We start from the raw sequence: 55,227 nt of genomic DNA, 5'->3' as shown, positions 1-55,227 counted from the left end.
ATCGTAAGGGAGATAGCTGGGTGACGCCTCGGTGACGCTCCCGTCGTCGCGCCCGTCAGGGCCGCCCCGCCTCGACCTCCGGGAGCACCGCATGACCACGTGGGAGTACATGACCACGCCCCTGCTCATCCACAACACCGCCGCGATCCTCAACAACTGGGGCAAGCAGGGGTGGGAGCTCGTGCAGGTGGTGACCGGCCCCGAGGGTGGCCTAGTCGGCTACTTCAAGCGCCCCTCGGGCGGCGACGGCTCCGCCAACGCCGGACTGGATGCCGCGGCTCAGGCCGCCCGGCAGTTCGGGCAGGGCTGATGTCGATCTCCGCGCGACTGGCCGAGCTGGGCATCGAGCTCGGCTCGGTCGTCCCGCCGCTGGCCGCGTACATCCCGGCCAAGGTGCACGGCGACCTCGTCTACACGGCGGGGCAGCTCCCCATGGTCGACGGCGCGCTCCCGGCCACCGGGAAGGTGGGCGAGGGTGAGGGCCTCGTCTCCGCGGACGACGCCGCCGCGCTCGCGCGCCAGTGCGCGCTCAACGCCATCGCCGCCGCCGCGGCCGCTGTGGGCGGTGTCGACCGGCTGACCGGCGTCTTGAAGGTGACGGGATTCGTGGCATCCGTCCCCGAGTTCACCGGCCAGCCCGTCGTGATCAACGGCGCGAGCAGCGTGCTGGGCGAGATCTTCGGCGACGCCGGCCGTCACGCGCGCTCCGCCGTCGGTGTGCCCGTGCTGCCGCTGGACAGCCCGGTCGAAGTCGAGGTCGTGTTCTCGCACGCCTGATCGACCGGGCCGCCGGCCGCGCTACTTCTTCGTGACCTGCCCCTTGATCGTCGACATGACCATCGTGTCGGCGAGGGTCGTGGTGTCACCCACCTCGCGCCCTTCCGCCACGTCGCGCAGCAGGCGGCGCATGATCTTGCCGCTGCGGGTCTTGGGGAGTTCCGTGACGATGTAGACGTCGCGCGGCCTCGCGATGGGGCCGATCTGCTCGCCGACCCACACGCGCAGCGTGTCGACGAGGCCCTCGAGCGGATTCGCCTTGATGTACGACTCCTTGATGACGCAGAACGCCACCACCGCCTGGCCGGTCGTCTCATCGGACGCGCCGACAACTGCGGCCTCGGCGACTGCCTCGTTGCCGACGAGGGCCGATTCGATCTCGGTCGTCGACAACCGATGTCCCGAGACGTTCATGACGTCGTCGACGCGGCCGAGGAACCAGACGTCCCCGTCTTCGTCGAGGCGAGCCCCGTCGCCGGCGAAGTAGTAGCCGAGGTCGGCGAACTTGTCCCAGTAGGTCTCCTTGAACCGCTCGGGGTCGCCCCAGATGCCGCGCAGCATGCTCGGCCACGGCTCGGTGAGGACGAGGAGGCCGCCGTTGCCGTTGCCGACGACGTCGCCCTTCTCGTCGACGACGTCGAGGCTGATGCCCGGGAGGGGCACCTGCGCGCTGCCCGGCTTCGTCTCGGTGACGCCGGGGAGCGCCGACACCATGATCGCGCCCGTCTCGGTCTGCCACCACGTGTCGACGATCGGCGCCGTGTCGCCGCCGATGACGTGGCGGTACCACATCCACGCCTCGGGGTTGATGGGCTCGCCCACGCTGCCGAGCAGGCGCAGCGAGGACAGGTCGTGCTGCTCGGGGATGCTGCGGCCGAGCTTCATGAACGACCGGATCGCCGTCGGGGCCGTGTAGAGGATCGTCACGCCGTACTTCGCGACGATCTCCCACCAGCGGCCCGGATGCGGGGTGTCGGGCGTCCCCTCGTAGATCACCTGCGTCGCGCCGTTGGCGAGCGGACCGTAGGTGACGTAGGTGTGTCCCGTGATCCAGCCGATGTCGGCCGTGCACCAATAGACGTCGGTCTCGGCGTGCAGGTCGTGCACGACCTTGTTCGTGAAGGCGGCCTGCGTCAGGTAGCCGCCGCTCGTGTGCAGGATGCCCTTCGGCTTTCCGGTCGTCCCCGACGTGTAGAGGATGAAGAGCGGGTTCTCGGCCGGGAACGGCTGCGCGACGTGATCAGCGGATGCCGCGGGCACGAGGTCGTGCCACCAGAGGTCGCGCCCGTCCTGCCAGCTGACTTCGGTGTCGGTGCGCTTGACGACGAGGACGTGCTCGACCGTCTCCTGCGGACCGTGCCCGCGGTCGGCGAGGGCCTGGTCGACGGCGGGCTTGAGGGGCGAGGCCTTGCCCTTGCGGTAGCCGCCGTCGCTCGTGATGACGAGCTTGGCGCCGGCGTCGTCGATGCGCGAGCGCAGGCTGTCGGCCGAGAAGCCGCCGAAGACGACGGAGTGGATCGCGCCGATGCGCGCGACGGCCAGCATCGAGGCGACGGCCTCGGGGATCATCGGCAGGTAGATGGCGACGCGGTCGCCGGCCTCGACCCCGAGGTCGGTCAGGACGTTCGCGAGGCGCTTGACCTCGTCGGTCAGCTCCGCGTAGGTCACCCGGCGCTCGTCGCCGGGCTCGCCCTCCCAGAGCAGGGCGACGCGGTCGCCGAGGCCCGCCTCGACATGCCGGTCGAGGCAGTTGTAGGCGACGTTCAGTTCGCCGTCCTCGAACCAGGTGGCGAACGGCGGGTTCGACCAGTCCAGGGTCTTCGTGAACGGGGTGTGCCAGTGGAGGGCGCGCGCCTGCTCGGCCCAGAAGGCCTCGCGATCCTGCGCGGCGGCCTCGTACAGGTCGGCGTGGGCGTTGGCCTGGGCCGCGAACTCCGCGGACGGCGCGAAGCGGCGGGTCTCGGTGAGGAGGTGGTCGATCTGGCTGCTCATGCGGCGCTCCTTTGCGTCGGGCCGTCGTGGCCTCGTCCTGCGATGCGGTCACTCTAGGATCGCTCGTCGTCGTCTACTACCGCCGATAGTGGGTGCGTGGCAACCATCGAGTGTCTGTGAACGTGCACTCCGCCGATGAGCGTAAGATCGTTAACGCCCGAACATCGATTCGGCTTCGCGGCCCCGCTGATCCCCCCTGAAGCGCGGTCGCGTGGGCGGCACCCTTCCCCCCAAATGGGTGCCGCCCTTCTCCTTTTCCCGGGCGGGGTGCGCCGATTCCTTCACACCTCGAGTGCGGACGCGGTCCTCCACCGCTGCCCGACGGCCGCCGCGGCGCCCCCGTCGCCGCGCCTAGCGTCTCGGGCATGCCGCATCCGTTCATCGTCGCTCCGCGGGGCCGCACGGCGTCCGCCGAGCCGCGCCCGGTGCCGCCGCATCCCGTCGTCGCACCGCTGCGGCGCTACCTCGCCGACCCCGAGGTGACCGACGTCTTCGTCAACGGCACGCAGGGGTTGTACGTGGACCGGGGTGGGGGAGCGGAACGGATCCCGGACTGGCGCCTCGACGAGGAGGCCGTCCGCGAGCTCGCCGTCGGGCTGATCGCGCTGGGAGGGCGGCACCTCGACGACGCGACGCCGTGTGCCGACGTGCGATGGGAGCACGGGGTGCGGGTCCATGCCGTCCTGCCGCCCATCGCCTGCACGGGCGCCACGATCTCGATCCGGCTGCCCGGGACCGGCATGGCCGACCTCGACGAGCTGGGCCGTCGCGGCACCTTCGACGCCGCGACGGGCGCACGCCTCGAGAGACTCGTCGATGAGCGCGCGAACATCCTCGTGACGGGGGCCACCGGCGCCGGCAAGACGACGCTGCTCGCGGCACTCCTCGGGCGGGTCCCGGTGTCGGAACGGATCGTCACGATCGAGGACGTCGCGGAGCTGCGCATCGCCCACCCGCACCACGTCCGACTCGAGGCGCGGCAGGCGAACCTCGAGGGCGTCGGGGCGATCGCGCTCGGCCGCCTGCTGCGCGAGGCGCTGCGGATGCGGCCGGATCGTCTCGTGGTGGGGGAGTGTCGCGGTGAGGAGGTCCGCGAACTGCTGACCGCGCTCAACACGGGACACGACGGCGGCGCGGGCACCGTCCACGCGAGCGGGATCGCCGACGTGCCCGCGCGCCTCGAAGCGCTCGGCGCCCTCGCCGGCATGGACGACCGGGCGCTCGCGCGGCAGACCGCCAGCGCGATCGGCGCGATCGTGCACATCGAGCGGGGTCGTGACGGGGTGCGGCGCGTGACCGGGATCGCGCGTCCCGTCGTGCGCGGTGACCGGCTCGGCGTGGAGGACCTCCCGTGAGGCGCCGGAGAAGAGCGGATGCCGCGGCGGCACCCGACGCGGCAGCGGTCGCCGCCGTCGTCCAGCGTCTCGCGGTCCTGCTGCAGGCCGGCATCGCGCCGGGCGCGGCCTGGCGCCACCTGGCCGCGGCGGGGGACGACACCGCCGGCGCGGTCTGCGCCCGCCTCGACGCAGGGGATCCGCCGGCATCCGCTCTCGCCGAACGCGGTGAGGCATGGCGCCAGATCGGGGTGGCGTGGCAGGTCGCGACCGTCGTCGGGGCGCCCCTGGCGGCGAGCCTGCGCGGCCTCGCCGAGGCGCTCCGCGACGCCCATCAGGCACGCGACGACGTGCGCACGGCGCTCGCCGAGCCGCAGACGACGGCCCGCCTCATCGCGTGGTTGCCCCTCGTCGCGTTGGGGCTGGGCGCGGCGCTCGGGTTCGACCCGTTCACGGCCCTCGCCACGCCGGCGGGCGCCGTGTGTCTCGTGGCCGGAGGGTCGCTGATGCTCCTGACCCACCGGTGGACCCGCGCCCTCGTCGCCCGGGCGCAGCCGGGAGAGGACATCCCGGGGCTCGATGCGGAGGTGATCGCGATCGCGCTCTCGGGCGGCGTCTCCATCCCGCGCGCGATCGAGGTCGCGGCGGCGGCGTCGGGCCTCGCGCCGTCGAGCGAGACGGGCGCGGTGCTCGCGCTCTCCCGCTCCGCCGGCGCCCCCGTCGTCGAACTGCTGCGAGCGGATGCCGCGGCCCGCCGTCAGGCGGCACGGACGGAGGGTCGGCTGCGCGCCGCCGCCCTGTCCGGGCGGCTCCTGCTCCCGCTTGGGGTCTGCACCCTCCCCGCGTTCCTGCTGCTCGGCGTCGGGCCGATGCTGCTTTCGGTCCTCACCACGACCCCGCTCACGCTGTGAGCCCCAGACGTGCCCACATCCACAACCCACACCGGAGGAGATCATGACACCCCACGACCTGCCCACCCTGACCCGCCGTCGCGCGGCGGAACTGTTCGCCGACGAGACCGGCGCGGCGACCGCCGAGTACGCCATCGCAACGATGGCGGCCGTCGCCTTCGCGGGCCTGCTCGTCATCATCATGCGCTCGGACGAGGTGCGCGGCATCCTCACCGACCTGGTCCGGCGCGCCCTGACCGTCTCATGAGGCGCGACGAGCGGGGATCGGTCGCGGCGGAGTTCGCCGTGACGGTCCCCGCCGTCGTCCTCGTGCTCGTGCTCGCGGTCTCGGCGCTCTCCGTGGGCGGTCGGCAGGTGCGGCTCGAGCACGCCGCCGCGCAGGCCGCGCGTCTGGCCGCTCGGGAGGAGCCCGCCGATCGGGTGGTCGCCGCCGCGCGCGCCCTCGCCTCAGGCGCCGAGGTCGGGACCCGCCGGGACGGCGACCTCGTCTGCGTCGATCTGACCGCGGCACCGGGGGTCCCGCTGCCGCTGCCCGACCTGCGCGCGTCGTCGTGCGCCCTGCCCGCGCCGGAGGGGGACTGATGGCAGGATCGGCGACGACCGTCGGCGTCCTGGCGGTGACGGCGACGCTCGCCGTCGGATTCCTCGCGGCCGGAGGGGCGGCGGCGACCGCCGCGCGCGCCGCAGGAGCTGCCGACGCCGCAGCCCTGGCGGCCGCCGACACCGCCTCGGGACTCGTTCCCGGCGAACCGTGCGCACGCGCCGCGGACGTCGCCTCGCGCGTGGGCGCATCGGTCTCCGCGTGTCGCATCGACGGCCTCATCGCCACGATCGAGGTCTCGATCGGCGTCGGCCCGCTGGACGCGCGGGCGCGCGCCCGCGCGGGCCCGCCGCCCGGAGCCGGGTGACGCGCCGGACCGCAACCGCTCCCAGCGTGCTCTTGACAACGCGGTGTGTATGGTGTGCAACGAAGAAAGGACCCCACGTGGCACAGGGCAAGAAGCTCGTCATCGTCGAGTCGCCGACGAAGATGCGCTCGATCCAGGGATACCTGGGTGACGGATACGAGGTCATGAGTTCGGTCGGGCACATCCGCGACCTCGCCGACAAGAAGGACATCCCGGCGGATCTGAAGAAGACCTCCGTCGGCAAGTACTCCATCGACATCGAGAACGACTTCACTCCTCTTTATGTGGAGAGCGACCGCGGCAAGAAGACGGTCGCCGAGCTCAAGCGCGCCCTGAAGAACGCCGACGAACTCCTGCTCGCCACCGATGAGGACCGCGAGGGCGAAGCCATCGCGTGGCACCTGCTCGAGACCCTGAAGCCCAAGGTCCCCGTCAAGCGCATGGTCTTCCACGAGATCACGAAGGACGCGATCCAGGCCGCGGTGAACAACACCCGCGAGCTCGATCACGCCCTCGTCGACGCGCAGGAGACGCGGCGTATCCTCGACCGCCTCTACGGCTGGGACGTCTCGGACGTCACACGCCGCAAGGTGGGTCAGGGCACGAGCGCCGGGCGCGTCCAGTCCGCCGCGACCCGCATGGTCGTCGAGCGCGAGCGCGAGCGCATGGCGTTCGTCTCCGCCTCGTACTGGGACGTCGACTCCACCGCCGTGAAGGGGTCGGACTCGTTCGCGATCCGCCTCGCCCGTCTCGACGGCGCCCCTCTCGCGCGCGGCACCGACTTCGACGACACCGGTGCGCTGAAGAAGGCCGTCGTCGTCCTCAGCGAGGACCAGGCGCGCGAGCTGGCCGCAGCGCTCGAGGCGTCGGGCGCGGCATCCGTCGTCAGCGTCGAGGCAAAGCCCGGCACACGCAGCCCCAAGCCCCCGTTCACGACCTCGACCCTCCAGCAGGAGGCCGGTCGCAAGCTCTCGATGAGCGCCAAGCACGCCATGGGCGTCGCGCAGCGGCTCTACGAGAAGGGGTACATCACCTATATGCGTACCGACTCGACCGCCCTGTCGGCCCAGGCGGTCACCGCGGCGCGCACGCAGGCCGTCGCGCTGTACGGCGACAAGGCCGTGCCCGCCAATCCCCGCAGCTACCGCAACAACGCGAAGAACGCGCAGGAGGCGCACGAGGCGATCCGTCCTTCGGGCGAGCACTTCCGCACGCCCAAGGAGGTCACCTCCGGCCTCGACCGCGACGAGCTGCGCCTCTACGACCTGATCTGGAAGCGCACCGTCGCCAGCCAGATGGCCGACGCGAAATACGAGACGACGACCGTCGCGATCGACGCGGATGCCGCCGGTCGCACCGCGACGTTCACGGCATCCGGCACCGTCTACACGTTCAAGGGCTTCCTCGACGCGTACGAGGAGGGCCGCGACGAGAAGCGCCACGACAACGACCGCACCGACGACCAGTCGCTGCCGGCGCTCGCCGTCGGCGACGCACTGCGGCTGACCGACGTCGAGCCCAAGGGGCACGCGACGAGCCCCAAGCCCCGCTACACCGAGGCGTCGCTCGTCAAGGCGCTCGAGGAGCGCGGCATCGGCCGTCCCTCGACCTTCGCGAGCATCATCGACGTCATCCTCGACCGCGGCTACGTGTCCAAGCGCGGCCAGGCCCTCGTCCCCAGCTGGCTCGCGTTCAGCATCGTGCGGCTGCTCGAGGAGCACTTCGCCGATCTCGTCGATTACGACTTCACCGCCGCGCTCGAGGACGACCTCGACGCGATCGCCCGGGGCGAGCAGAACCGCGCCGCCTGGCTGCGCGAGTTCTACTTCGGCTCCGAGGACCACGTCGGCCTCCGCAACATCGTCGACAACCTGGGCGACATCGACGCGCGCGAGATCAACTCCACCAGGATCGGCGACGTCGCGGTGCTCCGCTTCGGCCGCTACGGTCCGTACCTCGAGGTCCCGGGCGACGACCCCGAGACGCCGCGGCGCATCAACGTCCCCGACGACCTCGCCCCCGACGAGCTCACGCCCGAGAAGGCGCAGGAGCTCATCGAGGCGCCCGTCGGCGGCGACCGTGTCCTCGGGCAGAACCCCGAGAACGGCCGCGACGTCGTCATCAAGGACGGTCGCTTCGGGCCCTACCTCGAAGAGGTGCTGCCCGAGGAGGAGGCGCCGGCCGAGGACGCGAAGCCCAAGCGCGGCGCGAAGAAGGCCGTCGCGCCCAAGCCCAAGCGCGCCTCGCTGTTCAAGAGCATGTCGCCCGAGACGATCGACCTCGCGACCGCGCTGAAGCTCCTGTCGCTGCCGCGCGAGGTGGGTGTCGACCCCGAGTCCGGCACCGTCATCACGGCCCAGAACGGTCCGTACGGTCCGTACATCAAGAAGGGCACCGACTCGCGCAGCATCGCGAGCGAGGACATGATCTTCGACATCACGCTCGAGCAGGCCCTCGAGATCTACTCGCAGCCGAAGTACGCCAACCGCGCCGCGACCTCGCTGAAGGAGTTCGAGGCCGACCCGGTCAGTGGCAAGCCGATCCGCATCAAGGACGGCCGTTTCGGGGCCTACGTCACCGACGGCACGACCAACGTGACGATCCCGCGCGGTCAGACGCCCGACGACATCACCTTCGAGGTCGCCGTGCAGATGCTCGCCGACAAGCGGGCCAAAGGACCGGCGCCCAAGCGCACGACCCGCAAGCCCGCGGCGCGCAAGCCGGCGGCGAAGAAGAAGTGACCTCCGGGCTGTGGATCACCCTCGAGGGGGGTGACGGCTCGGGCAAGACGACGCAGGCGGCCCTGCTGGAGCAGTGGCTCCGCGAGCAGGGTCGCCGGGTCGTGCGCACGCGCGAACCCGGCGGCACCGACGTCGGCGTCCTCATCCGCGACATCGTCCTGCACCACCGCGGCGACATCGCGCCGCGCGCCGAAGCGCTCCTCTACGCCGCCGACCGCGCCCACCACGTCGCGACCCTCGTGCGGCCGGCGATCGAGCGCGGCGACGTCGTCCTCCAGGACCGCTACCTCGACAGCTCGGTCGCCTATCAGGGCGCCGGCCGCGTGCTCGACGGAGGGGAGATCCGCGACCTGTCGCTGTGGGCCACGGAGGGTGCGCTCCCCGACATCACGGTCCTGCTGGATGTCGATCCGGCGACGGCGCGCGGACGATTGGATGCCGCCGACAAGCCGTTCGACCGGCTCGAAGCCGAGAAGAGCGCGTTCCACGAGCGCGTGCGCGCGGCGTTCCTCGCGCTCGCGGAAGCCGATCCGGACCGCTTCCTCGTCGTCGACGCGACGCGGGCGATCGACGAGATCGCGGCGGAGATCCGCTCCCGCATCGCCCCGCACCTGTCCTGAGCGTCCCCGGCACCTCGTAGGCTGAACGGCATGACCGCCTCCACCGACGTGCTCCCGTGGGGCGAGGTCTGGGGTCAGGACGAGGCCGTCGCGCAGTTGCGGTCCGCGGCATCCGACCCCTCCCAGCTGGCGCACGCGTGGCTCATCACCGGACCGCCGGGATCGGGCCGGTCGACCCTCGCGTACGCGTTCGCGGCGGCGCTCATCGCCGAGCCGGGCGACGAGAACGCGATGCGGCAGGTCATGGCGCGGACCCACCCCGACCTCGCGGCCCTCCGCACCGAGGGCGTCATCATCTCGATCAAAGAGGCGCGCTCGCTCGTCGAACGGTCCTACTTCTCGCCGTCGCTCGGGCGCTACCGGGTCATGGTCATGGAGGACGCCGACCGCATGGTCGAGCGGACGAGCAACGTCCTGCTGAAGGCCCTCGAGGAGCCGCCCGAGCAGACCGTCTGGATCCTCTGCGCGCCGAGCGACGCGGATCTGCTCCCCACGATCCGCTCGCGCGTGCGCATCCTGCGGCTGCGCGAGCCCGACGTCGCCGACGTGGCCCGGCTCATCGTCCAGCGGACGGGCGTCGATGAGGCCGTGGCCGAGCAGTCGGCCCGGCTCGCACAGCGCCACATCGGCATGGCGCAGCGGTTGGCGACGGATGCGGCATCCCGTGAGCGTCGCGAGCGCACCCTTCGCGCGGTGCTCCGCGTGCGCGGTGTCGGCGACGCGGTCGAGGTCGCGGCCACGATCGTGCAGTCCGCGACCGACGACGCGAAGGCGCTCACCGCGGAACGCGACGAGAGCGAGCGCGAGGCGCTGTTGCGCACGCTCGGGGTCGCTCCGGGCAGCGCCGTGCCTCCGGCCGTGCGCAGCCAGGTCAGCGCCCTCGAGGACGAGCAGAAACGGCGCGCGACCCGCAGCCTGCGCGACGGGATCGACCGGGTGCTGACCGACCTCGAGTCGCTCTACCGCGACACGCTCATGCGGCAGTTCGGCCGCGAGACCGAGCTCATCAACCGCGAGCTCACGCCCGACATCGAGGCGCTCGCGGCGGCGTGGACGCCGCAGCACACCCTGACCGTCCTCGACGCCATCGCGCTCACGCGCACCAACCTGCAGGGCAATGCCGCCCCCGCCCTGGCCCTCGAGAGCATGCTGATCACCGTCGCGACGGGGCGCGCGGCGTGATCCGCGGCGTGCTCCGCCGCGCGGCGGCCGCCGTCCTGGCGGCCGGTCTCGCGGCGATGGTCGCCGGCTGCACCCCGAGGACGCCCGTCGCCCCCGACCGCGCGCCGGTGGTCTCCGGCGCCCCCGCCGGCTTCGAGGACTACTACGGCCAGGACGTCGCGTGGGAGCAGTGCACCGGCTTCGACGACGGGGGCTACTTCTGCGGCACGATCACCGCGCCGCGCGACTGGACCGACCCCGACGCCGGCGACCTCGACCTCGCCGTCATCGTCCGCGTCGCCTCGAACGGCGAGTCGAAGGGGTCGCTGTTCGTCAACCCCGGCGGACCGGGTGCGAGCGGCGTCGACATGGTCCGGCAGTCGGCGGGTTTCGCCGTCGGGCCGAAGCTGCTGCAGTCGTACGACGTCGTCGGCTTCGATCCGCGCGGGGTCGGACGCTCCACGGCGGTGCGCTGCCTCGACGCCGCCGCGATGGACCGGTACCTCTTCGACATCCCCGCCGCCCCGCGCGGCACGCCCGAGCGCGCCGGCGAGCAGCGGCAGTCGGCCGCCGCGTTCGCCCGCGCCTGCGACGCGAACAGCGGCGGCATCCTGCCCTTCATCACCACCGAGAACGCGGCCCGCGACCTCGACCTCATGCGCGCTGTGCTCGGCGACGAGAAGCTCGCCTACCTCGGGTACTCGTACGGGTCGTTCCTCGGCGCGACGTACGCGAAGCTCTTCCCGCAGAACGTCGGCCGGGTCGTCCTCGACGGCGGACTCGACCCGTCGATCCCGGGCGCGATCGTCGGCGCGCGACAGGCCGCCGGTTTCCAATCCGCGCTCGACGCCTATCTGACCTGGTGCCTCGCCGGCTCGGACTGCCCGTTCGACGGGGCGCAGGACGCGGCGCAGCAGCAGCTCGAGGACGCGCTCGCCGCCGTCGAGGCGTCCCCGCTGCCGGCCTCGGACGGGCGGATGCTGGGGGCCGATGCGCTCGTGATGGGCATCATCTCGGCGCTCTACAGCGAGGGCAGCTGGGCGACGCTCTCGTCGGCGCTCACCGCGGTCCTCGAAGGCGATCCCGACGAGATGTTCGCCCTCGTCGACCGCTACTACAACCGCTACGACGGGTCGTACCTCGACAACTCGACGGAAGCGTTCACGGCGTACAACTGCATGGACTACCCGGCCGACCCGGCCGACGTCGTCGCGGAGGCGGAGGCTCAGGTCGCCGAGGACGCGCCCACCTTCGCGCCGTACTGGAGTTCCGACGTCGACCTCTGCGACGAATGGCCCTACCCGCCGACGGGCTCACGCAGCGAGATCACCGCCGACGGGGCGGCGCCGATCCTCGTCATCGGCACCACGAACGACCCCGCGACCCCCTACGAGTGGTCGGCGGCCCTGGCCGAGCAGCTGAGCTCCGGCATCCTGATCACGCGGGTGGGGGAGGGGCACACCGGGTTCAACAAGGGGAACGCCTGCGTCGACGAGACCGTCGTGGCGTACGTCGAGGACGGCGAGGTGCCCACCGGCGACGTCCGCTGCGACGCCGGATAGGGGCGCGTTCGCACCATCCCCTCGGACCCTGTAGGATCGATGATCGTGCAACGCGCGAGCGAAGCGCGCCACCTTAGCTCAGACGGCAGAGCGATTCACTCGTAATGAATAGGTCAAGGGTTCGATTCCCTTAGGTGGCTCCAGAACAGAGGACACACGGGTGACACAGGCCCTCGATGCGATTCTCGAGATCTTCTCGTGGGTGGGCTTCGGGGCTGCGGTCGTCTTCGGGATCGCCGCCCTCGTCGTCTGGGCGTCCGACGGCAGTTGGCTCCCCGCGGACGCGTACCTCGACGAGGACGGTCGCACCCTGCGGTGGCTCGACGACGCCGGCGAGGTGAACGCCGCAGAGCTGTCTGCTCACGACCGCGATCACCTCGGGGCAGGCGGCACGGCGCGCATCTGGTATCGCCACGGATGGCGCGATCGCATGCGGTTCACGAGGCGTCCGCCCGTCCTGCGACTGCTGGTGGGGCTGGCGGTCGGCGGCGGTGCGCTGGGCGTCGTGACGGTGCTCGCCTCGGTGATCGTCTTCTTCCTGCGATCCTAAGATTGTTGCAAAAGCGTATATCTAGATAAGCTAGGTATATGTCCTCCGCATCGACATCCTCACGCTGGCTGCGCATCGCGCTTCCGCTCGTCCTCGTGGTCATCTGGCTCGCCGGGGGATCCATCGGCGGGCCCTATTTCGGCAAGGTCGAGGAGGTCTCGACGAACGATCAGTCGAGCTTCCTGCCGCAGAGCGCCGAGTCGACGCAGGTGCAGGAGCGCCTCGACGACTTCCTCGGCGGCGACGCGATCCCGGCGCTCGTCGTCTTCGAGGGCACCGGCAGTCTCGACGCCGCCGACCTCGAGGGCGTGCAGACCGTCGCCGACGAGGTCGGTGCACTCGAGGGCGTCCTCGAGGTCTCGCCCGCCATCCCGTCCGAGGACGGCGAAGCGGCGCAGGTGGTGGTCTCCATCGATGCCTCGGCGGAGGTCACCGACATCGTCGGCGAGGTGCGCGAACTCGTCGCGGCGGACGCTCCCGACTCCCTGCAGGCGTGGGTCACGGGTCCCGCCGGCTTCACCGCCGACCTCGCGACCGGCTTCACCGGCATCGACGGCCTGCTGCTGCTCGTCGCGCTCGGCGCCGTGTTCGTCATCCTCGTGGTCGTGTACCGGTCGCCGCTGCTGCCGATCCTCGTGCTGCTGACCTCGGTGTTCGCGCTCTGCGTCGCCCTGCTGAGCGTGTGGTGGCTCGCGAAGGCGGGGATCGTCGTCCTCAACGGTCAGGTGCAGGGCATCCTCTTCATCCTCGTCATCGGCGCCGCGACCGACTACGCCCTGCTCTACGTCGCGCGCTTCCGGGAGGCGATCGGGGAGGGCCGCCGGAGATGGGATGCCGCGACCGCCGCCTGGAAGGGGTCGATCGAACCCATCCTCGCCTCGGGCGGCACGGTCATCGCGGGCCTGCTCTGCCTGCTGCTCAGCGACCTCGCGAGCAACCGCGCCCTCGGCCCCATCGCCTCGATCGGCATCGCCTTTGCGATGCTGTCGGCGCTGACCTTCCTGCCCGCGCTCCTCGCGCTTGTCGGGCGCGCGGCCTTCTGGCCGTTCATCCCGAAGACCGGCATGGCGGAGCTCCCCGCCGACCTGACGCAGCCCACCCGCGGGCTGTGGGCGAAGCTCGCACGGTTCGTGGCGCGCCGCGCGCGGGTCGTCTGGATCCTCTCGACGGTCGTGCTGCTGGCGGCATCCGTCGGTGTCACCCAGCTGAAGGCGGACGGCGTCCCCGCCAGCGAACTCGTGCTGGGGGAGTCCCCAGCGCGGGACGGCGGGGTCGTGCTCGCCGAGCACTTCCCGGCGGGGTCGGGCAGCCCGCTCTACGTCATCGTGTCCGAGGGCGACGCCCCCGAGGCGGCCGAGCTCGTCGCCGGTCAGGACGGGGTCGACTCCGTCGGTGTGGTGGCCGCTGACACGCCCTCGGGGCAGGCCGCCGTCAGCGTCGAGGGCGGCGAACTCGTCCTGGCGCCGCAGGGTCCTCCCGGGACGCCGGCCCCCGAGCCGACCGTGGACGGCGGCGACGTCATGCTCGTGGCCACCCTCTCGGACGCGGCGGACTCTCTCGAGGCCGAGCAGACGGTGCGCGACCTGCGAGCCTCCCTCGCCGACGCGCCGTTCGAGGGGATCGTCGGCGGCACCACCGCCGTCGACCTCGACACCAACGACACCTCGATCCGCGACCGGACGGTGATCATCCCCGTCATCCTCGTCGTCGTGCTGCTGATCCTCATGCTGCTGCTGCGCTCGGTGCTCGCGCCGGTGCTGCTGATCCTGAGCGTCATCGTGTCGTTCGCGGCGGCGCTCGGCGTGAGCGCGCTCGTCTTCAACGACGTGTTCGGGTTCCCGGGCGGCGATCCCGCCGTGCCGCTCTACGGCTTCGTCTTCCTTGTCGCCCTCGGCATCGACTACAACATCTTCCTCATGTCGCGCGTGCGCGAGGAATCGCTGGCGCACGGGACGCGTCGCGGCATCCTCCGCGGACTCGTCGCGACGGGCGGGGTGATCACCTCGGCGGGCCTCGTGCTGGCGGCGACGTTCGCGGCGCTCGGCGTGATCCAGATCCTCTTCCTCGTCCAGCTCGCCTTCATCGTCGCCTTCGGCGTGCTGCTCGACACGTTCATCGTGCGCTCGCTGCTCGTGCCGGCCCTCGCGTACGACATCGGCCGGAAGATCTGGTGGCCCTCCAAGCTGTCCCGTGTCGATGCAGAGGACGCTTCGGCGGACGCCGCACCCGAGGAGATGACGCGCGCCGAGTACCGCCGCACGCTCGACGCGTGAGGGGCGCCGTCAGTCGACCGAGCGACGTTGGGCGACGAGCGCGGCGACGAGGCGCCATCCCACCAGCAACAGGAGCAGAACGGATGCCGCGACGATGACGAAGGCGACCTGCACGCCCTGACCGGAGAGGGCGCGCAGGATCATGCCGCCGACGACGGTGACCGCCCACACCGGGATGCCGGTGCGCACCACCGCGAGCGGGGCGCGCCAGGCGAGGGCCACCAGCCAGCCGGCCACGAGGGCGGCGACGAAGGGCCCCGCCGTCGTCGCGAGACCCGTGAACGGCGCCTCGGAGTGGCTGGCCCGTCCGATCGCGGCGAAGACCGTCACCAGCACGACGTCGAGGCCGAGGGCGGCGAGGATGCCTGCGGTCGAGCGGCGGTCGCGGACGGGGACGGTCATGCCGCCAGCGTAGCCGCGCCGCCCGCGACACGGAGATGACCGCCGGCCCCGCGCCGTCGTACCCTCGTCACATGACCCGAGCGCTGTTCATCGTCGATGTGCAGAACGATTTCACCGAGGGCGGGGCCCTGGGCGTCGACGGAGGGGATGCGGTCGCCGCAGCCATCACGTCGCACCTGAGAGCCCACGCCGCCGACTACGACCTCATCGTCGCCTCGCGCGACTGGCACGACGGCGACGGCGACAACGGCGGGCACTTCGCCGCCGAGCCCGACTTCGTCGACTCGTGGCCCGTGCACTGCGTCGCGGGCACCCCGGGCGCGGATTACGACCCCGGCCTCGACACGAGCGCGGTCACGCACCACGTCAAGAAGGGGCAGGGCCAGCCCGCCTACTCGCTGTTCGAAGGCGTGACGGATGCCGGTGAGACGGTCGCCGACCTGCTGACGGCGCACGGCGTGGTCGACGTCGACGTCACCGGGATCGCGACGGATCACTGCGTCCGAGCATCCGCCCTCGACGCGATCGCGCACGGTCGACGTGTCCGCATCCTCACCGACCTCATCGCCGGCGTCGCACCCGCCCCCAGCGAAGCCGCGCTCGCCGAACTCGCGCACGCCGGTGCCGAGCTCGCCTCGTCGACGGGCGACCGGGACGAGAGCGGCCGGTGAGCCGCCAGGCGCCCGCGGGCTGGTACCCCGATCCGGGCGAGCCGGATCAGTTGCGGTGGTGGGACGGCACCGAGTGGGCGACCGACACGGTCGCTCCGCGCACGTCCGTCGCGGTCGACGACCCGGAGCCCGCCGCTGCCCCGGCTCCCGCGCCGGTGCCCGCCCCGGCACCCGGCGCCGCGCGCGCCAGCACCGTCTGGATCTGGGCGGCGATCGCGGCATCCGTCCTGCCGCTCTACACGGGGGCGTTCCTCGACATGGAGGCGGTCGCGCGCTTGTTCGGTGAGGCGTCCGCCGCGCTGACGCCGGCGGGGTGGATCGTCGCTGGCCTCAGCCTGCTGGTCGTCGTCGACCTCGTCCTCGTCGCCCTGGCGGTGCTGTTCGCGCGCCTCGACCAGCGCGCCCTGCGGCGTCGCGGTATCCCGTCGCCCTTCGGCTGGGGATGGGCCGCGCTCGCCTTCGTCGCCACCCTGGGCGTCTACGTCGCGGGTCGCACATTCGTCGTGCACCGCGAGACGGGGCGCGGGCTCGCTCCGTTCTGGGGCTGGCTCGTCGCGACCGCCGTCGGCCTGGTCGTCTTCGCCGTCTGGATCACCCTGTTCTCGGACGCGGCGTGGGAGGCGGTCACCACCGCACGGTGACCCCTGCGGCGATCTTCACGCGATGGTCATCTGCGGTTCATCGCGCCGGCGCGGCCCCGCCTCAGCATGGGGGGATGACCGGTCACCGCGTGCTCTCGCTGTACGAAGGCCTCTTCTCGGGTGGCGCCCGCGTGCTCCACACGAACGTCGTGACGTCGCTCCACCAGGACGGTTCGCACGAGCATGCCGTGCTGTCGATCGCGTCGCGCGCCCGGCGCGAGGGCGCCGTGCAGCACGTCGCCGACGACCCGCGGTACCGGTGGCTGCGCGACGCCGGTGTCGACGTCACCGATCTGGGGCGCGAGGCCGGCGCCATGCCGCCCGAACCCGAGAGCTTCACCGACGCGGAGCTCGAGGTCGCCGCCGCGGCCGTCCGACGCGCCGACGTGATCCTCACCCTCAAGGAGCAGCCGCTCGGCCTCCTCCTCGCCCTCGAGTCCCGCGGCCTCCTCCCCGACGTGCCGATCGCCGCGTGCCTGCACCGCTCTGACCCGACGCACTCGGGCGCCGCGGCGCGCTGGATGGGGGAGCTGGCGGCATCTGGTCGGCTCACCACGACCATCTCGTGCGCGGAATCCACGAGCGACGCCTACGCGCGCTACACGCCGCCGTCCGTCGAGCGCGTCGTGATCCCGAACGGGATCGACCTGACGCGGTACCGTCCCAAGCCGTACGAGCGGATGCCGCTGCGCGCCCACCTCGGGATCGTCCCGACCGCGCCGATCGTCCTGTTCGCGGCGCGTTTCGACGCGATGAAGGACCCCGGGCTGTTCCTGCGGGCGGTCGCCGCGCACGCGGCGCGCGACACCCGCACGCAGTACGTCCTGTGCGGCGCCGGCATGACGGTCGACGACCCCGCGCTCACCGCTGCGATCGCCGAGGCGGGTGCTCCCGTCGAGCGGATCCATCGTCTCGGCATCCGCGACGACATGCCGCGCCTGTACCGCGGGGCCGACATCGTGGCCCTCACAAGCGCGTTCGGCGAGGCGTCGCCCCTCTGCCTCATCGAGGGAGCGGCGAGCGGGGCGACCCCGGTGACGACGGCGGTCGGCGACGCCGCGCAGGTCGTCGCGGGCATCGGGCTCGTCACGCCGCACGACCCCGACGCGATCGCCGCCGCCTGGGCGAAGGTCATCGCCCGCCGGCCGGACTACCGCGCCGCGGCCCTCGCTGCCCGCCCTCGACTGGGCGCGGATCGCATGCTCGACTCCTACCGCGGGGTCATCGACGGACTGGCCGAACGCCGCGAGGCGGCTGCCTGACCCGGCGCCGTCACACATCGTCGGCGGGGTGTCAACCGGCATCCGCTCGCTCCGCGCCCCGGGAAGACTCGGGTCATGCCCCCTCACGACGACGCCGCTCCCGGTCAGGATCTGCGCAGCTACGCGCCGATCGGTGACGGCCGCACGGTCGCGCTCATCGGGCTGCGCGGTCAGATCGATTGGATGCCGCTGCCCGGCATCGACGACCTGCCGATCTTCGGGCGACTGCTCGACGACGACGCCGGCGGGTGCATCGAGCTCGAACCGGTGGAGGAGTACGACGTGCGTCGCCGCTACCTGCCGCGGACCAACGTCCTCGTGACGACCTTCCGCACCGCGTCGGGGACGGCGACCGTGACCGACGCGCTCGTGACGGGGGTCGCAGGGCGCCTGCCGTGGGCGGAGCTCGCCCGCCGCGTCGACGGGGTGGAGGGCGAGGTGGCGTTCCGCTGGCGGGTGCAGCCGGGCACGTCGCTGAAGACTGCCGCACCGTGGCACGACCGAGCGAACGGCCGCAGCATCCTGCGTTCGGGACTCACGACGATCGGCGTGACCGGCCGCGACTACGGGCCGGAACCCGCGGCATCCGCCGACGGCATCGCGACGGGACTCGCGGGCGGCTTCACGGCCACCAAGGGCAGCCGGCACCTGCTCATCGTCGTCGGCACGCACGACGAGCCGATCCACTTCCCCGACCCCGACAACGTCGACCGCGGCATCGACCGCACCATCGAGGCCTGGCGCGCCTGGTCGCGCGAGTTCTCGTACGACGGTCCGTGGGCGACCCACGTGCAGCGGAGCGCGCTCATGCTGAAGCTCCTCATCCACAGCCCGACCGGTGCGATCGCGGCGGCCGCGACGACGTCGCTCCCCGAGAACCTCGCCGGGGGCAAGAACTGGGATTACCGCCTCGCCTGGGTGCGCGACCTCGCGTACACGCTCGACGCCCTCGTCGGGTTCGGACTGCGCGAAGAGACGCACGCCGCCATCTCGTGGCTGCTGCGGACGATCCGCCGGCACGGGCCGGAGCTGCACGTCATGTACACCCTCGACGGCGAGCTCGACGGCCACGTCACCGAGTACGACGTGCCCGGGTGGCGCGGGATCGGCCCGGTCGTGACCGGCAACCCCGCCCGCGAGCAGGTGCAGCTGGGCGTCTACGGCGACCTGTTCGCGATCTGCCGGGCCTACGTCGAGGCGGGGAACGCCCTCGACGTCGAGACCGGACGCATGCTGTCGATGTACGCCGACAAGGTGTGCGATTCGTGGCGGAACCCCGACTCGGGCATGTGGGAGCTGCCCGAGGAGCGGCACTACGTCTCGTCGAAGATGGGATGCTGGCAGGCGCTCAACGACGCAGTGCGGCTCGCCGAGCTCGAGCAGATCCCGGGCAGCAGCGAGCGGTGGGCGGCGGAGGCGGAGCTCGTGCGTGACTGGGTCGACGAGCACGGCTGGTCGGAGTCCCGCGGCGCGTATGTCATGGCCCAGGGCAGCCGCGACCTCGACGCCTCCGTCCTGCTGCATTCGCTGAGCGGCTTCGACCGCGGTGAGCGGATGTCGCGCACGATCGACGCGCTCTCGGGAGAGCTCGGCGAGGGGCCGCACCTCTTCCGCTACACGGGCATGCGCGAGGAGGAGGCGACCTTCGTCGCGTGCGGCTTCTGGCGCGCCGCCGCGCTCGTGTGCGTCGGCCGTCACGACGAAGGCATCGCCGCGATGAACGAGCTCGTCGCCTCGGGCAACGACGTCGGCATGTTCGCCGAGATGATCGACCCCGACGACGGCGCGTTCCTCGGCAACCTGCCGCAGGCGCTCAGCCACCTGGCGCTCATCCGCGCAGCCCTGACGATCCGCGAGCTGGTCGGCGACGACGCCGACGGCCGCTGACGACCCCCTGACCACCACCAAGAAGAAGGAGAGCACGATGGCACGCGACCAGTACACGTTCACGAATCCGGTGGAGCTCTACTCCGAGATCGAACCCCGCAAGGGCCACCAGGAGGAGCCCGGCCTCGACGCCGACCTCGCCCCGAAGGCCGACCTCGGCGAGGACACCTACCGCGGCACGGGCCGGTTGACGGGGCGCAAGGCCCTCATCACCGGCGGCGACTCGGGCATCGGTGCGGCGACGGCGATCGCGTTCGCGCGCGAGGGCGCCGACGTCGCTCTGTCGTACCTGCCCGAAGAGGAGGAGGACGCGCAGCGGATCGCCGGCATCCTCCGCGAGGCCGGGGCCACCGTTCTGACCCTGCCGGGCGACCTCAAGGACAAGGAGTACTGCGTCGGCCTCGTCGCGCAGACGGTCGAGGGGCTCGGCGGTCTCGACATCCTCGTCAACAACGGCGGCAAGCAGATCTACAGCGAGGACATCACGGAGCTTCCCGACGAGCAGTTCGACCACACGTTCACGACGAACGTCGACGCGATGTTCTGGATCACGAAGGCGGCGGTGCCCCACCTCCCCGCGGGATCGACGATCATCAACACGACGTCGATCCAGGCGTACTCGCCGTCCGAGACGCTCGTCGACTACGCCTCGACGAAGGCGACGATCAACGCGTTCACGAAGGCGCTCGCCCAGCAGCTCGCGCCCAAGGGTATCCGCGTCAACGCGGTCGCTCCGGGACCGATCTGGACGCCGCTGCAGGTCACGGACGGCCAGCCGCCCGAGAAGCTCGAGCAGTTCGGCGAGGACACCCCGCTCGGTCGCATGGGACAGCCCGCGGAGCTCGCCCCGGCGTACGTGTTCCTGGCGTCGCCGGAGTCGAGCTACGTGCTCGGCGAGACCCTCAACGTCAACGGCGGGATGCCGACGCCCTGACGATCGCATGACGAAGGCCCCGCCGCATCGAGCGCGCGGGGCCTTTGTCATGCCGCGTCAGGCGTCGACGAGCTCCTCCTCCGCCGTCGCGGCCCGCTTCTCGTGCCGATGTTCGTGCTCGTCGCGAACATGGGCCTCGTCAACACGTATCCGGCGCACATCTTGCCGTTCCTCGCGGGACCGCTCGGCGTGTTCCTCATGCGGCAGTTCAACATGGGCGTGCCGGACGCGCTGATCGAGGCGGCGCGCATCGACGGGGCGGGGGAGTGGCGCATCTTCCTGCGCGTCGTCCTGCCGCAGTGCGGCCCGCCGATCGCCACGCTCGCGATCCTCACCTTCCTCGGCTCGTGGAACAACTTCCTCTGGCCGCTCGTGGTGGCCCAGACCGAGCAGATGTACACCCTGCCGGTGGCGCTGTCGCTCTACTCGGTTGGGTCGAACGGCACGTACTACGGGTTGCTGATGGCGGGGTCGGTCCTCGTCGTGACACCGATCCTGCTCCTGTTCCTGTTCCTGCAGCGCTACTTCGTGCAGGGCATCGCGATGACCGGACTGAAGTAGGTCGCCCGGCGGCGCCGGGGTGCGGTCGGCTCGTCGTAACGGCGGCGATCCGCGTTCCAGCGGTCGAACCGACGCCGAATGTCCGCTGGAGCGCGGATTCCCGCTGAAGCGCGGGGCACGGGACGCGAGCGAGGGGCGGGTGACACCACGCACCCGCCCCCCGCTGTTCCGTCGTGTCAGCGGATCTCGAACGAGACCGCCCGCAGCACCTCGTCGCGGGACGACGGCCCGATGAGGAGTTCGAACTCCCCGGGTTCCACGATGCGGCGGCCGGCCGCATCCACGATCGTGCAGTCGGACGCCGGCAGCTCGATCTCGACCGTCGCCGCAGCCCCCGCGGCGAGGTCGACGTGGCGGTACGTCTTCAGCTCCTTGTCGGCCCAGCTGACCGAGGTCACGGTGTCGCGCACGTAGACCTGGACGACCTCGTGCGCGGGGCGCGTGCCGGTGTTGCGGACGGTCACGCGGGCGCGGACGGTGTCCCCGGCGGAGACCACGGGCGTCAGGATCTCGGGCTCGTCGTACTCGACGGTCGTGTACGAGAGGCCGTCGCCGAACGCGAACGCCGGTTCCTGGGTGAGGTCGGCGTAGCGGTCGCCGTGCTGGCCGCGGATCTGGTTGTAGTACGTCGGCTGCTGGCCGGCGTGACGGGCGAACGAGATCGGCAGGCGTCCGGCGGGTTCGATCTCGCCGAGCAGCAACTCGGCGATCGCGCGACCGCCCTGCATGCCGGGGTTCGCGACCCAGACGACGGATGCCTCGCGCACCGACGCCGGCAGGACGAGCGGCTTCGACGCCATGAGCACGACGACGAGCGGCGTGCCCGTCGCCGCGAGGGCGTCGAGGAGTGCGCGCTGCCCGCCGATGAGCTCGAGGGTCGCGGTCGACCGGCCCTCGCCGACGAGCTCGATCCGGTCGCCGACGACGGCGACGACGACGTCGGAGCGCTCGGCGAGGGCGACCGCCTCGGCGATCCGCTCCTCGTCGGGGTCGCTCGGGACGACGATGGGCGGGCGCGGCTGCCCGTCGGGGAACGTGCCGGCGGGGTCGTCGGTCAGGCGCAGGATGTCGGCGCCCCGCGCGTACTCGACCGCCCCGCCCGAGCGCTCGCGCAGCCCGTCGAGGACCGTCGTGATCTGGGCACGCGGGTGGCCGTCCGGCATCCAATCGACCTGTCCGGAGGACCCCGCCCAGTCGCCCAGCTGGGTCTGCGCGTCATCGGCGAGGGGGCCGACGACGGCGATCCGGCGGGTGCCGGCGGCCAGCGGCAGGGTGCCGTCGTTGCGCAGCAGCACGAGCGAGCGGCGGGTCACCTCGAGGTTGAGGTCGGTGTGGGCGCTGCGGGCGACGACCGCGGCGATGCGCTCGCGGTCGGGGAGGCGCGGGTTCTCGAACAGACCGAAACGGAACTTGAGCGACAGGATGCGCGCGACGGCCTGATCGATGTCGGCCTCGGTCAGCATCCCGCGTTCGACGGCCTCGAGCGCGCCGGAGAAGAACCCGGGCGTGGTCATGACCATGTCGTTGCCGGCCTTCACGGCGGCGGCCGCGGCGTGGACGAAGTCGGGCTGCACCTTCTGCTCCCACACCATGCGGCCGACGTTGTCCCAGTCGGTGATGAGGGTGCCGGTGTAGCCCCACTCGCCGCGGAGGACGTCGCTCAGCAGCCAGTCGTTGACGGTGATGGGCACGCCGTCGGTGGTCTGGTAGCCGAGCATGAAGGTGCGGCATCCCTCCTTCGCGACGCGTTCGAACGGCGGCAGGAACCACGAGCGCAGCTTGCGGCGCGAGATGTCGGCCTCGCTCGCGTCGCGCCCGCCCTGGGTCTCGGAGTACCCGGCGAAGTGCTTCGCCGTCGCGAGGATCGCGTCGGGATCGTCGAGGCCGTCGCCCTGGTACCCGCGCACCATCGCCGAGGCGAGCTCGCCGATGAGGAACGGATCCTCGCCGAACGTCTCGTTCACACGGCCCCAGCGCAGGTCGCGCGCGATGCAGAGGACGGGCGAGAAGGTCCAGTGGATGCCGGTGGCCGCCACCTCTGCGGCGGTCGCCTTCGCGACCTGCTCGACGAGCTCGGGGTCCCACGTCGAGGCCATCCCGAGCTGCGTCGGGAAGATGGTCGCCCCCTCCCAGAAGGAGTGTCCGTGGATGCAGTCCTCGGCCACCAGCAGCGGGATCCGCAGGCGCGTCTGCGCCGTGAGCTCGGCGGCGCGGAGCACCTTCTCGGGCGACGTGTGCAGGATCGAGCCGGCGTGGCGCTCGTGCACGATGTGCTCGAGGTCCTCGCGGGCGTCGAACTGCATCATCTGCCCGACCTTCTCGGGGAGCGTCATGCGCCCGAGGAGGTCGGCGACCCGCTCCTCGACGGTCCGTGCGGGGTCGAGGTAGGGGGCGGTGGGCAGGTCGACGACGGTCATGCGGTGCTGTCCTTCGAGGCGGTGCGGCGCGTCGAGGCGGGTGCGCGGACGACCGTGACGGCGTCGTTGACGTCGAGCCCCTTCTTCTTCATGGCGCGGGCGCGCTCACCGGCCGAGCGCAGACGGGGGTTCACGTACTCGTCGATGCCGAAGTTGATGAGCGAGAGCGCGACGCCGATCGCGGCGATGCACAGGCCCGGAGGCAGGTACCACCACCACTGGTTCTGCCGGAACGCGCCCTGCGCGCTGGCCCAGTTGAGGATCGTGCCCCAGTTGTAGGTGTTGACCGGGATGACGCCGATGTACGAGAGCGTCGTGAGGCCGAGGATCGCGGCGGTCACGGTGCCGACGAAGCTCGCGGCGATGAGTGCCATGAGGTTCGGGAGCATCTCGACGGCGATGATGCGGCGCAGGGGTTCGCCGTTGGCGCGAGCCGCCTGGATGAAGTCGCGGTTGCGCAGCGACATCGTCTGGGCGCGCAGGACGCGGGCGCCCCACGCCCAGCCGGTGATGCCGAGGACCGCCGCGATGAGCACGAGCGGCGGCTGCTCGAACATCGAGGCGACGATGATGATGAGCGGGAGCCCCGGGATGACGAGGAACACGTTCGTCAGGGCCGACAACCCCTCGCTCTTCCAGCCGCGGACGTAACCCGAGACGACACCGACGACGATCGCGATGATCGTCGCGATGATCGCGGCGAGGAAGCCGACGACGATGACGCCGCGGGTGCCGTGGATGACCTGGCTGAGGACGTCCTCGCCGATGTGGGTCGTGCCGAGCCAGTGCTCGGCGGACGGCGGCTGGAACCGCGCGGTGTTGTCGACCTGTGTCGGCGAGAACGGTGCGAGGACGTCGGCGAAGATCGCGATGAGGACGAAGAAGCCGAGGATCGCGAGACCCGTGATCGACTTCGCGTTGCGGAACATCGCGAACGCCGAGCGCAGGCGGGCGCCGAAGGTGTTCGGCGTGGGGTCCTCGGTACGGGCCATCCGGATGGTGGCGGTCGTGGTCATGTCAGGCCTCCGTCTGGCGGGTGCGCGGGTCGAGGAACGCGTAGGCGATGTCGGCGAGGATGTTCGCGACGAGCACCGAGAGCGTGATCACGAGGAAGACGCCCTGCATGAGCGCGTAGTCCTTCGCGTTGGTGGCGTCCAGCAGCAGCTTGCCCACGCCGGGGTAGCTGAAGACCATCTCCATGACGATCGTGCCGCCGACGATGAAGCCGATCGACAGTGCGAAGCTCTGGATCTGGGGGAGCACCGCGTTGCGGGCGGCGTAGCGCCAGAGGACGCGCGAGTTCGGCATCCCCTTGGCCTGCGCGACCGTGATGTAGTCCTCGTCGAGGACCGTCAGCATCATGTTGCGCATGCCGAGCATCCAGCCGCCGAGCGAGGCGATGATGATCGTCACCGCCGGGAGCGTGCCGTGGTGGATCACCTGCCCGATGAACTCGGGGGTGAACTCGGGCGAGACTCCGACGCCGTACGCCTTGCCGATGGGGAACCACTTCAGGTTGACCGAGAAGAGCGCGATGGCGAGCAGGCCCAGCCAGAAGTACGGGATGGTGCTGAGGAACGTCGTGATCGGAATCATCACCTCGGCGCGGCTGCCGCGACGCCATCCGATGATGGCGCCGCCGATCGTGCCGATGAGGAACGAGACGATCGTGGCGAAGCCCACGAGACCGACCGTCCATGGCAGGGACTGCCCGATGACCTCGGTGACGGGGCGCAGGCCGTGCAGCAGCGAGACCCCGAGGTCGCCGCGCAGCATGAGGCCCCAGTAGTCGAGGTACTGCTGCCACAGGGACTTGTCGGTGTCGATGCCGAGCAAGGCGCGCAGGGCGTCGGCCGCCTCGGGGGTGACGTTGCGGTTGCGGGCGAGGTACTGGTCGACCGCGTCGCCTTTCATGAAGCGGGGCAGGAAGAAGTTGATCGTGATCGCGGCCCACAGCGTGAATAGATAGAAGAGCGCGCGGCTGCCGAGGAAGCGCCACGGGATGCGGGAGCGTCCCTTGACGGCGGTCGTGGCGGTCGTGCCGACCTCGAGCGCGTCGGACGTCTCGACGGGCAGCTGGGGTTCGACGGCGGTCATCGGGCACCTCCGGAGAAGCCGGGAGTCGACGCGAAGTGGCTCTCGGGGTCGGGCGAGGCAGCGCGGAGCTCCTGCGTGTAGGGGTTCTGCGGGCGCAGGATGACGTCGTCCGCGGTGCCGCTCTCGACGACGCGGCCCTGGTTGAGGACGAGGATCTCGTCGCTGAAGTGCCGCGCGGTCGCGAGGTCGTGCGTGATGTAGAGCACGCCGAGGCCCTCTTCGCGCTGCAGGTCGGCGAGGAGGTTCAGCACGCCCATGCGGATCGAGACGTCGAGCATCGAGACCGGCTCGTCGGCGACGAGCAGGCGGGGGCGGGATGCCAGGGCCCGGGCGATCGCGACGCGTTGCCGCTGTCCGCCCGAGAGCTCGTGCGGGCGACGGTCGATGACCGAATCGGGGTCGAGGCGGACGCGCTCCAGGAGCCGGCGGACCTCGTCCTCGACCTCGCGCTTCGGGACCACGTTGTCCAGGCGCAGCGGGCGCTCGACGTGGTGGCGGATCGAGTGATACGGGTTCAGCGAGGCGAACGGGTCCTGGAAGACCATCCGCAGCTGCTGGCGGTAGGCGCGCAGGCCCTTGCCGCGCCGGGGGATGGGGGTGCCGTCGAGGCGCACCTCGCCGCTCGTCGGGGTCTCGAGCTGCGTGAGGATCTTCGCGATCGTCGACTTGCCGCTGCCGGACTGACCGACGAGGCCGATGGTCTGCCCGGACGTCAGCGTGAACGAGACGTCGTCGAGGGCCCTCATCTGGCCGGCGCCGCGCACGTGGTACACCTTCGTGACGCCGTCGAATTCGAGTGTGGTCATCGGACGACGACCCCCCTTTCACCGGTCAGTCGCGGGAACGAGGACAGCAGGGTGCGCGTGTACTCGTGCTGCGGGGCGTTCCAGATGCGCTCGGCGGTGTCGATCTCGACGATCTCGCCCTCGCGCATGATGGCGATGCGGTCGCTGATCTCGAGGAGCAGCGGCAGATCGTGGGTGATGAAGATGACGGAAAAGCCGAACTCGTGGCGCAGCTGCGAGATCTGCTTGAGGATCTCGCGCTGCACGAGCACGTCGAGCGCGGTGGTCGGCTCGTCCATGACCATCAGCTGCGGGCGCAGGGCAAGCGCCATGGCGATCATGACGCGCTGGCGCATGCCGCCGGAGAGTTCGTGGGGGAACGAGCGGCTGCGGGCTGCGCCGACCTTCACGATCTCGAGGAGCTCGTTCACCGCGTCGCGCCGGGCGGCGCGGTTCATGTCGGGGCGGTGGACCTCGAAGACGTCGGAGAGCTGCGAGCCGATCGTGGCGACGGGGTTCAGGGCGTTCATCGCGCCCTGGAAGACCATGGAGATCTTGTCCCACCGGAAACGGCGCATCTCCTCCGCGTCGAGGGAGTTGACGTCGATGTCCTCGCCGGACACGTCGCGGAAGGTGACGGATCCGCTCGAGATGACGGCGGGCGCCTTGAGCAGGCGCTGCACACCGTAGGCGAGGGTCGTCTTGCCGCATCCGCTCTCGCCGGCGAGCCCGAGGATCTCGCCGCGGCGCAGTTCCAGGCTGACGTTCTTGACGGCTTCGACCGGGGGGTCGACGTCGTAGACGACGGAGAAGTCGTCGACGGACAGTAACGAATCGCGCATCGGTGCGTGCTCGCTTTCGTGGGGGTGGCAGGGGTGGAGGGGCGGATGCCGCCGGGCCAGCGGCATCCGCCCCGTCACTCGGTCGGGTTACTCTTTGGGCTTCAGCTTCGTCAGGATCTGAACGACACCGGCCTGCGTCGGGTCACCCGCGGCGTACTGGTCGTCCTCCGACGGCCAGCCGACGTAGTTGCGCGTGTTGAACTCGCCGAGGAGCGGGTGCGCGCCCAGCGGGATGGCGGGGACGTTCTCGACGAACGCCTTCTGCAGCACGGCGCTGGCGCCCGCGCGGTCCTCGTCGGAGCTCGCGTTGGCGTACGTGTTCAGCGCCTCGGTCACCTTCGGGTCGTCGAAGCGGCCGAAGTTGAACGACGCCTTGTCGTCGACGATCCACTTCGGGTCCATCGTCGACGTGTACAGGCCGTACGCGTTGCCGGTGTCCTCGAGCCAGTGGATGATCGCGTCGAAGTCGCCTTCCTGGCGGGCGGCGTCCCAGCCGCCCCAGTCGGGCTGGTCGACGTTGACCTTGATGCCGAGCGCCTTGTCGAGCTCCTCGGAGATGAGGGCCTGTTCGGTGTTCCAGTCGCTCCAGCCGGCGGGGACGGAGATCGAGAACTCGACGGCCTCACCGTCGGGGTCGGTCAGCGCGCCGCTGTTCCAGGTGTAGCCGGCGTCCTCGAGGACGTCCTTCGCCTTGTCGACGTCGACCGAGTAGTTGTCATCCTTGTACTCGTCGATGATCTCGCTCTCGAGCACGGAGCTGAGACCGGTCTTGTTCCAGATCGCCTCACTCGCGCCTTCGCGGGCGATGTCGACGTAGGCCTGCCGGTCGATCGTCCACGCGAGGGCCTCGCGGAGGGCGGGGTCGTTGAACGGCTTGCGCTGCAGGTTCATGAACAGCGTGCCGGCGCCCGGGGTCGGGGACACGAGGAACACATTGTCCGGGTCCGCGTCAAGGTAGCTCTGCTGGATCTGCGGGATGAACGCCTGCTCCCAGTCGGCGTCGCCGGTCGCCAGCGCGGTCGTGAGGGCCGCGTTGTCGCCGTAGGAGACGTAGTTGAGCTGCGGCACGGCGAGGTCGCCGCCCCAGTAGTCGGGGTTGGCGGTCAGCGAGACGGACTCGGTGGACCAGTTGGAGAGCACGTACGGTCCGGTGCCGACAGCCTTGCCCTCGTCGGTGAGGGGGTCGGTGTTGGGGTCGGCGATGTCCTTCCAGATGTGCTCCGGCACGATCGGGGTGTGCAGGACGCGGCCCTGGGCGGTGAACTTCGACGTGCCGAAGCTGATCACGACGGTGTCGCCGTCGGCCTTCACGTCGGTGACGCCCAGGGCGCCGGTGTCGGTCAGCTCGCCGCTGAGGTACTGGTTGAACGTGAAAACGATGTCGTCGGCGGTGAAGTCCTCACCGTCGCTCCACTTGACACCGCTGCGGGGCGTGACGGTGAGCTGGGTGTAGTCGTCGTTCCACTCGACCGTCTCCGCGAGCCACGGCGTGGTGCCGAGGTCGCCGGTCGGGTTGACGAGGGCGAGGGGCTCGAAGATGACCTTGCCGTAGCCGTACTTCGACGCGGACGAGTCGCCGAGGTAGGGGTTGTGCGATTCGGTGGTGATCGCGCCGTCGGGCTTCGCGATCGTGAGGGCGGCTCCTGTGCCGTTGCCCCCGGAGTTGTTGTTGGTGTCCCCGCCACCGGCGGCGCAGCCGGTGAGGATGAGTGCCGCGGTGAGACCGGCGGCGGCGAGGGAGGTCTTCAGCCTCATTGCTTCTCCTTCATCTGTGGGTCCCGGCGCCGCATACAGACCTCCGAAGGAGTGCCACTCGGCGCTGAGTGTGATTGCATGGGAAAACTTACAATCAAGTAAGTAAGTTCACAACCTCGGATGATGCGGGCGCCGGGATCTGCGTAAGATCTGATCCGCAGCGGGAAGAAGAAGGCGGATCATGGCCGAAAGTCGGCACCAGACGAAGTCGCGCCCGGCGACGCTCGTCCGTCGTCGGGAGATCCTCGACGCGGCCCAGGAGATCTTCGGGTCCAAGGGCTTCGCGAACGGCACCCTGCAGGACATCGCCGAACAGGTCGGCATGACGCACGCCGGCATCCTGCATCACTTCGGGTCGAAGGATCAGCTGCTCCTCGAAGTGCTCGAGCATCGTGATCAGACGGATGTCGTCGACCTGGACGGCGGGCGGATCCCGGGCGGGATGGAGCTGTTCCGCCACCTCGTGCACACCGCGATGATGAACATGCGCCGGGCGGGGATCGTGCAGGCCTACGCGGTGCTGTCGGCGGAGTCGGTCACCGACGACCACCCCGGGCGGTCGTACTTCGAGCACCGGTACACGGTGCTGCGCAAGGATCTGCGCGAGGCGTTCGAGCGCATCTGCCAGGAGCGCGGCATCACCGAGCCGGGGTCGATCGCGCACGGCTCGGCCGCGATCCTCGCGGTTATGGACGGGCTGCAGATCCAGTGGCTGCTCGACCCGACGGCGGTGGACCTCGGCCGCGCGTCGGAGTTCGCGATCGAGGCGATCGTGGCGGCCGTGGTCGAGCCGCGCAGATCGGTGCTCGCGGACGAGTGATCCGTCAGGGCACGTACACCGTCGACGAGTAGTCGAGGACGACGACGAGCTCGCCGTCGCCGACCGTCCCGAACGCCGAGACGGTGCGCGGGTCGAAGAAGGTCCCAGGCTTCGGGGGGTGTTCCGTCGGCGGGGGTGAGCGTGCGCGAGCAGCCGCCGCTGCCGCATCCGATGGTGTCCGATGACACGGTGACGTCGGCCGGGAGGGCGAGGGCGGATGCCGGGGGCACATCGCCTTCGTCGGCGAGGACCATGAGCCAGGCGACGCGGAGACCGTAGGCGAGGAGAGCGAAAGGATTTCTCGACGAGGTCGCGTCCCCCCCCGGACACTCAGGAGACAACCATGAAGCACATGCTGATCATGCGGGCCGGGCCGAGTTGCTGGCAACAGCGGAGCTGACCGCGAACACGGTGCAGCAGGCGGTGCTGCGCGAAAAGGCGGCGGGGCTCGGCGCGGAGTAGGTCGGCCCGGTCGGGGGCGTGGCACTCGCCTGACGCTCGCACGCGCACGGCGTCTTGGCGCGCCCGATAGTCACATCAGAAAGGTGCGGGTTCCGCTGGTGCGGGTGGTGGTGATGGTGGTGCGGCAGGGGTGAAGGCGACGGCCGGGGTCGGTGCGTCTTCTCTGTAGATCCTGCCGAGGGGTGAAGTCCATTCCAGGACACCACCCTTCAGTTGTCGCACCCTCCAGGCGGTGAACTGTTTCATCGAATGGTGCCGCTGGCACAGGTGCGCGAGGTTGGTGAGTTCGGTTCGTCCGCCGAGCGCATAGTCGCGGGTGTGATCCACTTCGCAGCGGATCGCCGCGACGCGGCAACCCGGGAACCGGCAGTGCTGGTCCCGGGCTTGCAGGAACCGGCGCATCCCGGACGGGACGCGGTACGAGTCGGTCGCGACCGTGACCCCGGTGGTCGGGTCGTGGAACAGGCGCTCCCAGATCTGCGCACCGCCGGCGAGGGTGCGGGCGGTCGCGGGATCGATGGCGGAGCGGCCCGCGAGGTCGCTCGGTCCGTCGTCCTCGCCCGTGAGCGTCGCGGCGGGGATGAGCACTTGTACGCGTGCGCGGATCGCGCCGAGGGGTCCCGCGGTGGTGTCTCGGGTGTCGTCGAGGGCGGGTGTTCCGGCGAGGAGCAGGTCGGCGAGCACGTCCGCGCGGACCTGGTCGATGGAGCGCTGGTCGGTGGCGATGATCGCGGCGGCGTCGTCGTCGCGATCGCCGTCAGTGTCGCCGTCGCTGGCGGCTTCCCCGAACGCGACACCCGCACAGCCGCGCGCAGCGGCACGTTCGTCGCGGGTGTCGATGACTGCTCGCGCTTGCTGCGTGAGCCGGTCGTGGATACCCTCGGCGATCACCGTCGGGACGGTTGCGACGACGTCGGACATCCCGTCTCGCCCCGGCACGATCCGGACGCATCGCGTCGCGGCGGCTTCCTCGTGCCGTTCCGCGAACGAGCGCGGGTGCATCCGGTGGGCGAGGATCTCGAGCTCGCCTCGCACCCGGTTCGGGGTATCGCGTTCGCACCGGCCGATCGCGACCTGCTCGAACTCGGCCCACATCTCCGGCGGGAGGCTCGTCCCGGTCTCGACGATCGCGATCGCGTGGCCCCGAACGATGCGGCCTTGCTCCCATGCCTCGACCGTCGCGGGAAACCCTTCGACGAGGGTTCGTGCTTCACCGATGCGCCGCTGGACGGTCCGGTCGGTCACGCGCATGACTCCGCCGACCTCGGCCGCGATCGATCGCAACGCCATGTCGTGCACCTGGACCCGCGCGTTGCGCTGCGCGGTCTGCGCTTCGGCCAGACGGCCCGCCGTGGCCAGTGCGCGCAGTTCCTCGATCTGCGCCGCAGCGATCCGTCGAGCTGCGGAATCGACGTCCGCGACGACGCCCGCCAGGATGGCGAGATAGTCCTCGCTATCGGGGGTTTCCGCCGCATCCGTCATACCTGCACTCTGCCACTGGCCACCGACATCCACCCCGGCAAAACCGGCCCAAAACACACGGTATGCACATCCCGAAAATGAGAGTCCTCTCATTCTTCGCGAGAGCGGGAGAAGCGACGCAGTCCGCCCCCGACGGCAAGCGCGACTCAAGGTAAAGGCGCCGGAATCGGAGGGAGTCGCCGGATTCGGATGCACCACCCCACGCGATCCGAATCCGACGCACATCTCCGAATCCGCGCGACCTAACCGCCCGCCGCGCACCGCGCCCCCGCGCCTGCCGCCCCGCCGCGCACCTCGCCCCCGCCGCCCCCGCGCGCACCGCCCCCACCTAACCGCCCTCGCGCACACACGCAACCCCGCCGCCGATCCCACCGCTCCCACCTACCGTTGCCCCAAACGAATCGAGCGGAGCGATGCGATGAGGACCTACGACTATCTGATCGTCGGCGGCGGAATGGTGGCGGATGCGGCGGCGCGCGGCATCCGGGAACTGGATCCGGACGGGACGATCGGGATCCTCAGCGCGGACATCGACCCGCCGTACACGCGGCCGGCCCTGTCGAAGAAGCTCTGGACCGACCCGGACTTCACGTGGGACCAGGTTCCGCTCGGCACCGAGGAGGCGACCGGCGCCGAGCTGCGGCTCGAGACGCTCGTCACGTCCATCGATCGCGAAGCGAAGACGGTCTCGATCGGCGAAGGGCACGAGCTCGGCTACCGCCGCCTGCTGCTCGCGACCGGCTCGAAGCCCCGCGAGATCCCGGCGCCGGAGGACGACCGCGTGCTGTTCTTCCGCTCGGCGGACGACTATCGGCGGTTGCGCGAACTCGCGGCGCAGGGCGGTCGCGCCGTTGTGGTCGGCGGCGGCTACATCGGGGCCGAGATCGCGGCCGCGCTCGTGCAGAACGGCGTCGAGACCGAGCTGGTGTTCCCGTCCGAGGTCCTCGGCGACGGCACGTTCCCGCCCGAGCTCGCCCGGCGTTACGAGCAGCTGTTCCGTGACGGAGGGGTCGAGCTCCGCCCGAACGCGCGCGTCGAAGAGGTCCGGACGGAGGGCAACCGCCTGCACGTCGTGCTCGAGGGCGGCGACGAGCGACCGGCGGACATCGTCGTGCTCGGCCTCGGCGTCGACCCCGTGACCGACCTCGCCGAGCAGGCGGGCCTCGTCGTCGATGAGGGCGTCGTCGTCGACGAGCACCTCGTCACGAGCGACGACGCGATCTGGGCCGCGGGCGACATCGCGTCGTACCCCGACCCGATCCTGGGCCGCACACGCGTCGAGCACGTCGACAACGCGAACGAGATGGGCGCCGCGGTCGGTCGCTCGATGGCGGGGGAGCGCCTGCCCTACACGCACACCCCGTACTTCTACTCGGCCGTGTTCGGCGTCCGGTGGGAGGCGGTCGGCACGCTCGATCCCGAGAAGGATCCCCTCGTCGTCGACCTCGACGCGGACCGCACGGTCGTCTACTACCGCGACGAGTCCGGCGCTCCCGTCGGCGTGCTGCTCTGGAACGTCGAGGACGCCCGTGACCTCGCCCGTGCGGTGCTGGTCGACGGTGAGACGGATGCCGAGGCCCTCCGCACCCGCATCGGCTGACATCAGCGCCTGGGTGCGCGTCGACCGCCGCTGTGCCAGGGTGAGCGCATGGCCCGTCGAACACCCATCGCCGCACTCGGATGCGTTCTGGTCGCCGGCGGCCTCTCCGCCTGCGCGGGCGAGGCGCCCGTGACGCTCGGCGGCGGGTACGAAGTCTGTGTCCAGTCGGACGCGGCGATGGTCACCTTCGGCGATGTGGTGCGGACGTCGAACGGGGCTGCCGTCCTCATGGACTCGATCGACCTGATCGACCCCGAAGGTCTCGAACTCCGCGAGAGCTACCTGGTTCCGATCGAGGGCACGACGAGCCTCGGCAGCGATGCCTACCCGCCGGACCCGGAGGTCTGGAACCGACGCATCGACGTCCGCGGCACGGTGGTCGATCCGGGAACCGACATCACGGCGCTGTTCGCCGTGGCACCTGTCGGCGGCGGCGAGGTGCACCGATCAGCGGGGTACACCGCACGGTACTGGCTCGACGGACGGCTGATCGAAGCAACCAGCACGGCCCGTTTCGTCGTCGCCTCCGATTGCTCCGCGCCCGCCGACGAGGAGTAGGGGGTCCCCAGGCCTCACGCTATCGGTGCTTGACCTCGCCCCAGGGGCATGGCCGAGGCTGAGCACGTGACAGAACACGAGGAGTGGATGACCGCCGGCCGGTTCGCTGCGGAGACCCTGCTGTCGGCGAAGGCGCTGCGCATCTACGCCGACCGGGGACTGCTGGCGCCGCGTCGCGTCGACGAGGCGAGCGGCTACCGCTACTACTCGGCCGACCAGGTAGCGACCGGATGGCTGATCGCGCTGCTGCGCTCGGCCGACCTGTCGCTCGAGCAGATCGCCGCGATCCTCGACCGCGCCGAGGCCGACCCCGCGGGCGCGGTCTTCCTGCTCGACGCCGCGGTCGCCTCGATGCACCGCCGCGTGCAGGCAAACGACGTCGTGCTCGCCCGAGCGCGGCTGCATCTCACGAAGGAGACCCCCATGTCCGCTGTCGAGACCACGATCGAGGCCGACCGGCCCGTGCTCAGCGTCATGCGCCGGATGGCGCCGCACGAGATGGACGAGATCATCCACGCCGAGACGACCCGCCTCCGGCAGGTCGCCGCACGCGCCGGGCTCAGTCCGACGGGCGACCCGTTCGGGGTCTTCCACGCCCCCGTCACCGACGACTCCGACGGCCCGCTCGAGATCGTGCTGCCCGTCGACGGCCTCATCGACGAGACCGACGGCGTCCGCAGCTATCGGATGACGGGCGGCCAGCTCGCGCTCCGCCACGCCGAAGGTCGCGAGACCGACTTCCCCGAGATCCTGGCGCTCTATGACGAGGTGCACGCATGGATCACGGATGCCGGGGGCACGCCGGTCGGCCCGCCCCGGGAGATCTGGCACAACTCGCCCCGCGACGACGAAGACCTGCGGCTGACCGTCGCCTGGCCGTTCGCGGACGGAGGCCGCTGACCGCCGCCAAGAGCTCGATGGCGCTCAGAGCCGCCGCACCATCGCAATGACCCGGTGCGTCGCGACGAACCCGACCCCCTCGTAGAGCCGGTTGGCTCCGGTGGGGGAGTCGGTGTCGACATCGAGCACGGCACGCTCCAGCCCCTCGGCCGTGATCGCCTCGAGGGCGGCCGCGATGACGAGCGGTGCGAGCCCCTGCTTTCGGTGCGACCGGACGACGCCGATCAGGTCGATGTAGGCGTGGGATGCCCCGAGCGCCGCGAAGTCCTCCTCGTTCACCGAGGCGAGGCAGAACGCGACGATCTGCCCGTCGTCGGTGACGGCCATGCGGGACAGGTCGGGGCGGAAGAAGTCGCCGCCGACGAACTGCTCCCAGCGTTCCTCGTTCGACGGCAGGCTTCCCCAATGGTCTCGGAAGGCGTCGTTGCGCGCGGCGAGCGCGTCGGCATCCCGTGCCCGGTCGTACGGCACGAGAGAGATGCCCTCCGGCACCGGAAGGGCGGTGACGGGCTGGGCGAGGTCGCGCTCCATCGTCGAGAACCAGCGCTCGGCCGTATACCCCTGCGCCGCGAGGATCGTGGCGTGGTCGGTGTTGGGCTCCTCGACGTACGCCTTGAGCCGACCCTCCGACCCGCCGCCCTCGAGCGACTGCGCCGCCCGCGCGACCTGCTGCTGCGCCCGCGCGTCGAGCCAGCGCAGCAGGGCGGTTCCGATGCCGCGGCGCCGCCACTGCGGGTGGACCGCGCCGCTCAGGTCGACCGACAGCATCCCTCCGGCCCGAGATGGGTGAAGTGCGCTGACGCCGGTCGCGACGATCTCGCCGTCGGCGGTGACGGCGACCAGGGTGTCCCGCGCGGGGTCGATGTGGGTCGACTCGAACGCCTCGGCCACGTCCTGCCGCGGAGTCGTCCACGTGGGGTGGTCGATCGCGTCGGCCGCGCTGACGACCGCGTGGATCGCGTCGATGTCGGCGGATGCCGCTGCGCGCCACACGGCGATCGCCGGGTGCGAGGGGAGCTGGGGCCCGGGTGTCTTCTCGAGACGATCGGCGAGGTGCGCGGGGGTCACCGGGCCGACACTACTCGACGCCGCCCCGCCCCGACACGTCCCGCCGGCGTGCGCGAGCCCCTGCGGCATCCGCCCCGCTTCCGCAAGAGCGAGCTTTCGCCCACCCGACCAGCCAGAGTGAGACGCATCAGCTCGCCTCGCGTGCCGCTCCTCGGTTCATCCGATCGCGTGTTCGCTCCGAACACCTGTTGAAGGGATGACATGAGCACTCACACCAGCGGTACGCGGTTCACCCTGTGGGCCGCCCTCTCGGGGATCGTCGCGGGCGCGGTGTTCCTCGCCATCGCGGAACTCGCAGCCCTCCTGTTCTCGAGCACGGCGAGTCCGATCCTCGCCGTGGGGTCGTTCGTCGTCGACGTCGTGCCGCGGCCGCTCAAGGAGTTCGCGATCACGACGTTCGGGGAGTACGACAAGGTCGCTCTGCTCGCGGGGCTCGGCCTCGCGGTCGCGATCGCGTCGGCGATCGCCGGCATCCTCGAGTACGTGCGACCGCCCGTCGGCGTGATCGCGCTCTTCGTCGCGGGGATCCTGTCGGGTGCGGCGATCGTCACCCGCGCCGACGCCACGCCGCTGGCGTTCCTCCCGCCCACGCTCGGCACGCTCGGCTCCGCCGCGGTCCTGTTCCTGCTCGGACGGTGGCTGCGCGGCTGGCGCGACGACACCCACACCGGTGAGGCACAGGGCCTCGATCGTCGGCGGTTCCTGCTGACGACCGTCATCGCCGGGGCATCCGCTGTCGTCGTGGGCGTCACGGCGCGAGCCGTGAGCGCCGCCACCGCCTCGGCCGACGCCATCCGTCGGGCGCTCAAGCTGCCCGCCACGAGAAGCACCGTGACGATCCCCGCGGGTGCCGAGCTCGACGTCAAAGGCATCAGCCCGCTCATCACTCCGAACGCCGACTTCTACCGCGTCGACACGGCGCTCACCGTGCCGACGGTCGACCCCTCGACGTGGCGGCTCGTGATCGACGGGATGGTCGACCAGCGCGTCGAGCTGACCTTCCAGGACCTGCTCGACATGGGCCTCGACGAGTACGCGATCACGCTCACGTGCGTCTCGAACGAGGTCGGCGGCGGGCTCGTCGGCAACGCCATCTGGCAGGGCGTCCCGCTGCGCGAGGTGCTCAAGATGGCGGGTCCGAAGGCGGATGCCGACATGATCCTCTCGCGCAGCGTCGACGGCTACACGGCCAGCACCCCGCTGTCGGCCGGGACCGATGAGAACATCGACGCGATCCTCGCCGTGGCGATGAACGGCGAGCCGCTGCCGCCCGAGCACGGCTTCCCCGTCCGCATGGTGATCCCCGGGCTCTACGGCTACGTCTCGGCGACCAAGTGGGTGACCGAGCTGAAGATCACGACGTTCGCCGCCGACGAGGCGTACTGGACCCCGCGCGGATACTCCGCGCAGGCGCCGATCAAGTTCTCGTCCCGCCTCGACACACCGAAGAGCGGCACGCCGGTCTCTGCCGGAACGGTCCCGCTCGCCGGCGTCGCGTGGGCGCAGACCGTGGGCATCGAGCGGGTCGAAGTCAGCATCGACGACGGCGACTGGCAGTCGGCGAAGCTCTCGACCCCCATCAACGAGGACACCTGGGTGCAGTGGGTCCTCGAGTGGGACGCCACTCCCGGCCCCCACTACGTCGCGGTGCGTGCGATCAACAAGAACGGCGAGACCCAGATCGAGGAGCGCGCGCCGATCGCCCCCGACGGTTCGACCGGGTGGCAGCGCTCGCTCATCACCGTCTCGTGACCGCCTGCCGGCGACCGCCTAGGGTGAGCACGTGACCCTGCGCGCCTACGTCATCACGGTGTCCGACCGCTCGGCATCCGGCGAACGCGAGGACCGCGGCGGGCCGCTCGCGGTCGCGCTCCTCGGCGAGGCCGGCATTCCGTGCGTCGGCAGCGAGATCGTCCCCGACGGAGCGGATGCCGTGGAGCAGGCGCTCCGCCGTGCGCTCGCGACCCCGGCCCGGCTCATCGTCACGACCGGCGGCACCGGAGTGGGTCCGCGCGACCGCACCCCCGAGGGCACGGAGCGCGTGGTGACGCGGGTCATCCCGGGCGTCGCGGAGGAGCTCCGCCGCGTCGGCCTCGCCGACACCCCGATGTCGCTGCTCTCCCGCGGCGTCGCGGGCGTCGTCGAGCCCGAGGGGGCGCTGATCGTCAACCTGCCGGGCTCGACCCGAGCGGTGGCCTCCGGCATCCCGGTGATCGTGTCGGTCGCCCGGCACGTGGTCGATCAGGCGAAGGGCGGGGACCACTCGTGAACACGGTGCGGATCGCGCGGCTCGAAGAGGCCGCGCTCGACGTCGAGGCGCACCTGCGCGCCGTCGAGGACCCCCGGTACGGCGCGGTGACGACGTTCATCGGGCGGGTGCGCGACAACGATCCGGATGCCGCGACCACGGTCGTCGGGCTCGAGTACAGCGCCCACCCCGACGCCGAGACGACGCTGCACCGCATCGCCGCCGAGGCGGGGGATGCCGCGGACACCGTCGTCGCCGTCAGTCACCGCGTCGGCAGCCTCGCCGTCGGCGACGCGGCAGTGGTCATCGCGGTCGCGTCGGAGCATCGCGCCGAGGCGTTCGAGGTCTGCCGCGCCATCATCGAGACGATCAAGACCGACCTGCCGGTGTGGAAGCGTCAGGTCGAGGAAGACGGTACGACCGCCTGGAAGGGCATCGGCGGCTGACCCCCGCCCGCCTGCCCTTATCCGCCGGCGAACGGCGGCAGCACGTCGATGAGGCGTGCGCCGGCGAGCGAGGCGTCGCCGTCGGTCCGCACGCCGTCGACCAGCACGGCGCAGTCGGGCAGCACGAACCAGAGCTTCGGGTGCTCGTCGAGCACGGCCGTCCGGAGCTCGCCGAGGGTCGCCTCGGTCCGCTCCTCGCTCTCGGTCCCGGCGGCCTCGGCGGCTGCCGCGAAGTAGCGCACGAGGGTCATGCCCGCTCCTCCTCGCCGGGGCGCACCCAGTCGCCGGAGCGACCGCCGGACTTCGCGACGATGCGGACGTTCTCGATGACGACCGCGCGGTCGAGTCCCTTGATCATGTCGACGACGGCGAGCGCGGCGACCGACACCGAGGTGATGGCCTCCATCTCGACGCCGGTGCGGTCGGCGGTCCCCACGGTGGCCTCGATCTCGACACCCTCGTCGGTGATCTCGAGCTCGACCGACGCCCGGTGCACCCCGATGAGGTGCGCCAGGGGCAGCAGCGTGGCGGTGGACTTCGCCGCCTGGATGCCGGCGATCCGGGCCACGGCGAGCACGTCGCCCTTCGGCGCGGTGCCGTCGCGGAGGGCGGCGACGACGTCGGCGCTGCAGCGCACGAACCCGCGCGCGGTCGCGGTGCGGACCGTCGGGCTCTTCGCGGTGACGTCGACCATGTGCGCGCGGCCGGCGGAGTCGAGGTGGGGGAACGTCATCCGACCAGCATGACATCTACCTCGTCACCCGCGGCGACGCTCGCGACCTCGGCGGGGACGATCGCGAAAGCGGATGCCCGGGCGAGCCCGCCGGCCAGGTGCGAGCCCGAGCCGCCCGCCGTCGCGGGGCGCACCGTGCGGGCGGCGAGATCGACGACCGCGGGCAGGTACTGGCGGCGCCCGGGCGGTGTCGTCCACGACTCCGCGGCGGTGAGGGTGATCCGTGGGCGCTGGATGACCGAGCGCCCCTGCAGCGCGAGGAGTGCGGGGCGCACGAACACCTCGAACGACACGGCGACGCTGACCGGGTTGCCGGGAAGGCCGAACACGAGGCATCCGTCACCCACCGTCCCGAACGCCTGCGGCTTGCCCGGCTGCATCGACACCCGGGTGAACTCGACCTCCCCGTGGCCGTCGAAGGCGGCGCGGACCGGCTCGTAGGCCCCGGCGCTCACGCCGCCGGTGAAGACGATGACGTCGGCCCCGGCCGCGCGGGCGTCGGCCGTCACCTGCGCGACCGCCGCACCGTCGTCCGACACGCGCGCACTCAGGACGAGCTCGGCATCCGCGTCGACGACGAGCTGCGCGAGGAGCGGGCCGTTCGAGTCGGGGATCAGGCCGCGTCGCACGGGCTCACCCGGGGCGAGCAGCTCGCTGCCGGTGGAGACGACGGCGACGCGAGGTGCCCGGGCGACGGTGACCTCGTCGATTCCCGCCGCGACGGCCGCGGCCACCTGGAACGGTCCCAAACGCTCGCCCGCGTCGACGACCACGTCGCCCGCGCGCAGGTCGGCGCCGCGGCGGCGGATGAACGCGCCCGGCGTCGGCGCCTCGAGCACCTCGACGGTTCCGAGCGAGTCGGCGAGTCCACCCGCCGTGCTCTCGAACGGCACGACGGCGTCGGCGGCGGTGGGTGTCGGCGACCCGGTCATGATGCGCGCCGCCTCGCCCGCAGCGAGCGGGGGATCGCTGGCGACTCCCGCCGGCAGGTCCGCGACGATACGGAGAGAGACGGGATGCCCCGGCCCCGCCGCGACGACGTCGGCGGCGCGCACGGCGAACCCGTCCATCGCGGAGTTGTCGAACAGGGGGATGTCGTGCGCGGCGACGGCGGGTGCCGTGAGCGTGCGGCCCGCGGCGTCACCGACGGGGAGCGTCTCGCCGGCGATCGGACGCACCGCGGCCAGGACGCGGGCGAGCTGTTCCTCGACCGTGCGGAGGCCGCTCATGCGCGCGCCGCCGCGCTCGCCGCCGACCGCAGCGGCAGTTCGTGCTGCCGGCTCGAGAGGGCGTCGAGCACGAGCATGCGGCCGAGCAGCGGCTGCCCGACGCCGATCGCGAGCTTGACGACCTCGGTGGCGAGGATGCCGCCGACCTGCACGCACAGCGCGCCGAGCACGCCGACCTGGGCACACGTCGGCGGGTCGCCCTCGGTGCCGACGGCGAAGAGATCGTTCAGGACGACGGGGTCGCCCTCGGTCGGGCGCGACCAGAACACGGTGATCTGCGCGTGCCACTCGCGGACGGCACCCCAGACGAGCGGCACGCCGAGCGCCTCGGCCGCGGCGGCGACGGCGCGACGTGTCGCGAACGAGTCGCTCGTGTCGATGACGATGTCGGCGCCCGCGAAGAACTCCTGCGCGTTCGTGTCGTCGAGGCGGGCGGTCACGGGGGTGACGACCGTGACGGGGGAGAGCGCGGCGACCGCGCGCACCGTGCTCTCGGTCTTGTGTACCCCGATGTCCTCGATGCGGTGCGCGATCTGGCGCTGCAGGTTGTGCAGCTCGACCGTGTCGTCGTCGATGACGGTGATCGCGCCGATACCCGCGGCGGCGAGGGCGAGGATCGCCGGCGAGCCGATGCCGCCCGCGCCGACGACGGCGACGCGGGTGTTCGCGAGCCGCCGCTGACCCTCGTCGCCGATGCCCTTCAGCACCGTGTGGCGCGCGGTGCGCCGGCGCTCGTCGGGATCCAACTCGGGCACGGGATCGACCAACGGGCGCATGTCCCGAGTGTACGTGTGTCGGTGATGGCAGGGCCGCCGCGGAATCGGATGCCGACGGGCCAACGGGTCCGCAGATGCGGCATCGGTGGCCCCCAATCAGCCGCGTGTGCGGCATGATCGAACCATGACGACCTACCGTGTGGCCCGGGCCGCTCGTCTGCTGGGTGTGAGCGACGACTCGGTGCGGCGCTGGATCGACCAGGGCCTGCTCCCCGTGACCGATGCCGTGCCCGCCGAGATCCCCGGCGAAGCCCTCGCGGCGTTCGCGGTGACCATGGCGAACGACCCCGGTGACGGCTTCGAGCATCGCTCCAGCGCGCGCAACAGCTTCGTCGGGATCGTCACGCGGGTGCAGGTCGACGGGGTCATGGCACAGGTCGACATCCAGGCCGGTCCTCACCGGGTGGTGTCGCTGCTGTCGGCCGAGGCGGTGCGCGAGCTGCAGCTCGAGGTCGGGACGACAGCGCGCGCATCGGTGAAGGCGACGAACGTCGTCGTCGAGCTGGCGGGGGACTGACGTGCGCCGCCCGGCCGGCGCGCTCGCCGCGCTCGTGCTCGCGCTGACCGGCTGCGCCGCCTCGACTCCGCCGGCGTCGGACGACGACGTGAACGGCACCCTGAACGTGTACGCCGCAGCATCCCTGCAGGCGTCGTTCGACGAGGTCACCGACGCGTTCACGGCGCAGCATCCCGACGTGCGGATCAGTCCCGTGTACGACGGATCGTCGACGCTCGCCACGCAGATCGCCGAGGGCGCGCCCGCGGATGTCTTCGCGTCGGCCGATGAGTCGACGATGGCGAAGGTGTCGGAGTTCGCACCCGACTCCGCGGTCTTCGCGACGAACACGCTCGTGATCGTCGTCCCGGCGGGCAACCCGGAACGCGTCGCGTCGCTGGCCGATCTGTCCGGCGTCGTGACGGTGCTCTGCGCTCCGGAGGTGCCGTGCGGCGCGGCATCCGCTCGACTGCTCGAGGGCGCGGGTGTGACGGTCGACGCCGCGAGCCTCGAGCAGAACGTGACCGCGGTGCTCACGAAGGTGGCGGCGGGTGAGGCCGATGCGGGCCTCGTCTACGCGACCGACGTGGTCGGGCGCGACGACGTCGAGGCGATCGTCCCCGAGGGCAGCGGCGACGTCGTGAACCGGTACGAGATCGCGGCGCTGACGGATGCCGCGAACCCCGCGGCCGCCGATGCGTTCGTCGCGTTCGTGCTGTCGGAGCCCGGGCAGCGGATCCTCGCGGACCGCGGGTTCGGGGCGCCGTGAGCGCGGGGCGCGGCTACGTCCCGCGCATGCTGTCGGTACCGGCGCTGGTCGGGTTGTCGTTCCTGATTCTGCCGCTCGTGGCGCTCATCGCCCGGGTGCAGTGGTCGACGTTCGTCGCCGACGTGACGTCGCCCGCGGCGCTGTCGGCGCTGGGCCTCTCGCTCGGCACGGGGGCGGCGGCGACCGCGGTCTGCGTCGTGATCGGGGTGCCGTTGGCGTTGCTGATCGCGCGGTCGGGTCCCCGCCTGGCGGCGGTGCTGCGGGCCGCGGTGACGGTGCCGCTCGTGCTGCCGCCGATGGTCGGGGGCATCGCGCTGCTGTACCTCTTCGGCCGGCAGGGGTGGCTCGGCGGGTGGGGGCTGTCGTTCACGACGCCCGCCGTCGTGGTCGCGCAGACGTTCGTGGCGCTGCCGTTCCTCGTGCTCGCCGTCGAGGGCGCCGTGCGCTCGACCGGGGTGGAGTTCGAGCGGACCGCGGCGGCGTTGGGCGCCGGGCGCTGGACGATCCTGCGGCGCATCACGCTGCCGCTCGCCGCCCCCGGGATCGTCGCCGGCGTCGTGCTGTGCTTCGCCCGCGCGATCGGCGAGTTCGGCGCCACCGCGCTGTTCGCCGGCAACCGGCCCGGCGTCACGCAGACGATGCCGCTCGCGATCTACACGGCGTTCAACGGCGCCGGAGTGACGCAGGGCACGGCCGTTGCGCTCGCGCTGCTGCTGCTCGCCGCGGCGGTGCTGGTGCTGATGCTGGTGCGCGGCTGGCGACCGGGAGCGGTGCGATGAGCGGGCTGCGGGCGCACGTCGTGGTGGAGCGTCCGGGCTTTCGCGTGGACGTCGAGATCGACGCGGATGCCGGCGAGACGGTCGCGATCATGGGTCCGAGCGGCGCCGGCAAGTCGACGCTCCTCGAGGCGCTCGCCGGTCTGGTGCCGCTCGACGGCGGCGAGATCGCGGTGGCCGGTCGCACGGTCGAGCGGGCGGCCGACCCGCGGGTGCGCACGCCGCCGATGCAGCGCGGCGTGGTGCTGCTCGGGCAGGACCCGCGGCTGTTCCCGCACCTCAGTGCGCGCGAGAACGTCGCGTTCGGTCCGCGCGCGACGGGCATGCCGGCCGCCCAGGCGCGCGCCGAGGCCGACGCGTGGCTCGACCGCGTGGGCCTCGCGGGGACGGGTTCGCGGATGCCGCGCGAGTTGTCGGGAGGCGAGCAGCAGCGTGTCGCGATCGCGCGGGCGCTGTCGGCGTCGCCGCGGGTGGTGCTGCTCGACGAGCCGCTGGTCGCGCTCGATCCCGTGACGGCGTCGGCGATCCGCGGGATGCTGCGCGAGCAGCTCGCCGGCACGACGACCGTCGCGGTCACGCACGACGCCGGCGACGCGGTCGCCCTCGCCGAGCGGCTGTTCGTGATCGAGGCGGGAGCCGTGGTGCAGAGCGGCGGGGTGCGCGAGGTGCTGCGGGCCCCGGCATCCGCTTTCGTCGCGTCGATCGCGGACATGAATCGGATGCCGGGGGTCGCCGCGCGCGGCGTGTGGCGGGGTGCGGCGGGGCAGGTGCTGACGAGCACGGATGCCGCGTCGACCGCGCTCGCCGCCGGGGACGGTGTCGGGCTCGCCGCTGTGTTCCGCCCGGGCGACGTGCGGATCGTGGGCGCTGCGGGCGAGAACGCCTGGTCGGCGACGGTGGTGGGGGTGGAGCCGACGCTGTCGGGAGCGCGAGTGCGGACGACGGCGGGTGCGGTGGACGTGCGGCAGACGTCGGTCTCGGTCGGCGAGGCGCTGTGGCTGCAGATCGACCCGGCCCGCGTGCGGTTCGTCGCGGTGCCGGCTACTTCCGGTTGACCCAGACGTTGTCGGAGATCATGTCGCGGTCCTCGCCGCTGCGGTAGCTGAGGTCGGCGGCGACGCTCGCGCTGTCGCTGATCTGTACCGAGACGGAGTCGCGCGCGCAGGCGGTGGTCTGCCAGGCGTCGTCGAGGGTGAGCGACAGGCACAACGAGTCGCCGTCACCCGCTGCGCGCGCCAGGTAGACGTCGTACGCGTCGGCTTTCCCGACGTATCGCAGCGTCGCGACGTCGATCGCGCCGTCGACCCCGTCGACGACGGCGTCGGGACGGTCAGCGGCGGTCTGCTCGCGAGCGAACTCGGTCGGCGCACACGCCGTGAGGAGCAGGGCGGTAACGGCGAGGACCGGCAGAACGATGCGGCGCAGGCTCATGCGCCGAAACGTACCGCGGGATCGTTGCCCAACCGGGGCATTGGTGCTGACTTCACAGCCCGGGGGCGGTCTGACAGGCCGCCTCGCCGGTCGGGGCGATTAGGCTCGGAAAATGGGATGCCGCGGGGGGATGAGCCGGTGACGGCCGTGCCGATCTCGCTCGGCCGAGCGCCGCAGGTACCCGCCGCAACGGCGCCCGACCCGGCCGTCGGCCTCGTCGACACGCACGGCCGTGTGCACCGCGACCTGCGCATCTCGCTGACCGACCGGTGCTCGCTGCGCTGCACCTACTGCATGCCCGAGCAGGGCAACGAGTGGCTGGCGCGCACCAGCATCCTGACGACCGACGAGGTCGTCGAGATCGCCGAGGTGGCGGCGAGTCTCGGCATCCGTACGTTCCGGCTGACCGGCGGTGAGCCGTTGCTGCGGACGGACATCGTCGACGTGGTGCGTCGGGTCGCGGCGATCTCGGGGCCCGACGGTCCGGTCGAGGTGGCGATGACGACGAACGGGATCCGGCTGGCCGAGGTGCTGCCCGACCTGGTCGACGCGGGTCTGACGCGGTTGAACATCAGCATCGACACGATCGATCGCGAGCGGTTCACCGCGCTAACGCGGCGTGACCGGCTCGATGACGTGCTCGAGGGGATTGCGGCAGCCGCGGCATCCGATCTGAAGCCGTTGAAGCTCAACGCCGTCGCGATGCGGGGCGTGAACGACGACCAGCTGGCCGACCTCGTCGCGTTCGCGATGGAGGTGGGCGCGCAGTTGCGGTTCATCGAGCAGATGCCGCTGGATTCCGGGCACACGTGGGATCGCAGCGCGATGGTGACGCGCGAGGAGATTCTCGAGGCGCTGTCGGAACGGTGGTCGCTCGAGCCGGTGCTCGGCCGCGGCGGCGCTCCGGCCGAGAAGTGGCGCATCGACGGCGGCCCGCACGAGGTCGGTGTGATCGCGTCGGTGACCGCGCCGTTCTGCGGTGCGTGCGACCGCCTGCGGCTGACCGCCGACGGTCAGTTCCGCAACTGCCTGTTCTCGCTGACCGAGTACGACGTGACGACCGCGGTGCGCGGGATGCCGGTGGATGCCGCGGACGCCGATCGACGGCGCGTGATCGCCGAGGTGCTGCACGCGTGCGTGCTGGGCAAGCTGCCCGGGCACGCGATCAACGACCCGTCGTTCCTGCAGCCCGCGCGGGGGATGAACGCAATCGGCGGCTGACCGCGGGCTCAGTCGCCAGGCCACTCCCCGGTCGCGCGCTCGAACGCCCGGGCGCCGCCGCGGTCGACGAGCGCCTTCACCAGGGCGAACAAGGCGCCCTGCAAGGCGGCTGCGATCAGCACCTCGCCGAGGCCGAATTCTGACTCCAGGGCCTTCGGGCTGTCTTCGCGGTGGGTCGGGCTCGCCCGCTTCCAGAGCTGCTTGAAGATCACACCGGCGAGGGCGCCGCTCACCATGCCGCTGATGAGCCCGATCGGGCGGTACAGGATCTTCGCCGACGTGCTCGACTTCTTCTCCGGCTTCGAGGTCTTCTTCGACATGCGGGGGTCCTTTCGTGTGTCTCAGCGGCCGCGGCGCGCGACAGCGGTGATGACGGCGCCGATCGCGACGACCGCGAGGGCCAGGGCGATCCAGCCGTTGCGGTTCGGCTTGCCGGCGTCGTCCGTGAGGGCATTCGTCGCCTGATGCACGTAATCGGCCGCGTGCTCGCGGGCATCGCCGATCTGCGCAGCGACGTTCGTCTTCACGGTCTCGACCTGCTGCTTCGCCCTCGCCTTCACGTCGAGCTTGCCTGCGAGCTGCTCCACTGTGTCGCCCAGCTCCGCGCGGGTCTGTGCGATGTCGGCTTCGATCTCGGCGACCGACGCGTCCTCCGCGGGTTCCGGCTTCGTCGCGGGGGTGGACGAGAGGGGCACTTCGCGTGCGGGGACGTCAGGCGTGGTCATGGTGGGTGCGCTCCTTCACTTCGGTGATGTCCTGTTTCACGTTCTGCACGGTCCGCTCCGGCGTCGGCGACAGGGCCGACACCTTCTTCTTGCCGACGAGCGCGAGGATGCCGGCGACGATGAACAGCACGGCAGTCACGATCAGCGCGGCGGCCCATGCGGGGAGGAGCAGCGACAGCGCGATGATCGCTGTCGCGATGAGCGCGCCGACGCCGAACCACGCGAGCACGCCGCTCGCGCCGAGCAGCCCCACGCCGAGTCCGCCCTGCTTCGCCTTCGAGGAGAGCTCCGCTCGGGCGAGGCGCATCTCATCCCGCACGAGGCGAGACGTCTGCTCGGACAGACGGGAGATCAGCTCCGCGGTCGACGGTTCGGGTGATGGTTTGGCCTGCGTCACGACCGACTCCTCTCATCGGGTGGTAGGGCTTCAGGCTCGTGGATCTTCGTCCATCTGCACGACAGGCTTGACTTCCGTCGACGGCGGTGCGTGAGGCGCGGGTCGTCGACCGCTAGCGAACAGGTGGATGCGATGGCAAGCCTCTGCCGTCCCGCGACCCACGACCCGAGACTCACGAGTGTGAGCTCTCCCGCTGCAGATCCCTCGACGTCGTGCGCCCTCGGCGACCACCCGCTTCCCAGCGCACAGCGGCCCGCGCTCGCCGAAGCCGACGAGCTCGCTGGGTTCGGCACCGATGTGTCCGCCACCCTTGCGTGGGCGATCGGCGTCGGCGCCGCCCGCGACGACGACCGCTCCCTCGCCGACGACTGGTCGTTCCTGGCGGCGGTCGCGGAGCGGGATGTCGCGGCCGCCCGCATCCTCGAACCGCACCTCGACGCGCTCGACATCCTCGACCAGGCGCAACGCGCGGCCGTCGGGCCGGACCTCGAAGCGATCGGTGCCGGCCCGGGCTCGTCGTGGGGCGTGTTCGCCGCCGAAGGTGCGGGCGTGCGCCTCGATGCGCGGGACGACGGCTCCGGCTGGTTGCTGACGGGAACCAAGCCGTGGTGCTCGCTCGCGCAGCACCTGACCCACGCGCTCGTCACCGCTTGGGTCGGCGACGAGCGTCGCCTCTTCGCGGTGGCCCTGCGAGGGCCCGCGGTCAGCCCTCACGACGGGCCATGGCATGCGCGCGGGCTGCGCCAGGTCGTGAGCGCTCCGGTGGACTTCGCGTCGGCGCCGGCCGTGCCGGTCGGCGAGCCCGGCTGGTACCTCAGGCGGCCGGGGTTCGTGGCCGGCGGGGTCGGGGTGGCCGCGTGCTGGTGGGGCGGTGCGCTGCCGCTCCGCGCGGCGCTCCTCGCAGCGGCGCAGCGCGACGGCGCCGACCAGCTGTCGCGTCTGCATCTCGGTCGCGTGGACACGGCGTTGTGGGCGGCGCGGCTCGCGCTGCGGTCGGCTGCGGGCCAGATGGATGCCGCGCCCGCCGCATTCGACCGCGCTCCCGACCCCGGCATCCTGGCCGCCCGCGTGCGGGCCATCGTGGCGGGCGCCGTCGAGACCACGCTCGCCGAGTCAGCCCGTGCGCTCGGACCGTTGCCGCTGGTCGCCGACGACGCGCACGCGCGTCGGGTCGCGGATTTGGGGATCTACCTCCGCCAGCACCACGGCGAGCGGGACCTCGCTCGGATCGGCGCCGACCTCGGTCAGGGTCGCGGCGCATGGTGAGCTTCAGCCACCTCGACCCCGGGACGGGCGAGGACGTGTGGGCCGAGACCTTCGCCGGGCGGAACCCCGCGAGCCTCGACGTCGAGTTCGATCACCTCGTCGTCGTTGCAGCGCACCCCGATGACGAGACCCTCGGAGCGGCAGGGCTGATTGCCGCCGCCGCTCGCCGCGGGGCGAGGGCGACCGTGCTCGTCGTCACGGACGGGGAGGGGTCGCACCCCGACTCGCCGTCCGCGACACCCGTCGAGCTCGGCGCGCTGCGCCGCCGCGAGGCGGCCGACGCGCTCGCGCAGCTGGCGCCGTCAACCGAGCTGCGGTTCCTCGGCATCCCCGACGGTGGGACCGACGGTCACCGCACCCCTATCGCCACGGCGCTCCGCGAGACCGTCGCAGGCGCGGGCTCATGTCTCGTCGTCGCGCCATGGACCGGCGATGGGCATCGCGATCACCGCGTGGTCGGCGAGGTGACGGCCGAGGTGTGCGCCGAACGGGGCATCCCGTACCGGTGGTACCCGATCTGGCTGTGGCACTGGGGCACGCCCGACGATGTGCCGTGGGACGAGATCGAGGTCCTTTCACTCGATGATGCGACCGTCGACGCGAAGCGGCACGCCTTGCATCGCCACCGCAGCCAGATCGAGCCGCTGTCCGACGCGCCGGGCGACGAAGTGATGCTGCACGAACGGATGCAGGCGCACTTCGACCGTCCGTTCGAGGTCTTCATCCGGCCCGCAAGTGAGCGCGGCAGCCTGGACGAGACCTACTTCGACGCGTTCTACCGTCGCAACGGCGACGACCCGTGGGGGTTCGAATCGCGGTGGTACGAGCAGCGGAAGCGTGCGGTCACGATGGCGTGCTTACCGCGACCCCGGTACGGCCGCGCGCTCGAGCTGGGGTGCTCAACCGGCGCGCTGACCCAGCTGCTGGCCGAGCGGTGCGACGCTGTGCTCGCCGTCGACATCGCCGAGGCGCCGCTCGAGGCCGCGCGTCGCCGTATCGGTGAGGGGGCGGATGTGCGCCTCGAGCGCCGCGCGCTGCCGGGTGAGTGGCCCGAGGGCTCGTTCGACCTCATCGTCCTGTCGGAGGTCGGCTACTACTGGGGCGCAGCCGACCTGGCCGACGGGGTCGAGCGGATGCGGGCCGCCCTCACGCGCGACGGGCAGCTGCTCGCGTGCCATTGGCGGCATCCCGTCGAGGAATACCCGCTGTCGGGAGACGACGTCCACGCGGCGCTCCGGGCCGCGGACGGCCTCGTCCGATTGGTGGTGCACGAGGAGGAGGACTACGTGCTCGAGGTCTACGGGCTGGCGGGCGCGCGGTCGGTCGCTGCCGAGACCGGGCTCATCGCGTGACAGCGGCGGAGTCGGATGCCGTCGCCGCCGTCGCGATCGTGGTCCCGGTGCACAACGAGGCTGCCCTGCTGGGCGGCTGTCTCGCGGCGCTCGACGCAGCGATCGCGCACACCCGCCGGACGCATCCGGGCGTGCGGGTCGTGACCGTCGTCGTCCTGGACGCCTGCACGGACGCGTCCGCGCAGATCGCGGCGTCGTGGCCCGTGCAGACGCTGCACATCGACGCACGGAACGTGGGCACCGCGCGGCGGCTCGGCGTCGCCGCCGCGCTCGCAGCACTGCGGGACGTGCCGCTGGGCGCCACCTGGATCGCCACGACCGACGGTGACTCGACGGTGCCGGCCGCGTGGCTCAGCCATCAGCTCGACGTGCGGGCAGCGGGGGTGGATGTCGTCCTGGGCACGGTCCGTCCCGACTTCGCCGACCTCACCGTCGAGCACGCTGCGCACTGGCTCGCGACCCACCCGCGGGGTCGTCCCGCCGGCAACGTGCACGGCGCGAACCTGGGGCTGCGGGCGGACGTCTACATCGCGGCGGGGGAGTTCGCCGACCTCGACCAGCACGAGGATGTCGAGCTGGTCCGCGCCGCTCGCGCTGTTGGCGCGCGGGTGCACGCGACGGACGAGGCCGAGGTGGTCACCTCCGGCCGCTTCTGGGGCCGGACCGCGGGGGGCTACGCGGCGTTCGTCCGCGCGACGCACGAGCGCATCGAGAGGGAAGCGCAGGGCTGACGCGGGAGGGTACTCGCTGCGGCCTGCTTGGCGAGGGGATCGGTGGGCGCGGAAGAGGTGCGGATCGTGAGGCATCCCCACACCCCATCGGAGGAACCATGTATTTCCACGTTCAAGAGTTCATCAACGAGATCGCGCAGGACGAGCCGGATCCCGCCGCCGCGAACGCACTGCAGGAGGGTCTCGGCGGCCAGTTCGGCGAGATGCGCACGATGATGCAGTACCTCTTCCAGAGCATCAACTTCCGCGGGCCCTCGGGCAAGCCGTACAAGGACCTCATCCAGGGCATCGGCACCGAGGAGATCAGCCACGTCGAGCTCATCGGCACGACGATCTCGCGCCTGCTCGACGGATCGCCGCGGTACAAGGGCAAGCCGACCGACCCCGTGGACGAGCCGGGTGCCGGCGGTGCGACGCCGCTGAGCATCGCCGTCGACCACAGCAACATCCACCACTACCTCGTCGGCGCGCAGGGTGCGCTGCCGGTGGATGCGGCGGGCAACCCATGGATGGGCAGCTACGTCTACAACTCGGGCAACCTCGTGCTCGACCTGCTCTACAACCTCATGCTCGAGTCGACGGGCCGGCTACAGAAGTGCCGCCTGTACGAGATGACCGACAACAAGATGGCCCGCAGCACGATCTCGTACCTCATCGTCCGTGACCAGGCGCACGAGAACGCGTACGCGAAGGCGCTCGAGACGCTCGGGGTGAGCTGGCGCACCGCGCTGCCGATCCCGAAGACGAACGCCGAGCAGTTCCCCGAGGTGAAGAAGCTCGTCGACATGGGCCTGCAGAGCAAGCAGTACTCGTTCGATCTCGGCAACCAGTCCGAGGCCGGCCGTATCTTCCAGGGCGCCTCGCCGTCGAACGACGGCACCGAGTTGGATGCCAGTGAGCAGGCACCCGTCGGATCGCCGATGACCATCTCGCCCGAACGGCCCGAGGAGTTCTCGCCGGGCGCGGACAAGGATCTCCGCGCGCTGATCGAGGCGACCGCGGCGATGGAGATGGCCGACATCGACGCCACGTTCGGGCGCATGAAGTAAGCCGGCGCGTGCACCCCGGCCCCGTCCCGCGGGGTCGGGGGTCAGGCGATCGTGGTGCTGAATGGCCGTGGCGGGCCTTGGCGACTACGCCGTGCCCGGCGTCGCTGACGACGAGTTCTCGCGGATCACCTTCGTCGCTGAGGGGGCCGGTGGCATCTCGGAAGGCGAGGCGGCCGTCTCGGGTGTCGTGGTGACGGGGGAGCGGTACGTGATCGACTTCGACTGCAGTCCGTCGACCGCTCGGGTGACGCTAGAATGGGCCCCAGCGCCCGCCGCGGGCGAGTAGCCGGCCAATCCCGTGGGACCGACGTCCGTCGCACAGGACTGCGCCGCGCCCGGCCGGATCGAGGGCATCGCCTACGACGCGGACACCCTCGTGCAACTCAAGATTTTCGCGGACGGGCTGAACGCGGGTTGGGCCGTCCTCCGGCCCGGCGGCTGACAGCCCGTTGTCGCGGCGCTGTCCCAACTGGGATGCGAGCGGCTCAGTAGATGTGCGCCTCACAGGTAGCTAGGAACGCCGCTCGGCGGCGCTGCAATTCGCGATAGACGGTCGCACGGGACACGTTGAACAACTCGGCGATCTCCGTCTGCGTGTACTCGCCCCGGTCCTGGACGTCGAACAACAGCTTCCGCTGCGTTGTCGAGAGCTTCGGCTGTCGGCCTCTCAGGTGACCCTTCGCGCGCGCCACCGCCATCCCCTCCTTTGTGCGCATGCTGATGAGATCGCGCTCGAACTCTGCGACCATCGCGAGCACATTGAAAAGCAGTCGCCCCACCGGGTCGGTGGGGTCGTACCTGCTCCCTCCGAGACTGAGCGCGACACCTTTCGTTGTGAGTTCGTCGGCGATGTCGCGCGCGTCCTTCAGCGAACGGGCGAGCCGATCGAGTTTCGTCACGACGAGTGTGTCGGCTTCTCGAACCGCTGCGAGTGCCTCGCGCAGCCCGGGCCGGGCCCGGTTGGTGCCGGTCAGCCCATGATCGACGTAGATGTTTCGAGCGAGGACTCCGAGTCGCAGCAGCGCGTCTCGCTGCGATGTGAGGTCCTGATCCGCGGTGGAGACTCTGGCGTAGCCAATCAGTATTCCGTTCATGCGGACGACGTTGTCACCGCCACGGCGGGGGCGCAGCACGGGCATCCGACGACCTGGTGCCGAGCTTGTCCGTTGTCGCGCAGGCCATCCCTATATGGGACGCAATCCGGGCTATTCACTTCGACTCGCCGAGGCCGGAAATTCCGCACTTCTGTGGCTTCGAACTCGACCGACGCGGCGCCGAACTCCTGTTCCAGGTCCTCACAGAGCGGGAAGAGAAGAACTCCGTCGCGATCGCATCCAACGAGTCGTTCAGCGGGTGGACGAAGACCTTCACTGACCCGCGCCTGTGTGCGGCAATCGTCGACCGGCTCACGTTCAACGGCACCATCATCGAAACCGGCACCACCTCGTACCGCCTCAACCACACCCGTCAGCGGCAGTAGCGATCCGAAAGTCATCAGAGGTAGCGGCAGATGGACTCCGGCGTGCAGGCTTCGGACGCCGTTGCCGTCGCGTGCGCCCGAAGCTCGACGATGCTCCCTCGTAGGGCGCGCAGCTGCTCGAGCTGCTCATCAATCTCCACGAGCCGGCGGTCAAGGAGATCCAGCACGTGAGCGCACGGCGAACCACCCGTGTCGCGAACATCGAGGATCTCCGCGGTCTGCGCAAGGGTGAGCCCCGCCGCGCGAGCCCGATCGATGAACTCGAGCCGCTGCACCGTCTCGTCACCATAGCTGCGGTACCCGGCCGGGGTGCGCTCCGGCGGTTGCAGCAGCCCGCGCTCCTCGTAGTACCGCAGCGTCGACGGTCTCGTCCTCGCCTTCTCCGCGAGTTCTCCGATCCGCATGGTGACACCTCCACCGTCAGTTTGACCTTCAAGCATGCTTGAAGGTCCATTCTGTCGCGTAGGGCCGCACGTGCGGCCCGGTCCACCCGAGGAGGCATCATGACTCAGCACAACGAGTTCGATCTTGCGGTGGTCGGGACGGGCGGCGCGGCGATGTCCGCGGCGATCCACGCCCGACTCGAGGGGGCGAGCGTGGTCGCCATCGAATCGGGCACGCTCGGTGGCACCTGCGTGAACGTGGGTTGCGTGCCCTCCAAGACACTCCTCGCGGCCGCGCATACCCGCCACGCCGCGCTCACGAACCCGTTCCCCGGCGCCGCCACCTCCGCTGGGGCCGTCGACCTCGGCGCGCTCGTGCAGCAGAAGGATGAGCTGGTCGGCATGCTCCGCCAGACCAAGTACGCCGACATCGCCGCCGCCTACGGGTTCGACATCCTCCCCGGCACCGCAACATTCACCGATCCCTCAACACTGCTCGTCGATGGACGACCGGTTCGCGCCAAGTCGTATCTCATCGCCACCGGCGCCGAACCGACCATCCCAACGATCCCCGGCCTCGAGCAGATCGATTACCTCACGTCGACCACGGCGATGGAACTCACCGAGCTGCCCGCTTCGCTCGTGGTGATCGGCGGCGGATTCGTCGGCCTCGAACAGGCCCAGCTGTTCGCCCGGCTCGGGGTCGAGGTCACCATCATCGGCCGGCTCGCCCCGCACGCCGAACCAGAACTCTCCTCCGAGCTCCGCAAAGCCTTCCTGACCGACGGAATCACCGTCATAGGCGACCGCGCCGCAACGATCACCCCACACGACGACCTGGTCCGAGTCCTCACCCGCACCGGGAAAGTAGCTACCGGTGAACGCGTCCTCGTCGCCACCGGCCGCACCCCCCGCACCGACGGGCTCGGCCTCGCCACTGCGGGCATCGCGACCGACACCCGCGACTTCATCATTGTCGACGAACAACAGCGGACCACGAACCCGGCGGTGTTCGCCGCCGGCGACGTCACCGACGTGCCCCAGTACGTGTACGTCGCCGCGCGGACCGGGAAGATCGCCGCACACAACGCCCTCGGTCACTCTGAGCAGGTCGACTACACCGGGTTGCCCTCCGTCCTGTTCACCTCACCCCAACTCGCCTCGGCCGGGATCACCGAAGCCGAAGCCATCGCCGCCGGATACAGATGCGCCTGCCGATACCTGCGACTGGCCGACGTGCCCAGAGCCATCGCCAACCACAACACCCGCGGCGGCATCAAGATCGTCGCCGACGCCGACACCGGCAAAGTCCTCGGAGTCCACGCCCTCGCCGACACCGCCGGCGAGATGATGCTCGCCGCGACCTACGCCATCAAAGCCGGATTCACCGTCACCCAACTCGCCGACACCTGGGCCCCGTACCTCACCATGGCCGAAGGCATCCGCCTCACTGCGAACCTCTTCCGCAACGAACTCCCCACTTCCTGCTGCGCCTGACAACAGACAGCCACCCACATCGACCCGCCGCCACGACGGGGCCACTTCAAACCGTCACCCCGGGGCCAAATCAGGTTGACAAAGTCACTTGTTGCCGCGATCACGCAGGACTGGCTGCAGGTAGGTGTCGCGGTCTGAACCGAGAGGGGTGCGCCCGGTCGGGGCCGTTTGGATCGCTGCCGCTACGTCAGAGTCCGAAGGCTCCGCCGCTGACGAGGATCACGATGCCGAGGCCGATGAGAACGATGG

General features: G+C 71.1%; 57 protein-coding genes, 1 tRNA gene and 2 pseudogenes. 40 read left to right on the top strand and 20 right to left on the bottom strand.

Annotation, left to right across the window (positions count from 1 at the left end; genetic code table 11):
* The first annotated feature begins 91 nt into the window (after positions 1–91).
* Entirely contained in the window at positions 92–310 is a 219-nt protein-coding gene (locus tag AB0P29_RS03825) for a DUF4177 domain-containing protein (RefSeq protein WP_064003053.1), read from the top strand.
* A complete protein-coding gene (locus AB0P29_RS03820; protein WP_253035901.1) occupies positions 310–777 on the top strand; it encodes a RidA family protein in 468 nt (155 codons plus the stop codon). The genes AB0P29_RS03825 and AB0P29_RS03820 overlap by 1 nt, the downstream gene beginning before the upstream one ends.
* A gap of 21 nt (positions 778–798) precedes the next feature.
* Here AB0P29_RS03820 and acs read toward each other — a convergent pair whose 3' ends face one another.
* Positions 799–2,769, bottom strand: coding sequence for an acetate--CoA ligase (acs, locus tag AB0P29_RS03815; RefSeq protein WP_363378620.1), 1,971 nt, complete (start codon positions 2,767–2,769; stop codon positions 799–801).
* Between the two features lie 365 nt (positions 2,770–3,134).
* On the opposite strand from acs, the gene AB0P29_RS03810 reads away from it, so the two are divergent.
* From AB0P29_RS03810 to AB0P29_RS03755, 12 genes are all read left to right on the top strand, one after another.
* Positions 3,135–4,124: a TadA family conjugal transfer-associated ATPase gene (locus AB0P29_RS03810; RefSeq protein WP_363378618.1), complete on the top strand. Its 990-nt coding sequence runs from the start codon at positions 3,135–3,137 to the stop codon at positions 4,122–4,124.
* The gene (locus AB0P29_RS03805; RefSeq protein WP_363378616.1) at positions 4,121–5,014 is read left to right on the top strand and encodes a type II secretion system F family protein; all 894 of its coding nucleotides are present in this window, start codon (positions 4,121–4,123) and stop codon (positions 5,012–5,014) included. The genes AB0P29_RS03810 and AB0P29_RS03805 overlap by 4 nt, the downstream gene beginning before the upstream one ends.
* Positions 5,015–5,057: 43 nt before the next feature.
* Positions 5,058–5,261: a DUF4244 domain-containing protein gene (locus tag AB0P29_RS03800; RefSeq protein WP_251582201.1), complete on the top strand. Its 204-nt coding sequence runs from the start codon at positions 5,058–5,060 to the stop codon at positions 5,259–5,261.
* Positions 5,258–5,596, top strand: a complete 339-nt coding sequence (locus AB0P29_RS03795) for a TadE family type IV pilus minor pilin (protein ID WP_157532614.1) — start codon at positions 5,258–5,260, stop codon at positions 5,594–5,596. Before AB0P29_RS03800 ends, AB0P29_RS03795 begins: the two co-directional genes overlap by 4 nt.
* Positions 5,596–5,922: an Rv3654c family TadE-like protein gene (locus AB0P29_RS03790; RefSeq protein WP_363378613.1), complete on the top strand. Its 327-nt coding sequence runs from the start codon at positions 5,596–5,598 to the stop codon at positions 5,920–5,922. Before AB0P29_RS03795 ends, AB0P29_RS03790 begins: the two co-directional genes overlap by 1 nt.
* A gap of 77 nt (positions 5,923–5,999) precedes the next feature.
* The gene (gene topA, locus AB0P29_RS03785) at positions 6,000–8,663 is read left to right on the top strand and encodes a type I DNA topoisomerase (RefSeq protein ID WP_363378611.1); all 2,664 of its coding nucleotides are present in this window, start codon (positions 6,000–6,002) and stop codon (positions 8,661–8,663) included.
* Positions 8,660–9,283, top strand: coding sequence for a dTMP kinase (gene tmk, locus AB0P29_RS03780; RefSeq protein ID WP_311285491.1), 624 nt, complete (start codon positions 8,660–8,662; stop codon positions 9,281–9,283). The genes topA and tmk overlap by 4 nt, the downstream gene beginning before the upstream one ends.
* Positions 9,284–9,313: 30 nt before the next feature.
* Complete coding sequence (locus tag AB0P29_RS03775) at positions 9,314–10,465, top strand: DNA polymerase III subunit delta' (protein WP_363378609.1); 1,152 nt, start codon at positions 9,314–9,316, stop codon at positions 10,463–10,465.
* A complete protein-coding gene (locus tag AB0P29_RS03770; RefSeq protein ID WP_363378607.1) occupies positions 10,462–12,006 on the top strand; it encodes an alpha/beta hydrolase in 1,545 nt (514 codons plus the stop codon). The genes AB0P29_RS03775 and AB0P29_RS03770 overlap by 4 nt, the downstream gene beginning before the upstream one ends.
* 67 nt (positions 12,007–12,073) lie before the next feature.
* Positions 12,074–12,149: transfer RNA gene (locus tag AB0P29_RS03765), tRNA-Thr, on the top strand.
* Positions 12,150–12,166: 17 nt separating this feature from the next.
* Complete coding sequence (locus AB0P29_RS03760) at positions 12,167–12,556, top strand: hypothetical protein (RefSeq protein WP_311860057.1); 390 nt, start codon at positions 12,167–12,169, stop codon at positions 12,554–12,556.
* Between the two features lie 38 nt (positions 12,557–12,594).
* Positions 12,595–14,829, top strand: coding sequence for an efflux RND transporter permease subunit (locus AB0P29_RS03755; RefSeq protein ID WP_363378605.1), 2,235 nt, complete (start codon positions 12,595–12,597; stop codon positions 14,827–14,829).
* Positions 14,830–14,838: 9 nt separating this feature from the next.
* On the opposite strand, the gene AB0P29_RS03750 is transcribed toward AB0P29_RS03755, so the two are convergent.
* Positions 14,839–15,231, bottom strand: coding sequence for a DUF3054 domain-containing protein (locus AB0P29_RS03750; protein WP_363378603.1), 393 nt, complete (start codon positions 15,229–15,231; stop codon positions 14,839–14,841).
* A gap of 71 nt (positions 15,232–15,302) precedes the next feature.
* Between AB0P29_RS03750 and AB0P29_RS03745 the strand changes: the two genes are divergently transcribed.
* From AB0P29_RS03745 to AB0P29_RS03720, 6 genes and pseudogenes are all read left to right on the top strand, one after another.
* Positions 15,303–15,902, top strand: coding sequence for an isochorismatase family protein (locus tag AB0P29_RS03745; RefSeq protein WP_311285497.1), 600 nt, complete (start codon positions 15,303–15,305; stop codon positions 15,900–15,902).
* Positions 15,899–16,543: a DUF2510 domain-containing protein gene (locus AB0P29_RS03740; RefSeq protein ID WP_363378600.1), complete on the top strand. Its 645-nt coding sequence runs from the start codon at positions 15,899–15,901 to the stop codon at positions 16,541–16,543. The genes AB0P29_RS03745 and AB0P29_RS03740 overlap by 4 nt, the downstream gene beginning before the upstream one ends.
* A 74-nt stretch (positions 16,544–16,617) precedes the next feature.
* The gene (locus tag AB0P29_RS03735; RefSeq protein ID WP_363378598.1) at positions 16,618–17,805 is read left to right on the top strand and encodes a glycosyltransferase; all 1,188 of its coding nucleotides are present in this window, start codon (positions 16,618–16,620) and stop codon (positions 17,803–17,805) included.
* 75 nt (positions 17,806–17,880) lie between these two features.
* Positions 17,881–19,692, top strand: coding sequence for a glycoside hydrolase family 15 protein (locus AB0P29_RS03730; RefSeq protein WP_363378596.1), 1,812 nt, complete (start codon positions 17,881–17,883; stop codon positions 19,690–19,692).
* Between the two features lie 37 nt (positions 19,693–19,729).
* Positions 19,730–20,626, top strand: coding sequence for an SDR family oxidoreductase (locus AB0P29_RS03725; protein WP_311285501.1), 897 nt, complete (start codon positions 19,730–19,732; stop codon positions 20,624–20,626).
* A gap of 102 nt (positions 20,627–20,728) precedes the next feature.
* Positions 20,729–21,187: pseudogene (locus AB0P29_RS03720) on the top strand (carbohydrate ABC transporter permease); the annotation flags it as partial.
* A 176-nt stretch (positions 21,188–21,363) separates the two neighbouring features.
* Here the strand turns inward: AB0P29_RS03720 and AB0P29_RS03715 are convergent.
* The 6 genes from AB0P29_RS03715 to AB0P29_RS03690 all read right to left on the bottom strand — a co-directional run bounded on the left by AB0P29_RS03715 (position 21,364) and on the right by AB0P29_RS03690 (position 29,083).
* Entirely contained in the window at positions 21,364–23,604 is a 2,241-nt protein-coding gene (locus tag AB0P29_RS03715) for a glycoside hydrolase family 3 N-terminal domain-containing protein (protein WP_363378594.1), read from the bottom strand.
* Entirely contained in the window at positions 23,601–24,620 is a 1,020-nt protein-coding gene (locus tag AB0P29_RS03710; RefSeq protein WP_363378592.1) for an ABC transporter permease, read from the bottom strand. The genes AB0P29_RS03715 and AB0P29_RS03710 overlap by 4 nt, the downstream gene beginning before the upstream one ends.
* A gap of 1 nt (position 24,621) precedes the next feature.
* Positions 24,622–25,701 carry an ABC transporter permease gene (locus tag AB0P29_RS03705; protein WP_363378590.1) on the bottom strand — a complete coding sequence of 360 codons (1,080 nt, stop codon included), beginning with the start codon at positions 25,699–25,701 and terminating at the stop codon, positions 24,622–24,624.
* A complete protein-coding gene (locus AB0P29_RS03700; RefSeq protein WP_363378587.1) occupies positions 25,698–26,507 on the bottom strand; it encodes an ATP-binding cassette domain-containing protein in 810 nt (269 codons plus the stop codon). Before AB0P29_RS03700 ends, AB0P29_RS03705 begins: the two co-directional genes overlap by 4 nt.
* Positions 26,504–27,328, bottom strand: coding sequence for an ABC transporter ATP-binding protein (locus AB0P29_RS03695; protein WP_363378584.1), 825 nt, complete (start codon positions 27,326–27,328; stop codon positions 26,504–26,506). The genes AB0P29_RS03700 and AB0P29_RS03695 overlap by 4 nt, the downstream gene beginning before the upstream one ends.
* An 87-nt stretch (positions 27,329–27,415) precedes the next feature.
* Complete coding sequence (locus AB0P29_RS03690; protein ID WP_363378582.1) at positions 27,416–29,083, bottom strand: ABC transporter substrate-binding protein; 1,668 nt, start codon at positions 29,081–29,083, stop codon at positions 27,416–27,418.
* Positions 29,084–29,264: 181 nt separating this feature from the next.
* On the opposite strand from AB0P29_RS03690, the gene AB0P29_RS03685 reads away from it, so the two are divergent.
* The gene (locus AB0P29_RS03685) at positions 29,265–29,903 is read left to right on the top strand and encodes a TetR/AcrR family transcriptional regulator (RefSeq protein ID WP_253035594.1); all 639 of its coding nucleotides are present in this window, start codon (positions 29,265–29,267) and stop codon (positions 29,901–29,903) included.
* A 537-nt stretch (positions 29,904–30,440) separates the two neighbouring features.
* On the opposite strand, the gene AB0P29_RS03680 is transcribed toward AB0P29_RS03685, so the two are convergent.
* A complete protein-coding gene (locus AB0P29_RS03680) occupies positions 30,441–31,847 on the bottom strand; it encodes a DUF222 domain-containing protein (protein ID WP_363378579.1) in 1,407 nt (468 codons plus the stop codon).
* 418 nt (positions 31,848–32,265) lie between these two features.
* On the opposite strand from AB0P29_RS03680, the gene AB0P29_RS03675 reads away from it, so the two are divergent.
* The 3 genes from AB0P29_RS03675 to AB0P29_RS03665 all read left to right on the top strand — a co-directional run bounded on the left by AB0P29_RS03675 (position 32,266) and on the right by AB0P29_RS03665 (position 34,905).
* Positions 32,266–33,447 carry an FAD/NAD(P)-binding oxidoreductase gene (locus AB0P29_RS03675; protein ID WP_253035597.1) on the top strand — a complete coding sequence of 394 codons (1,182 nt, stop codon included), beginning with the start codon at positions 32,266–32,268 and terminating at the stop codon, positions 33,445–33,447.
* 48 nt (positions 33,448–33,495) lie between these two features.
* Entirely contained in the window at positions 33,496–34,005 is a 510-nt protein-coding gene (locus AB0P29_RS03670) for a hypothetical protein (protein WP_363378577.1), read from the top strand.
* Positions 34,006–34,071: 66 nt separating this feature from the next.
* Positions 34,072–34,905 carry a MerR family transcriptional regulator gene (locus tag AB0P29_RS03665; protein ID WP_363378575.1) on the top strand — a complete coding sequence of 278 codons (834 nt, stop codon included), beginning with the start codon at positions 34,072–34,074 and terminating at the stop codon, positions 34,903–34,905.
* Between the two features lie 24 nt (positions 34,906–34,929).
* Here AB0P29_RS03665 and AB0P29_RS03660 read toward each other — a convergent pair whose 3' ends face one another.
* Positions 34,930–35,973: a GNAT family N-acetyltransferase gene (locus AB0P29_RS03660; RefSeq protein WP_363378574.1), complete on the bottom strand. Its 1,044-nt coding sequence runs from the start codon at positions 35,971–35,973 to the stop codon at positions 34,930–34,932.
* Between the two features lie 201 nt (positions 35,974–36,174).
* On the opposite strand from AB0P29_RS03660, the gene AB0P29_RS03655 reads away from it, so the two are divergent.
* The 3 genes from AB0P29_RS03655 to AB0P29_RS03645 are packed head-to-tail and all read left to right on the top strand — an operon-like array spanning position 36,175 to position 38,667.
* On the top strand, positions 36,175–37,725 hold the full coding sequence (locus AB0P29_RS03655; RefSeq protein WP_253035601.1) for a molybdopterin-dependent oxidoreductase: 1,551 nt from the start codon (positions 36,175–36,177) through the stop codon (positions 37,723–37,725).
* Positions 37,726–37,756: 31 nt separating this feature from the next.
* Positions 37,757–38,242: a MogA/MoaB family molybdenum cofactor biosynthesis protein gene (locus tag AB0P29_RS03650; protein ID WP_363378572.1), complete on the top strand. Its 486-nt coding sequence runs from the start codon at positions 37,757–37,759 to the stop codon at positions 38,240–38,242.
* Positions 38,239–38,667 carry a molybdenum cofactor biosynthesis protein MoaE gene (locus AB0P29_RS03645; RefSeq protein ID WP_217530954.1) on the top strand — a complete coding sequence of 143 codons (429 nt, stop codon included), beginning with the start codon at positions 38,239–38,241 and terminating at the stop codon, positions 38,665–38,667. Before AB0P29_RS03650 ends, AB0P29_RS03645 begins: the two co-directional genes overlap by 4 nt.
* A 17-nt stretch (positions 38,668–38,684) precedes the next feature.
* Here the strand turns inward: AB0P29_RS03645 and AB0P29_RS03640 are convergent, their stop codons facing one another.
* The 4 genes from AB0P29_RS03640 to AB0P29_RS03625 are packed head-to-tail and all read right to left on the bottom strand — an operon-like array spanning position 38,685 to position 41,405.
* The gene (locus AB0P29_RS03640) at positions 38,685–38,918 is read right to left on the bottom strand and encodes a MoaD/ThiS family protein (protein ID WP_363378570.1); all 234 of its coding nucleotides are present in this window, start codon (positions 38,916–38,918) and stop codon (positions 38,685–38,687) included.
* The gene (gene moaC / locus AB0P29_RS03635) at positions 38,915–39,400 is read right to left on the bottom strand and encodes a cyclic pyranopterin monophosphate synthase MoaC (RefSeq protein ID WP_363378568.1); all 486 of its coding nucleotides are present in this window, start codon (positions 39,398–39,400) and stop codon (positions 38,915–38,917) included. The genes AB0P29_RS03640 and moaC overlap by 4 nt, the downstream gene beginning before the upstream one ends.
* A complete protein-coding gene (glp, locus tag AB0P29_RS03630) occupies positions 39,397–40,629 on the bottom strand; it encodes a gephyrin-like molybdotransferase Glp (RefSeq protein WP_363378566.1) in 1,233 nt (410 codons plus the stop codon). The genes moaC and glp overlap by 4 nt, the downstream gene beginning before the upstream one ends.
* On the bottom strand, positions 40,626–41,405 hold the full coding sequence (locus tag AB0P29_RS03625; protein ID WP_363378564.1) for a HesA/MoeB/ThiF family protein: 780 nt from the start codon (positions 41,403–41,405) through the stop codon (positions 40,626–40,628). The genes glp and AB0P29_RS03625 overlap by 4 nt, the downstream gene beginning before the upstream one ends.
* A 124-nt stretch (positions 41,406–41,529) precedes the next feature.
* On the opposite strand from AB0P29_RS03625, the gene AB0P29_RS03620 reads away from it, so the two are divergent.
* The 4 genes from AB0P29_RS03620 to AB0P29_RS03605 are packed head-to-tail and all read left to right on the top strand — an operon-like array spanning position 41,530 to position 44,501.
* Entirely contained in the window at positions 41,530–41,922 is a 393-nt protein-coding gene (locus AB0P29_RS03620) for a TOBE domain-containing protein (protein ID WP_217530963.1), read from the top strand.
* Position 41,923: 1 nt separating this feature from the next.
* Complete coding sequence (gene modA, locus AB0P29_RS03615; RefSeq protein ID WP_253035607.1) at positions 41,924–42,670, top strand: molybdate ABC transporter substrate-binding protein; 747 nt, start codon at positions 41,924–41,926, stop codon at positions 42,668–42,670.
* Complete coding sequence (locus tag AB0P29_RS03610; RefSeq protein WP_253035608.1) at positions 42,667–43,449, top strand: ABC transporter permease subunit; 783 nt, start codon at positions 42,667–42,669, stop codon at positions 43,447–43,449. The genes modA and AB0P29_RS03610 overlap by 4 nt, the downstream gene beginning before the upstream one ends.
* Positions 43,446–44,501, top strand: a complete 1,056-nt coding sequence (locus tag AB0P29_RS03605) for an ABC transporter ATP-binding protein (RefSeq protein ID WP_363378560.1) — start codon at positions 43,446–43,448, stop codon at positions 44,499–44,501. The genes AB0P29_RS03610 and AB0P29_RS03605 overlap by 4 nt, the downstream gene beginning before the upstream one ends.
* On the opposite strand, the gene AB0P29_RS03600 is transcribed toward AB0P29_RS03605, so the two are convergent.
* On the bottom strand, positions 44,488–44,877 hold the full coding sequence (locus AB0P29_RS03600) for a hypothetical protein (protein WP_253036213.1): 390 nt from the start codon (positions 44,875–44,877) through the stop codon (positions 44,488–44,490). The two genes, AB0P29_RS03605 and AB0P29_RS03600, sit on opposite strands and share 14 nt — an antisense overlap.
* Positions 44,878–45,015: 138 nt before the next feature.
* Between AB0P29_RS03600 and moaA the strand changes: the two genes are divergently transcribed.
* On the top strand, positions 45,016–46,098 hold the full coding sequence (gene moaA / locus AB0P29_RS03595) for a GTP 3',8-cyclase MoaA (RefSeq protein WP_253036214.1): 1,083 nt from the start codon (positions 45,016–45,018) through the stop codon (positions 46,096–46,098).
* 8 nt (positions 46,099–46,106) lie between these two features.
* Here the strand turns inward: moaA and AB0P29_RS03590 are convergent, their stop codons facing one another.
* The 3 genes from AB0P29_RS03590 to AB0P29_RS03580 are packed head-to-tail and all read right to left on the bottom strand — an operon-like array spanning position 46,107 to position 47,220.
* A complete protein-coding gene (locus tag AB0P29_RS03590) occupies positions 46,107–46,418 on the bottom strand; it encodes a DUF4235 domain-containing protein (RefSeq protein ID WP_253036215.1) in 312 nt (103 codons plus the stop codon).
* A gap of 21 nt (positions 46,419–46,439) precedes the next feature.
* Positions 46,440–46,823: a DUF3618 domain-containing protein gene (locus AB0P29_RS03585; protein ID WP_253036216.1), complete on the bottom strand. Its 384-nt coding sequence runs from the start codon at positions 46,821–46,823 to the stop codon at positions 46,440–46,442.
* A complete protein-coding gene (locus AB0P29_RS03580; protein WP_253036217.1) occupies positions 46,810–47,220 on the bottom strand; it encodes a phage holin family protein in 411 nt (136 codons plus the stop codon). The genes AB0P29_RS03585 and AB0P29_RS03580 overlap by 14 nt, the downstream gene beginning before the upstream one ends.
* 180 nt (positions 47,221–47,400) lie before the next feature.
* Between AB0P29_RS03580 and AB0P29_RS03575 the strand changes: the two genes are divergently transcribed.
* The 6 genes from AB0P29_RS03575 to AB0P29_RS03550 all read left to right on the top strand — a co-directional run bounded on the left by AB0P29_RS03575 (position 47,401) and on the right by AB0P29_RS03550 (position 52,060).
* Positions 47,401–48,486, top strand: coding sequence for an acyl-CoA dehydrogenase (locus AB0P29_RS03575; RefSeq protein ID WP_363378556.1), 1,086 nt, complete (start codon positions 47,401–47,403; stop codon positions 48,484–48,486).
* Positions 48,480–49,838, top strand: a complete 1,359-nt coding sequence (locus tag AB0P29_RS03570) for a PIG-L family deacetylase (RefSeq protein WP_363378554.1) — start codon at positions 48,480–48,482, stop codon at positions 49,836–49,838. The genes AB0P29_RS03575 and AB0P29_RS03570 overlap by 7 nt, the downstream gene beginning before the upstream one ends.
* Positions 49,835–50,569, top strand: a complete 735-nt coding sequence (locus AB0P29_RS03565) for a glycosyltransferase (RefSeq protein ID WP_363378552.1) — start codon at positions 49,835–49,837, stop codon at positions 50,567–50,569. The genes AB0P29_RS03570 and AB0P29_RS03565 overlap by 4 nt, the downstream gene beginning before the upstream one ends.
* A gap of 98 nt (positions 50,570–50,667) precedes the next feature.
* Positions 50,668–51,618: a manganese catalase family protein gene (locus tag AB0P29_RS03560; protein ID WP_363378550.1), complete on the top strand. Its 951-nt coding sequence runs from the start codon at positions 50,668–50,670 to the stop codon at positions 51,616–51,618.
* A 61-nt stretch (positions 51,619–51,679) separates the two neighbouring features.
* Positions 51,680–51,904 carry a hypothetical protein gene (locus tag AB0P29_RS03555; RefSeq protein WP_311285525.1) on the top strand — a complete coding sequence of 75 codons (225 nt, stop codon included), beginning with the start codon at positions 51,680–51,682 and terminating at the stop codon, positions 51,902–51,904.
* Positions 51,905–51,916: 12 nt separating this feature from the next.
* Positions 51,917–52,060, top strand: a complete 144-nt coding sequence (locus AB0P29_RS03550; RefSeq protein WP_311285526.1) for a hypothetical protein — start codon at positions 51,917–51,919, stop codon at positions 52,058–52,060.
* Positions 52,061–52,103: 43 nt separating this feature from the next.
* Here the strand turns inward: AB0P29_RS03550 and AB0P29_RS03545 are convergent, their stop codons facing one another.
* Complete coding sequence (locus AB0P29_RS03545) at positions 52,104–52,712, bottom strand: recombinase family protein (RefSeq protein ID WP_311285527.1); 609 nt, start codon at positions 52,710–52,712, stop codon at positions 52,104–52,106.
* Between the two features lie 161 nt (positions 52,713–52,873).
* Here AB0P29_RS03545 and AB0P29_RS03540 point away from each other — a divergent pair.
* Positions 52,874–53,098: pseudogene (locus AB0P29_RS03540) on the top strand (ATP-binding protein); the annotation flags it as partial.
* Positions 53,099–53,112: 14 nt separating this feature from the next.
* Here AB0P29_RS03540 and AB0P29_RS03535 read toward each other — a convergent pair.
* On the bottom strand, positions 53,113–53,502 hold the full coding sequence (locus tag AB0P29_RS03535) for a heavy metal-responsive transcriptional regulator (protein WP_054682943.1): 390 nt from the start codon (positions 53,500–53,502) through the stop codon (positions 53,113–53,115).
* 99 nt (positions 53,503–53,601) lie between these two features.
* Here AB0P29_RS03535 and merA point away from each other — a divergent pair, with 99 nt between their 5' ends.
* Positions 53,602–54,978, top strand: coding sequence for a mercury(II) reductase (merA, locus tag AB0P29_RS03530; protein ID WP_363378546.1), 1,377 nt, complete (start codon positions 53,602–53,604; stop codon positions 54,976–54,978).
* The last annotated feature ends 249 nt before the right edge of the window (positions 54,979–55,227 follow it).

Source organism: Microbacterium sp. NPDC080220 (assembly GCF_040686395.1).
Classification (GTDB): Bacteria; Actinomycetota; Actinomycetes; order Actinomycetales; family Microbacteriaceae; genus Microbacterium; species Microbacterium gawkjiense.
The sequence above is the reverse complement of the archived record's forward strand: the minus strand, read 5'-3'. Positions and strand labels throughout refer to the sequence as shown.

Bases quoted from the DNA above. Each gene is read 5' to 3' on its own strand.
- AB0P29_RS03825 (WP_064003053.1), top strand. From the start codon at position 92: ATGACCACGTGGGAGTACATGACCACGCCCCTGCTCATCCACAACACC.
- AB0P29_RS03820 (WP_253035901.1), top strand. From the start codon at position 310: ATGTCGATCTCCGCGCGACTGGCCGAGCTGGGCATCGAGCTCGGCTCG.
- acs (WP_363378620.1), bottom strand. From the start codon at position 2,769: ATGAGCAGCCAGATCGACCACCTCCTCACCGAGACCCGCCGCTTCGCG.
- AB0P29_RS03810 (WP_363378618.1), top strand. From the start codon at position 3,135: ATGCCGCATCCGTTCATCGTCGCTCCGCGGGGCCGCACGGCGTCCGCC.
- AB0P29_RS03800 (WP_251582201.1), top strand. From the start codon at position 5,058: ATGACACCCCACGACCTGCCCACCCTGACCCGCCGTCGCGCGGCGGAA.
- AB0P29_RS03795 (WP_157532614.1), top strand. From the start codon at position 5,258: ATGAGGCGCGACGAGCGGGGATCGGTCGCGGCGGAGTTCGCCGTGACG.
- AB0P29_RS03790 (WP_363378613.1), top strand. From the start codon at position 5,596: ATGGCAGGATCGGCGACGACCGTCGGCGTCCTGGCGGTGACGGCGACG.
- AB0P29_RS03775 (WP_363378609.1), top strand. From the start codon at position 9,314: ATGACCGCCTCCACCGACGTGCTCCCGTGGGGCGAGGTCTGGGGTCAG.
- AB0P29_RS03755 (WP_363378605.1), top strand. From the start codon at position 12,595: ATGTCCTCCGCATCGACATCCTCACGCTGGCTGCGCATCGCGCTTCCG.
- AB0P29_RS03750 (WP_363378603.1), bottom strand. From the start codon at position 15,231: ATGACCGTCCCCGTCCGCGACCGCCGCTCGACCGCAGGCATCCTCGCC.
- AB0P29_RS03745 (WP_311285497.1), top strand. From the start codon at position 15,303: ATGACCCGAGCGCTGTTCATCGTCGATGTGCAGAACGATTTCACCGAG.
- AB0P29_RS03735 (WP_363378598.1), top strand. From the start codon at position 16,618: ATGACCGGTCACCGCGTGCTCTCGCTGTACGAAGGCCTCTTCTCGGGT.
- AB0P29_RS03730 (WP_363378596.1), top strand. From the start codon at position 17,881: ATGCCCCCTCACGACGACGCCGCTCCCGGTCAGGATCTGCGCAGCTAC.
- AB0P29_RS03725 (WP_311285501.1), top strand. From the start codon at position 19,730: ATGGCACGCGACCAGTACACGTTCACGAATCCGGTGGAGCTCTACTCC.
- AB0P29_RS03715 (WP_363378594.1), bottom strand. From the start codon at position 23,604: ATGACCGTCGTCGACCTGCCCACCGCCCCCTACCTCGACCCCGCACGG.
- AB0P29_RS03710 (WP_363378592.1), bottom strand. From the start codon at position 24,620: ATGACCACGACCGCCACCATCCGGATGGCCCGTACCGAGGACCCCACG.
- AB0P29_RS03705 (WP_363378590.1), bottom strand. From the start codon at position 25,701: ATGACCGCCGTCGAACCCCAGCTGCCCGTCGAGACGTCCGACGCGCTC.
- AB0P29_RS03700 (WP_363378587.1), bottom strand. From the start codon at position 26,507: ATGACCACACTCGAATTCGACGGCGTCACGAAGGTGTACCACGTGCGC.
- AB0P29_RS03695 (WP_363378584.1), bottom strand. From the start codon at position 27,328: ATGCGCGATTCGTTACTGTCCGTCGACGACTTCTCCGTCGTCTACGAC.
- AB0P29_RS03690 (WP_363378582.1), bottom strand. From the start codon at position 29,083: ATGAGGCTGAAGACCTCCCTCGCCGCCGCCGGTCTCACCGCGGCACTC.
- AB0P29_RS03685 (WP_253035594.1), top strand. From the start codon at position 29,265: ATGGCCGAAAGTCGGCACCAGACGAAGTCGCGCCCGGCGACGCTCGTC.
- AB0P29_RS03680 (WP_363378579.1), bottom strand. From the start codon at position 31,847: ATGACGGATGCGGCGGAAACCCCCGATAGCGAGGACTATCTCGCCATC.
- AB0P29_RS03675 (WP_253035597.1), top strand. From the start codon at position 32,266: ATGAGGACCTACGACTATCTGATCGTCGGCGGCGGAATGGTGGCGGAT.
- AB0P29_RS03670 (WP_363378577.1), top strand. From the start codon at position 33,496: ATGGCCCGTCGAACACCCATCGCCGCACTCGGATGCGTTCTGGTCGCC.
- AB0P29_RS03655 (WP_253035601.1), top strand. From the start codon at position 36,175: ATGAGCACTCACACCAGCGGTACGCGGTTCACCCTGTGGGCCGCCCTC.
- AB0P29_RS03640 (WP_363378570.1), bottom strand. From the start codon at position 38,918: ATGACCCTCGTGCGCTACTTCGCGGCAGCCGCCGAGGCCGCCGGGACC.
- moaC (WP_363378568.1), bottom strand. From the start codon at position 39,400: ATGACGTTCCCCCACCTCGACTCCGCCGGCCGCGCGCACATGGTCGAC.
- glp (WP_363378566.1), bottom strand. From the start codon at position 40,629: ATGAGCGGCCTCCGCACGGTCGAGGAACAGCTCGCCCGCGTCCTGGCC.
- AB0P29_RS03625 (WP_363378564.1), bottom strand. From the start codon at position 41,405: ATGCGCCCGTTGGTCGATCCCGTGCCCGAGTTGGATCCCGACGAGCGC.
- AB0P29_RS03620 (WP_217530963.1), top strand. From the start codon at position 41,530: ATGACGACCTACCGTGTGGCCCGGGCCGCTCGTCTGCTGGGTGTGAGC.
- AB0P29_RS03605 (WP_363378560.1), top strand. From the start codon at position 43,446: ATGAGCGGGCTGCGGGCGCACGTCGTGGTGGAGCGTCCGGGCTTTCGC.
- AB0P29_RS03600 (WP_253036213.1), bottom strand. From the start codon at position 44,877: ATGAGCCTGCGCCGCATCGTTCTGCCGGTCCTCGCCGTTACCGCCCTG.
- AB0P29_RS03590 (WP_253036215.1), bottom strand. From the start codon at position 46,418: ATGTCGAAGAAGACCTCGAAGCCGGAGAAGAAGTCGAGCACGTCGGCG.
- AB0P29_RS03585 (WP_253036216.1), bottom strand. From the start codon at position 46,823: ATGACCACGCCTGACGTCCCCGCACGCGAAGTGCCCCTCTCGTCCACC.
- AB0P29_RS03570 (WP_363378554.1), top strand. From the start codon at position 48,480: ATGGTGAGCTTCAGCCACCTCGACCCCGGGACGGGCGAGGACGTGTGG.
- AB0P29_RS03560 (WP_363378550.1), top strand. From the start codon at position 50,668: ATGTATTTCCACGTTCAAGAGTTCATCAACGAGATCGCGCAGGACGAG.
- AB0P29_RS03555 (WP_311285525.1), top strand. From the start codon at position 51,680: ATGGCCGTGGCGGGCCTTGGCGACTACGCCGTGCCCGGCGTCGCTGAC.
- AB0P29_RS03545 (WP_311285527.1), bottom strand. From the start codon at position 52,712: ATGAACGGAATACTGATTGGCTACGCCAGAGTCTCCACCGCGGATCAG.
- AB0P29_RS03535 (WP_054682943.1), bottom strand. From the start codon at position 53,502: ATGCGGATCGGAGAACTCGCGGAGAAGGCGAGGACGAGACCGTCGACG.
- merA (WP_363378546.1), top strand. From the start codon at position 53,602: ATGACTCAGCACAACGAGTTCGATCTTGCGGTGGTCGGGACGGGCGGC.